The sequence below is a fragment of the Sulfitobacter sp. G5_S2_6_S6 genome (assembly GCF_054968505.1).
Genome location: NZ_JBQKUI010000005.1, coordinates 1 through 56,173 on the forward strand (window position 1 = coordinate 1; position 56,173 = coordinate 56,173).

The 56,173-nt window shown below is 60.5% G+C and carries 51 protein-coding genes, 5 tRNA genes and 1 pseudogene (1 of these 57 cut by a window edge); 33 read left to right on the forward strand and 24 right to left on the reverse strand.

Going from position 1 to position 56,173, the window contains the following annotated elements:
- Together ACTRWK_RS09960 and osmF are read right to left on the reverse strand one after the other, a co-directional pair.
- Nucleotides 1-583 (reverse strand): annotated as a pseudogene (locus tag ACTRWK_RS09960) (ABC transporter permease); the annotation flags it as partial.
- 11 nt (nt 584-594) lie between these two features.
- The gene (osmF, locus tag ACTRWK_RS09965) at nt 595-1,509 is read right to left on the reverse strand and encodes a glycine betaine ABC transporter substrate-binding protein OsmF (RefSeq protein ID WP_340236617.1); all 915 of its coding nucleotides are present in this window, start codon (nt 1,507-1,509) and stop codon (nt 595-597) included.
- 208 nt (nt 1,510-1,717) lie between these two features.
- On the opposite strand from osmF, the gene ampC reads away from it, so the two are divergent.
- A complete protein-coding gene (gene ampC, locus ACTRWK_RS09970) occupies nt 1,718-2,884 on the forward strand; it encodes a class C beta-lactamase (protein WP_064215784.1) in 1,167 nt (388 codons plus the stop codon).
- A 33-nt stretch (nt 2,885-2,917) separates the two neighbouring features.
- On the opposite strand, the gene ACTRWK_RS09975 is transcribed toward ampC, so the two are convergent.
- Together ACTRWK_RS09975 and ftrA are read right to left on the reverse strand one after the other, a co-directional pair.
- Nucleotides 2,918-4,078 (reverse strand): amidohydrolase, encoded by a 1,161-nt coding sequence (locus ACTRWK_RS09975; protein ID WP_064215783.1) that lies wholly within the window; start codon nt 4,076-4,078, stop codon nt 2,918-2,920.
- A 125-nt stretch (nt 4,079-4,203) separates the two neighbouring features.
- Entirely contained in the window at nt 4,204-5,178 is a 975-nt protein-coding gene (gene ftrA, locus ACTRWK_RS09980) for a transcriptional regulator FtrA (protein ID WP_235602478.1), read from the reverse strand.
- A 97-nt stretch (nt 5,179-5,275) separates the two neighbouring features.
- On the opposite strand from ftrA, the gene ACTRWK_RS09985 reads away from it, so the two are divergent.
- Together ACTRWK_RS09985 and ACTRWK_RS09990 are read left to right on the forward strand one after the other, a co-directional pair.
- A complete protein-coding gene (locus ACTRWK_RS09985; protein ID WP_037944096.1) occupies nt 5,276-5,665 on the forward strand; it encodes a nuclear transport factor 2 family protein in 390 nt (129 codons plus the stop codon).
- 54 nt (nt 5,666-5,719) lie between these two features.
- Entirely contained in the window at nt 5,720-6,100 is a 381-nt protein-coding gene (locus ACTRWK_RS09990) for a VOC family protein (RefSeq protein WP_037944097.1), read from the forward strand.
- A gap of 60 nt (nt 6,101-6,160) precedes the next feature.
- Here ACTRWK_RS09990 and ACTRWK_RS09995 read toward each other — a convergent pair whose 3' ends face one another.
- Nucleotides 6,161-6,706, reverse strand: a complete 546-nt coding sequence (locus tag ACTRWK_RS09995; RefSeq protein WP_462843918.1) for a YaeQ family protein — start codon at nt 6,704-6,706, stop codon at nt 6,161-6,163.
- A 323-nt stretch (nt 6,707-7,029) separates the two neighbouring features.
- Between ACTRWK_RS09995 and ACTRWK_RS10000 the strand changes: the two genes are divergently transcribed.
- Together ACTRWK_RS10000 and ACTRWK_RS10005 are read left to right on the forward strand one after the other, a co-directional pair.
- Complete coding sequence (locus ACTRWK_RS10000; protein WP_037944099.1) at nt 7,030-7,500, forward strand: (2Fe-2S)-binding protein; 471 nt, start codon at nt 7,030-7,032, stop codon at nt 7,498-7,500.
- Nucleotides 7,493-9,805: a xanthine dehydrogenase family protein molybdopterin-binding subunit gene (locus ACTRWK_RS10005; protein WP_462843919.1), complete on the forward strand. Its 2,313-nt coding sequence runs from the start codon at nt 7,493-7,495 to the stop codon at nt 9,803-9,805. The genes ACTRWK_RS10000 and ACTRWK_RS10005 overlap by 8 nt, the downstream gene beginning before the upstream one ends.
- A gap of 283 nt (nt 9,806-10,088) precedes the next feature.
- On the opposite strand, the gene ACTRWK_RS10010 is transcribed toward ACTRWK_RS10005, so the two are convergent.
- Together ACTRWK_RS10010 and ACTRWK_RS10015 are read right to left on the reverse strand one after the other, a co-directional pair.
- Nucleotides 10,089-10,163: transfer RNA gene (locus ACTRWK_RS10010), tRNA-Asn, on the reverse strand.
- 81 nt (nt 10,164-10,244) lie between these two features.
- Nucleotides 10,245-11,156: an MBL fold metallo-hydrolase gene (locus ACTRWK_RS10015; RefSeq protein WP_037944102.1), complete on the reverse strand. Its 912-nt coding sequence runs from the start codon at nt 11,154-11,156 to the stop codon at nt 10,245-10,247.
- Nucleotides 11,157-11,201: 45 nt separating this feature from the next.
- On the opposite strand from ACTRWK_RS10015, the gene ACTRWK_RS10020 reads away from it, so the two are divergent.
- Nucleotides 11,202-12,530, forward strand: a complete 1,329-nt coding sequence (locus ACTRWK_RS10020) for an ATP-binding protein (protein ID WP_037944103.1) — start codon at nt 11,202-11,204, stop codon at nt 12,528-12,530.
- Between the two features lie 21 nt (nt 12,531-12,551).
- Here ACTRWK_RS10020 and ACTRWK_RS10025 read toward each other — a convergent pair whose 3' ends face one another.
- From ACTRWK_RS10025 to ACTRWK_RS10035, 3 genes are all read right to left on the reverse strand, one after another.
- A complete protein-coding gene (locus ACTRWK_RS10025) occupies nt 12,552-12,974 on the reverse strand; it encodes a lysozyme inhibitor LprI family protein (protein ID WP_235183778.1) in 423 nt (140 codons plus the stop codon).
- A gap of 166 nt (nt 12,975-13,140) precedes the next feature.
- Nucleotides 13,141-13,214: transfer RNA gene (locus tag ACTRWK_RS10030), tRNA-Gly, on the reverse strand.
- Nucleotides 13,215-13,303: 89 nt separating this feature from the next.
- The gene (locus tag ACTRWK_RS10035; RefSeq protein ID WP_243250077.1) at nt 13,304-15,340 is read right to left on the reverse strand and encodes an ASKHA domain-containing protein; all 2,037 of its coding nucleotides are present in this window, start codon (nt 15,338-15,340) and stop codon (nt 13,304-13,306) included.
- 239 nt (nt 15,341-15,579) lie between these two features.
- Between ACTRWK_RS10035 and guaB the strand changes: the two genes are divergently transcribed.
- The 3 genes from guaB (at nt 15,580) to ACTRWK_RS10050 (ending at nt 20,627) form a co-directional block, all read left to right on the forward strand.
- Nucleotides 15,580-17,028 (forward strand): IMP dehydrogenase, encoded by a 1,449-nt coding sequence (guaB, locus tag ACTRWK_RS10040; RefSeq protein ID WP_289082161.1) that lies wholly within the window; start codon nt 15,580-15,582, stop codon nt 17,026-17,028.
- A 38-nt stretch (nt 17,029-17,066) separates the two neighbouring features.
- Entirely contained in the window at nt 17,067-18,227 is a 1,161-nt protein-coding gene (locus ACTRWK_RS10045; RefSeq protein WP_037944128.1) for an RsmB/NOP family class I SAM-dependent RNA methyltransferase, read from the forward strand.
- 114 nt (nt 18,228-18,341) lie between these two features.
- On the forward strand, nt 18,342-20,627 hold the full coding sequence (locus ACTRWK_RS10050) for an ATP-binding protein (RefSeq protein WP_037944129.1): 2,286 nt from the start codon (nt 18,342-18,344) through the stop codon (nt 20,625-20,627).
- A 12-nt stretch (nt 20,628-20,639) separates the two neighbouring features.
- Here the strand turns inward: ACTRWK_RS10050 and ACTRWK_RS10055 are convergent, their stop codons facing one another.
- A complete protein-coding gene (locus tag ACTRWK_RS10055) occupies nt 20,640-21,233 on the reverse strand; it encodes a gamma-glutamyl kinase (protein WP_180827616.1) in 594 nt (197 codons plus the stop codon).
- A 206-nt stretch (nt 21,234-21,439) separates the two neighbouring features.
- Between ACTRWK_RS10055 and recA the strand changes: the two genes are divergently transcribed.
- From recA to ACTRWK_RS10070, 3 genes are all read left to right on the forward strand, one after another.
- Nucleotides 21,440-22,510, forward strand: coding sequence for a recombinase RecA (gene recA, locus ACTRWK_RS10060; RefSeq protein WP_005853202.1), 1,071 nt, complete (start codon nt 21,440-21,442; stop codon nt 22,508-22,510).
- Between the two features lie 134 nt (nt 22,511-22,644).
- Entirely contained in the window at nt 22,645-25,305 is a 2,661-nt protein-coding gene (alaS, locus tag ACTRWK_RS10065) for an alanine--tRNA ligase (protein WP_289081163.1), read from the forward strand.
- Between the two features lie 3 nt (nt 25,306-25,308).
- Nucleotides 25,309-25,596, forward strand: a complete 288-nt coding sequence (locus tag ACTRWK_RS10070; protein WP_009826907.1) for a DUF1330 domain-containing protein — start codon at nt 25,309-25,311, stop codon at nt 25,594-25,596.
- A 180-nt stretch (nt 25,597-25,776) separates the two neighbouring features.
- On the opposite strand, the gene typA is transcribed toward ACTRWK_RS10070, so the two are convergent.
- The 8 genes from typA to ACTRWK_RS10110 form a co-directional block, all read right to left on the reverse strand.
- Nucleotides 25,777-27,594: a translational GTPase TypA gene (gene typA, locus ACTRWK_RS10075; protein WP_074635017.1), complete on the reverse strand. Its 1,818-nt coding sequence runs from the start codon at nt 27,592-27,594 to the stop codon at nt 25,777-25,779.
- 104 nt (nt 27,595-27,698) lie between these two features.
- A complete protein-coding gene (locus ACTRWK_RS10080) occupies nt 27,699-28,571 on the reverse strand; it encodes a mechanosensitive ion channel family protein (RefSeq protein ID WP_289081172.1) in 873 nt (290 codons plus the stop codon).
- A 114-nt stretch (nt 28,572-28,685) separates the two neighbouring features.
- Nucleotides 28,686-29,015 (reverse strand): DMT family transporter, encoded by a 330-nt coding sequence (locus tag ACTRWK_RS10085; protein ID WP_289081162.1) that lies wholly within the window; start codon nt 29,013-29,015, stop codon nt 28,686-28,688.
- A 92-nt stretch (nt 29,016-29,107) separates the two neighbouring features.
- A complete protein-coding gene (locus tag ACTRWK_RS10090) occupies nt 29,108-29,716 on the reverse strand; it encodes a YitT family protein (RefSeq protein ID WP_005853215.1) in 609 nt (202 codons plus the stop codon).
- Between the two features lie 147 nt (nt 29,717-29,863).
- Entirely contained in the window at nt 29,864-31,081 is a 1,218-nt protein-coding gene (locus tag ACTRWK_RS10095) for an NADP-dependent isocitrate dehydrogenase (protein WP_289081171.1), read from the reverse strand.
- A gap of 173 nt (nt 31,082-31,254) precedes the next feature.
- A complete protein-coding gene (locus ACTRWK_RS10100; protein ID WP_289081161.1) occupies nt 31,255-31,836 on the reverse strand; it encodes an HD domain-containing protein in 582 nt (193 codons plus the stop codon).
- A gap of 3 nt (nt 31,837-31,839) precedes the next feature.
- Nucleotides 31,840-32,073 carry a hypothetical protein gene (locus ACTRWK_RS10105; RefSeq protein WP_260002278.1) on the reverse strand — a complete coding sequence of 78 codons (234 nt, stop codon included), beginning with the start codon at nt 32,071-32,073 and terminating at the stop codon, nt 31,840-31,842.
- Nucleotides 32,073-32,726: an alpha/beta hydrolase gene (locus ACTRWK_RS10110; RefSeq protein ID WP_005853224.1), complete on the reverse strand. Its 654-nt coding sequence runs from the start codon at nt 32,724-32,726 to the stop codon at nt 32,073-32,075. The genes ACTRWK_RS10105 and ACTRWK_RS10110 overlap by 1 nt, the downstream gene beginning before the upstream one ends.
- A gap of 173 nt (nt 32,727-32,899) precedes the next feature.
- Here ACTRWK_RS10110 and iscR point away from each other — a divergent pair, with 173 nt between their 5' ends.
- The 11 genes from iscR to ACTRWK_RS10165 all read left to right on the forward strand — a co-directional run bounded on the left by iscR (nt 32,900) and on the right by ACTRWK_RS10165 (nt 41,708).
- Nucleotides 32,900-33,370 carry a Fe-S cluster assembly transcriptional regulator IscR gene (gene iscR, locus ACTRWK_RS10115; RefSeq protein WP_132996685.1) on the forward strand — a complete coding sequence of 157 codons (471 nt, stop codon included), beginning with the start codon at nt 32,900-32,902 and terminating at the stop codon, nt 33,368-33,370.
- Nucleotides 33,371-33,421: 51 nt separating this feature from the next.
- A complete protein-coding gene (locus ACTRWK_RS10120; RefSeq protein WP_462843920.1) occupies nt 33,422-34,546 on the forward strand; it encodes a cysteine desulfurase family protein in 1,125 nt (374 codons plus the stop codon).
- A 29-nt stretch (nt 34,547-34,575) separates the two neighbouring features.
- A complete protein-coding gene (sufB, locus tag ACTRWK_RS10125) occupies nt 34,576-36,114 on the forward strand; it encodes a Fe-S cluster assembly protein SufB (protein ID WP_005853229.1) in 1,539 nt (512 codons plus the stop codon).
- A gap of 5 nt (nt 36,115-36,119) precedes the next feature.
- Nucleotides 36,120-36,311, forward strand: a complete 192-nt coding sequence (locus ACTRWK_RS10130; protein ID WP_005853232.1) for a hypothetical protein — start codon at nt 36,120-36,122, stop codon at nt 36,309-36,311.
- Nucleotides 36,312-36,342: 31 nt separating this feature from the next.
- The gene (locus ACTRWK_RS10135) at nt 36,343-37,149 is read left to right on the forward strand and encodes a polysaccharide pyruvyl transferase family protein (protein WP_184582217.1); all 807 of its coding nucleotides are present in this window, start codon (nt 36,343-36,345) and stop codon (nt 37,147-37,149) included.
- A 91-nt stretch (nt 37,150-37,240) separates the two neighbouring features.
- Nucleotides 37,241-37,996, forward strand: a complete 756-nt coding sequence (gene sufC, locus ACTRWK_RS10140) for a Fe-S cluster assembly ATPase SufC (protein ID WP_005853235.1) — start codon at nt 37,241-37,243, stop codon at nt 37,994-37,996.
- Nucleotides 37,996-39,279: a Fe-S cluster assembly protein SufD gene (sufD, locus tag ACTRWK_RS10145; RefSeq protein WP_243250083.1), complete on the forward strand. Its 1,284-nt coding sequence runs from the start codon at nt 37,996-37,998 to the stop codon at nt 39,277-39,279. Before sufC ends, sufD begins: the two co-directional genes overlap by 1 nt.
- The gene (locus ACTRWK_RS10150; protein WP_132996680.1) at nt 39,279-39,764 is read left to right on the forward strand and encodes a YIP1 family protein; all 486 of its coding nucleotides are present in this window, start codon (nt 39,279-39,281) and stop codon (nt 39,762-39,764) included. Before sufD ends, ACTRWK_RS10150 begins: the two co-directional genes overlap by 1 nt.
- Nucleotides 39,761-40,360: a Yip1 family protein gene (locus ACTRWK_RS10155; RefSeq protein ID WP_289081159.1), complete on the forward strand. Its 600-nt coding sequence runs from the start codon at nt 39,761-39,763 to the stop codon at nt 40,358-40,360. The genes ACTRWK_RS10150 and ACTRWK_RS10155 overlap by 4 nt, the downstream gene beginning before the upstream one ends.
- Entirely contained in the window at nt 40,353-41,573 is a 1,221-nt protein-coding gene (locus tag ACTRWK_RS10160) for a cysteine desulfurase (protein WP_289081170.1), read from the forward strand. The genes ACTRWK_RS10155 and ACTRWK_RS10160 overlap by 8 nt, the downstream gene beginning before the upstream one ends.
- 58 nt (nt 41,574-41,631) lie before the next feature.
- Nucleotides 41,632-41,708, forward strand: a tRNA-Arg gene (locus ACTRWK_RS10165).
- 40 nt (nt 41,709-41,748) lie between these two features.
- Here ACTRWK_RS10165 and ACTRWK_RS10170 read toward each other — a convergent pair.
- The 4 genes from ACTRWK_RS10170 to ACTRWK_RS10185 all read right to left on the reverse strand — a co-directional run bounded on the left by ACTRWK_RS10170 (nt 41,749) and on the right by ACTRWK_RS10185 (nt 46,244).
- Nucleotides 41,749-43,602 (reverse strand): sensor histidine kinase, encoded by a 1,854-nt coding sequence (locus ACTRWK_RS10170; protein WP_462843921.1) that lies wholly within the window; start codon nt 43,600-43,602, stop codon nt 41,749-41,751.
- 274 nt (nt 43,603-43,876) lie between these two features.
- A complete protein-coding gene (locus tag ACTRWK_RS10175; RefSeq protein WP_005853246.1) occupies nt 43,877-44,953 on the reverse strand; it encodes a methyltetrahydrofolate--corrinoid methyltransferase in 1,077 nt (358 codons plus the stop codon).
- Between the two features lie 16 nt (nt 44,954-44,969).
- Nucleotides 44,970-45,899, reverse strand: a complete 930-nt coding sequence (locus ACTRWK_RS10180) for a methylenetetrahydrofolate reductase (RefSeq protein ID WP_074635201.1) — start codon at nt 45,897-45,899, stop codon at nt 44,970-44,972.
- Nucleotides 45,900-45,947: 48 nt separating this feature from the next.
- Entirely contained in the window at nt 45,948-46,244 is a 297-nt protein-coding gene (locus tag ACTRWK_RS10185) for a virulence factor (protein ID WP_064215753.1), read from the reverse strand.
- A gap of 261 nt (nt 46,245-46,505) precedes the next feature.
- Between ACTRWK_RS10185 and ACTRWK_RS10190 the strand changes: the two genes are divergently transcribed.
- The 10 genes from ACTRWK_RS10190 (at nt 46,506) to ACTRWK_RS10235 (ending at nt 55,209) form a co-directional block, all read left to right on the forward strand.
- Nucleotides 46,506-47,621, forward strand: a complete 1,116-nt coding sequence (locus ACTRWK_RS10190; RefSeq protein ID WP_005853251.1) for a Ppx/GppA phosphatase family protein — start codon at nt 46,506-46,508, stop codon at nt 47,619-47,621.
- Complete coding sequence (locus tag ACTRWK_RS10195; RefSeq protein WP_289081158.1) at nt 47,621-48,400, forward strand: RlmE family RNA methyltransferase; 780 nt, start codon at nt 47,621-47,623, stop codon at nt 48,398-48,400. The genes ACTRWK_RS10190 and ACTRWK_RS10195 overlap by 1 nt, the downstream gene beginning before the upstream one ends.
- A 258-nt stretch (nt 48,401-48,658) precedes the next feature.
- Nucleotides 48,659-51,520, forward strand: a complete 2,862-nt coding sequence (locus tag ACTRWK_RS10200; RefSeq protein WP_289081157.1) for a monovalent cation/H+ antiporter subunit A — start codon at nt 48,659-48,661, stop codon at nt 51,518-51,520.
- A gap of 1 nt (nt 51,521) precedes the next feature.
- Nucleotides 51,522-51,899, forward strand: coding sequence for a Na+/H+ antiporter subunit C (locus ACTRWK_RS10205; RefSeq protein ID WP_005853256.1), 378 nt, complete (start codon nt 51,522-51,524; stop codon nt 51,897-51,899).
- Nucleotides 51,896-53,542 (forward strand): monovalent cation/H+ antiporter subunit D, encoded by a 1,647-nt coding sequence (locus ACTRWK_RS10210; protein WP_462843922.1) that lies wholly within the window; start codon nt 51,896-51,898, stop codon nt 53,540-53,542. The genes ACTRWK_RS10205 and ACTRWK_RS10210 overlap by 4 nt, the downstream gene beginning before the upstream one ends.
- Before the next feature lies 1 nt (nt 53,543).
- Entirely contained in the window at nt 53,544-54,035 is a 492-nt protein-coding gene (locus ACTRWK_RS10215) for a Na+/H+ antiporter subunit E (protein WP_005853260.1), read from the forward strand.
- A complete protein-coding gene (locus ACTRWK_RS10220) occupies nt 54,032-54,301 on the forward strand; it encodes a K+/H+ antiporter subunit F (protein WP_005853262.1) in 270 nt (89 codons plus the stop codon). Before ACTRWK_RS10215 ends, ACTRWK_RS10220 begins: the two co-directional genes overlap by 4 nt.
- A complete protein-coding gene (locus ACTRWK_RS10225; protein ID WP_289080459.1) occupies nt 54,294-54,653 on the forward strand; it encodes a Na+/H+ antiporter subunit G in 360 nt (119 codons plus the stop codon). The genes ACTRWK_RS10220 and ACTRWK_RS10225 overlap by 8 nt, the downstream gene beginning before the upstream one ends.
- 186 nt (nt 54,654-54,839) lie before the next feature.
- Nucleotides 54,840-54,916: transfer RNA gene (locus ACTRWK_RS10230), tRNA-Asp, on the forward strand.
- Nucleotides 54,917-55,132: 216 nt separating this feature from the next.
- A tRNA-Asp gene (locus tag ACTRWK_RS10235) sits at nt 55,133-55,209 on the forward strand.
- A 74-nt stretch (nt 55,210-55,283) separates the two neighbouring features.
- Here the strand turns inward: ACTRWK_RS10235 and ACTRWK_RS10240 are convergent.
- A protein-coding gene (locus tag ACTRWK_RS10240; RefSeq protein ID WP_064215749.1) for a M20/M25/M40 family metallo-hydrolase crosses the window boundary here: on the reverse strand, nt 55,284-56,173 show its 3' portion. The gene runs 487 nt beyond the window's last position; only the last 890 of its 1,377 coding nucleotides appear in the window; its start codon lies off the right edge, out of view; it ends in the stop codon at nt 55,284-55,286.

Sequence of the window (56,173 nt, forward strand, 5' to 3'; positions counted from 1 at the left end):
CCGCCATGCCAAGCGACCCGAAGGCCAGCCACAGGTGACGCGCCGCCTCGGACGCGAAGGCGTCACGGCGTGCGGCAAATTCCTGCATCACCGACAGCGGTGCCAGCGCGCCAGAGCCGAGCACGACGGACAGGGCACCCAGCACCGCTGTCAGCAATAGTGCGCGCTGAAAGGGCCCCGGTTTCATCGCGGTGATTGCATCGGCCATGAGCAGGGCAAAGATCACCAGCAAGCACCAGAACCCCGCCGCCGGAGAGACCCTTGCGTAATCGCCCGCGCCCTCCAGCACCGCTGGCGCGCCCTGGACGAGCAGCCACAGCAATCCCGCCAGCCCCACAAGCGGCCCCGCCAGACGCAGCCCCACGTGTCTTGCAGGCAGGCCCAACGCCAGCCCCGCCACGATCGCTACCAATCCGGGGATCGTCTGCGATACGGGGACCACCGCCCAGATCGGCACCGCGTCCCCCGCCACGATGCGGTTTGCGGCCAGCGTCATAAAGGGGGCCAGCATCGCTGCGGCCCCCAGAACGGCAAATAGAACCCCCGGCGCGGATAGCCGCGCCCGAGGGGTCTGCAAGGACATCGTGCCCCGGATCAGTCCAGCACCCCGGCTTGGGTGAGGTAATCACGGGCCACGGCCTCTGCCGGTTCACCGCCCACCTGAATCCGCCCGTTAAGCTTTTGCAGCGTCGCCATGTCCAACCCTTCAAAAATGGGGTTCAGCACCTCGGGGATCGACGGGTATTCGGCCAGCACTTCGGCGCGGATGATGGGGGCGGGCTCGTAGACGGGCTGCACGCCTTTGTCATCCTCCATCACCACCAGACCGGTGGCCCCGACACCGCCGTCGGTGCCATAGACCATCGCGGCGTTCACACCCGATGTGCCCCGTGCGGCGGCCTGGATCGTGGCCGCTGTATCACCGCCGGACAGGATCACGGTCTGGTCCGCGTTCAGTTCAAACCCGTAGGTGTCCTGCATCGCGGGCAGCACCGCGGGGGAGGACACAAACTCGGTCGAGGCCGCGAGCTTGACCGTGCCACCCTGCGCGACCCATGCGCCGAAATCGGACATGGTGGTCAGGTTGTTGTCTTGCGCCACGGGGCCGGTCACCGCGATGGCCCATGTGTTATTGGCAGGGGCCGAGGTCAGCCATGTGACATCGTTTTGCGCGGCGTCGAGCTCGGCCGCGCGGGCGTGTGCGGCTTCGGCGTCTTTCCACACGTCGCTGTCTGCTTCGTTAAAAAAGAAGGCCGCGTTGCCGGTGTATTCGGGGTAAATGTCGATCTGGCCGGACAGCAGCGCCTCGCGGACAACCTGCGTGCCGCCCAGTTGCAGGCGGCGTTCGACAGGCAGGCCCGCGTCCTCGAGCGCAAGGGCGATGACATTGCCCAACAGCCCGCCTTCTGTGTCGATCTTGGACGATACGGTGATGTCGGCGGCCGCTGCCGAGGCCAGTGCCGCGGTAAGGGTGGCGGCGGATACGGTGATACGAAGGGAATTTTTCATGAGATGCAGGCTCCTTGGCGTAAAAAGTGACTGGTTTGTACAACTTGGGGATCAAGGTAGCGGGCCAAGCCGGGAAGCCAAGGGAAATTACTGCGAAAGCGGCAAGCGGCGGGGCGCGCACCGGTCCGTCCGCGCATTTTCGCATTTGTGCGTTGAAGCCGTGCCGCTTAATGACGTCGGCAAAACTCACAAATAGGTCGAAGCAGATATGAAATTCCCCAACCTCGCACTGGCAGTCGTGCTGTCAGTCCCCTTTGCTCTTCCCACGTCGCTGTTCGCACAAAGCGCCACAAGCGAGCAGATTGTCGATATCGCAGATGCCAACTTTGCGCCGGTAATCGAGCAGTATCGAATCCCCGGATTGGTCGTGGGCATCACCTGGCAGGGACAGCATAGCTTCTATGCGACGGGTGTGGCGGCGCGCAAAGGAAATGTCGCGGCGATGCCGGATACGATCTTTGAGCTCGGGTCGATCAGCAAGATTTTCACCGCGACGTTGGCCGCATTGGCAGAAGGCCGCGGTATGCTTGATCTGAATGCGCCCGTGTCGGACAGCATACCCCAGCTTGAAGGGGCCGCTTTCGGCGCGATACGGCTGGTTGATCTGTCCACCCATGTCACCGGTGGCTTGCCGCTTCAGGTCCCCGGCGAGGTGGGCAATGTGCCCGAGCTGATCCGCTGGCTAGAGGGCTGGCAACCGCCGCAACCGGGGACACGCAGCTATTCCAACGTCAGCATCGGCTTGCTGGGGCATATCACGGCACAGACCATGGGTATGTCCTTTGCCCAAGCGGTTCAGGATGTGCTGTTTCCCGCGATGGGTCTTGGCAGCACCTATGTCGACGTGCCGGATGACGCGATGGATCGCTATGCCTTTGGCTATGACCGCAAGACGGATGCGCCCATTCGCGTTAACCCCGGCGTGTTGGCAGATGAAGCCTATGGGGTGAAATCGACCGCCCGTGATATGCTGCGCCTGCTGGATTTGGAGCTGGGCCGCGGCGGCGCAGATCCCGCGCTGACCGCAGCGCTTGAACGCACACGGCAGGGGCAGGCAGAGACGGCCTATTACACCCAAGACATGATATGGGAGCAGTACCCTTGGCCTGTCGAGGTCGCCAGAATGGAGGCGGGCAACGGCTATGACTTTATCCTGTCGCCCCAGCCCGCGACCCGCCTGACCCCACCGTTGCCGCCGCAGCGTGACGTGATCCTGAACAAGACCGGCGCGACCAACGGGTTCGGCGGCTATGTCGCGCTGCTACCGGGGCAAGACCTTGGGATCGTTGTGCTTGCCAACCGCAACTACCCGAACGAGGCGCGGGTCCGTGCGACCCATGCGCTGATCACCGATTTGCTGGCGACGCAGGACTAGCGGGCTTGGCCGGCGCGTTCAGAAGGGGGCGGGTTACGCCGTCCCCAGAAGATCTCGGGCGATGCGGTCAAAGATCCCGCTTCCGATGGGGATAAGGTCATCGGGGAAGTCATAGTCGGGGTTGTGCAGGGCCGCGTGATCCTCCCCCGGTCCGAGACACAGCATTGCGGCTTTGGCCCCCCAGCCGAATACGCCGAAATCCTCCGACGCGCGCATGGGTACGTTTTCCTCGCCAAAAGGCACGCCGATCGCCTCCATCGCTTTGGTCGCTAGGGCATAGGCGTCTGCGTCGTTGATTGAAGCGGCAAAATGGTCATGCACCTCGAAAGAGACGCCAAGACTGTAGTCAGCGGCAATCGTTGATGCGAGATCGCGCGCGGCGGTCTCAAGGCTTTCCAGCCCCGCATCGCCGGCGGTGCGCAGAGTGGCAAACACCTCTGCCGCGCCCGGCGCGATGCCGAAAGTCGGCTCTCCTATAGTGGCGTGGGTGACGGTGACCAGCCGGAAGTCGTCGTTGCGCGGGCCGCCGTCGCCGTGGCCCAGATCATCCAGCGCGGGGATAAGCCGTGCCACTGCGAGCGCGGGCGATACCCCGTCTTGCGGGTCGGCGGCATGGGCGGTTTTCCCGCTGAGCTTGACCTTGAGCCCCATCGACGCGCAGTTGATCAGCCCCACGCGGGTGGAGACAAAGCCGAAGGGGCTGCCCGGTTCATTGTGGATCGCAAAGGCCCAATCCGGTTTGATCGCGTCGAATGCGGGGTCGCTGACCACCGCTTTGGCCCCGCTGCCGTCTTCTTCCGCGGGTTGGAACATCAGCACCACGCGCCCCGTGGCAACCGGTTTGCGCGCGATCATGCGCCCCAAGGCCAGCAGCATCGTCATATGACCATCGTGGCCGCACACGTGGCTTTTGCCCGCAACCTCGGACAACCAGGCGATATCGCTGTTGCGTTCCTCAATCGGCAGGGCGTCAAGTTCGGCGCGGAACAGGACCGTCGGGCCAGCCGTGCCGCTGTCGAACACCGCCGCGACGCCGTGCCCCCCAAGACCTGTCAGGATGCGGGTGGGCGACAGGGGCTTTAGCGCACTAACGATGGTCTGTGCGGTCTCTACCTCTTCGCCAGAGACTTCGGGATGGCGGTGCAGCGCGCGGCGAAATTCGGTCAGTTCCACAAGATCACTATTGGTCAACATAAAACGCGACGCCTTCTGCTTCGGGGTTTTCTGGTATGTTACGTCAAAGCCCTAACAAACGCGACGGGCGCAGGGTAGCCGCGTTTGTGCGGGCGGTGCGGGGAAACAGAGCGTAGGGTTCGGGGCTAGGCGGCAGCCCCGAACCTTTCGCGATACCGGATCGGAGGAACGCCCATCAATTTGCGGAAATCGCGGCGAAAACTCTCGGCCGAGCCGAAGCCGCAGACGTCTGATATATCGGCCAGCGGGATGGCGCTATTTTCCAGCAGCTCAGCGGCGCGGGATACCCGTTCAAGCTTGAGCCAGTTGAGGGGGGTGTCGCCTGTCTCTTCGCGGAACCGGCGGGCCAGCGTGCGTCCGCTGGTCGCGGCGGTTTGTGCCATACGCGCCATCGGCCAGTCCTCGTCAAGTGTGGCGCGGATCATATCCTGTAGCGCCGCAAGATCCGACCCCATCCGCGCCTTGGGCTCGGGGCGGGGCACGAACTGACGCTGCCCGCCATCGCGTTGTGCGGGAAGGACAAGCCGGCGGGCAACAGACGCAGCGACCTGCGCGCCGTGATCCTGCCGAATGATATGCAGCCCCAGATCCAGCCCCGCCGCCGATCCGGCCGAGGTGAAAATTCGGTCGTCTTCCACGAATAACACGTCAGGGTCCACGGATATGTCAGGGTAGCGCGCGGCCAGCTTATCGGTGTAGCGCCAATGGGTTGTGGCGCTTTTGCCTGTCAGCAGCCCCGCCGCAGCCAAGACAAAGACACCTGAACAGATCGACGCGATCCGCGCGCCTTGGGCATAGGCGTCTTGCAAGGCGGCGCATAGCGCGGGCGGGATAGGGGCATCGGCACCGCGCCAGCCGGGCACGATGATCAGGCTGGCTTGCCGCAGCAGATCAAGATCGTCTTGCGCCTCGATCGTGATGCCGCCCGTGGCGCGGATCGGACCGGGTTCGGCCTTAACGGTCGCATAGCGGTACCAATCCGCGAACTCGGGTCGAGGGAGGGCGAAAAGCTCTACCGCGATGCCGAATTCGAAGGTGCACAGCCCGTCATAGGCAAGCGCACAGACCAAGGGGGCGTTTCGGGGCGCGATTTGGAACATTTTGGCAGAATCCGACCGAAGGTTGTCAATATAGCCAGTATCGCGGGTTTCGCACAAATGGCAATCTTGGATCAGCAACACATACCGGAGGTTTGACATGACCCTGCACCCTGACCTGCTGAGCGCGATAGAGACCTATTTTGACGCGATACACGAGTGTGACACCGACAAGCTGAATGCCGTGTTCCACCCGAGCTCAAGCCTGTTTGACGGCGACAATGGGACGGTCTTTGTAGAGCCGATCGACAGTTTCAGCCGTGATGTCGGGGCCCGCGTCTCTCCTGCCAGCACCGGGCAACCGCGCGAGGCAGAGGTGCTGATGATCGACATGCTGTCGCCGCTGAGTGCTACGGTGAAAATCCGCATCCGCGCCCATGATAATGTCTTCGTCGATCACCTTGGTTTCGTGAAGGGCGCGCAGGGGTGGCAGATTGTATCGAAGATCTGGCATCTTGAGCGGCGCATTGATGCGTCCAATGCGGTCTGAGCGGCGGGGCAATTGGATTTTACGACAACACCAAACACTTGAAAGGGATAGGAAATGACCAAGATGAATGCCGTAGGATGGTTCGATATCTATGTGGACGATCTTGATCGGGCGGTCGGGTTCTACGAAGCCATGCTCGACACCAAGCTGGAGCCGATGCCAGACCCGAGCGGTGAGATGCAGATGATGAGCTTTCCGACCGAGATGACAGCCTATGGCGCGGGGGGCGCGCTGACCAAAGCGCCTTATGCGGGGCCAGGGGTCGGGGGCACGATTGTCTATTTCATGGTCGAGGATTGCGCCACCCAAGAGGAACGCGCGACCAGCGCGGGCGGCAGCGTCGCGCAGCCGAAAACATCCATCGGTGAGTTTGGCTGGATCCTCGTGTGTCAGGATACCGAGGGCAATATGGTCGGTTTCCACTCCATGCAGTAGCGGCACAAGTTTCGCTTAAATGCGCGCTGGCGAGGGGTCACTCCCTACGCCAGTGGCGCGTCAGCCCGCGTCTTTCCACGTCTGGGGCGTCAGGTAGACGACGCTGTCATCGACGCTGACCATCACGTCACCGTCCTGAATATGCACGCCAAGCTTCATCGCGCGGCTGGCCAGCTTTGCCAGCGCCGCGGTGTCATGCTCTGCCAGATTGACGACCTCGAGCTTGTCGAAACGGGCGGTGCTGCTGCGGACCTTGTCCCACCAGACCTCTGCGGTTTTGCCGCCATAAGAATAGATTACGACCCGCGCGGATTTGTTGCAGGACTGCCGGATGATCTTTTCACTTGGCAGGCCGAGAGCCACACAAACGTCGATCTCGTCGCTCAGGCTTTTTTGCCAGATATCGGGTTCATCATCGGTCGACAGGCCCTTTGTCATCTCAAGATGCTCATGCGCGTTCAGGGCAAAGGCCAGCAGGCGCACCATCAGACGTTCATCGGTTTCCGACGGGTGTTTGGCCACGGTCAGCTTGTGGGTCTCGTAGTAGTGGCGATCCATGTCCGAGACCGAAAGCTCGACTTTGTAGATCAGAGAATTTTGCGCCATGACGTTGCCGGACCCTTGATGACCGGACTGTCCTATACAGTCTGGTGATGGGGGGCAGTACCTGCCGGTGACTGGATAAACAAGGCGAGACTGCGCTGTGAAAAATCATGCGTGTGTGAGGGGTGGCGAAATATTCTTTCGCCAAGTGTGCTTTCCGTGTAAGATCGTCAAACGCGTATCGCGCACGGACGTCTGACAATCCCGTGATCATCTTGGTCCAGACCTGTCAAAGGGTGCCATGAAACCTATGTTGACCAGTTCGAAACCACGCTGTTATACGCGCCCTCCGCCCTAGGCAAAAATTACCCAAGGACAACGACTTAATGATTGAATTCGAATTGAACGGACGGCAGGTCTCTGTCGACGCTGAGCCGGATACGCCCCTGCTGTGGGCGATCCGTGACGAGATCGGACTGACCGGCACCAAGTTCGGCTGTGGCATCGGTGCCTGTGGCGCGTGTACCGTGCATATCGAGGGGACGGCCACACGGTCCTGCATCACCTATCTTTCGGATGTCGAAGGTATGAAGGTCACCACCATCGAAGGGCTGGACGAAAACGGCAACCACCCTGTGCAAGAAGCGTGGCGGAACCTGCGCGTGCCCCAGTGCGGCTATTGCCAGTCGGGTCAGATCATGCAGGCAGCGTCGCTGCTGAAAGATACACCCAACCCCAGCGATGACGACATCGACGCGGTGATGACCGGCAACCTGTGCCGCTGCATGACCTATACCCGAATCCGTCAAGCCGTGCGCGACGCCGCCACCGCTATGGGAGGCTCCGACAATGGCTAATTTGATTTCCCGCCTCACAGGCGCAGAGACGCAACCCCAGATGACCCGTCGTGGGTTCCTTGTCTCCATGACGGCCGTTGGCGTTGCATTCGGCTTCCCGCAGGCGTCGAACGCCGCAATGAACCCTGCGGTGCCGGATGGCACGCCGGTCACGCCCAATGGCGACACGTTCGAGCCGTCGATGTGGTACTGGATCGACGCTGACGGTCAGGTCAACGTCAACATCATCCGTGCCGAGATGGGCCAACACGTGGGCACCGCCATCGCGCGTATTCTGGCGGACGAGTTGGAAGTCGCATGGGAAAACGTACACATCACCCATGTCGATACAGCCGAGAAATGGGGCCTGATGGTCACCGGCGGCAGCTGGTCGATCTGGCAAAGCTGGCCCGTCTACCGTCAAGCGGGGGCCGCTGGCCGGACCGCCTTGATCGAAGCCGCAGCGGCCAAATGGGGCGTTGATGCCTCGGGTCTGACCGCACGCGATGGTGCGGTGACCGATGGCACACAAACCATCAGCTATGGTGATCTGGTGGCCGATGGTCTTGACCGCAGCTTCACCGAAGAAGAGCTGGCAGCCCTGCCGCTGAAACCCCACGCTGACCTGCGCCTTGTGGGCCAGGACGTGCATCCGCTTGATCTGGATACGAAAACCACGGGTCAGGCGATCTATGGTCTGGATGCCAAAGTTGACGGGATGGTGTACGGCGTGCCGATGCTGCCCCCGACGCGCTATGGCTCCAAGGTGAATGCCGTGGACGATAGCGGTGCCAAGGACATCAAGGGTTATCTTGAAACCGTGGTGATCGAAGACCCGTCGGGCACTGTGCCGGGCTGGGTTGTGGTGCTGGGCAAAACGCTGCACGCCGCGCGCACGGCGACCTACGAGATCAGCGTCGACTGGACCTCGGGCGAGACGGCGAATGTCTCGGAAGAGGATATCCAGGCGCGCTCGCGCGAGCTGATTCAGGGCGAGGAAGGGTCGATCCTGCACACAGAGCAGCCCGACACGACCGCTGCCTTTGATGCCGCCGCCGACATGCTCGAAGCCGAATACACCACGCAATCCGTGCTGCACTTCCAGATGGAGCCGGTGAACGCCACGGTTTTCCAGAACGCCGATGGTGTTTGGGAAACTCACGCGGGCAACCAGTGGCAATCGCTGATCCTGCCCACGCTGGCCGCCGCTTTGGAAGTGCCCGCCGATAAGATCGTGATGCGCAGCTATATGCTGGGTGGGGGCTTTGGCCGTCGCCTGAATGGCGACTATATCGTGCCTGCCGCACTCGCCTCGAAAGCTGTTGGCAAGCCGGTCAAGCTGGTGTTCTCGCGCGAAGAAGACGCGCAGTTCGACAGCATCCGGTCGCCGTCCGTGCAAAAACTGCGCATGGCGTTCGACGATGCCAAATCGGTCACGGGTATGGAACACCACGCCGCCGCCGGTTGGCCGACGCAGGTGATGGCACCGGGTTTCATGCCCAAAGGTGTCAACGAAGAACCCTATGACCCCTTTGCCATCGACGGTGCCGATCACTGGTACACGGTGGGTGCGCATCAGGTGCGGGCGATCTCGAACGATCTGGCGAATGCGACCTTCCGTCCCGGCTGGCTGCGGTCTGTCGGACCGGGCTGGACCAACTTTGCCGTGGAAAGCTTCATGGATGAAGCGGCGCATAAAGTCGGTGCCGATCCGTTGCAGTTCCGTCTGGATCACCTGAAGGCCGAAGGCATCAACGCGGGCTCTGCGCCCAATGCGGTTGGTGGGGCATCACGTCAGGCCGCTGTTTTGCAGCGCGTGGCAGAGATGTCGGGCTATGGCAGTGCAGAGCTGCCCGAGGGCACCGCAATCGGTATTGCCACCACCTATGGCCAGTCGCGCAGCATGCCGACCTGGACAGCGGCGGCGGTCAAGCTGGCGGTTGATCCTGAAACGGGCGAGGTCGATGTCCAGAAGATGTGGCTGGCGTTTGACTGCGGCACCGTCGTGGACCCCGACGGGGCGCGCGCGCAATGCGAAGGTGCAGCGCTTTGGGGGCTGTCGATGGCGCTGCATGAAGGCACCCGGATCGAGAACGGCAACGTCATCGACCTGAACCTCGGGGCCTATACGCCACTGCGTCTGACCGATGTGCCCGAGCTTGAAATCGACTTTGTCGAAAGCACCGAAGTACCCGTTGGTCTGGGCGAGCCCGGCACCACCGTGATCGCACCCGCGATCGCGAATGCGATCTTCAACGCGACGGGCGCGCGCGTGCGTCACCTGCCGATCACCGGCGATGCTGTGCTTGCCGCGATGAAGTCCTAAAAACAGATCGGGCGGGCGCAGTCATCGCGCCCGCCCGTTCCGGTAACCCAAGTGCCCGCAGCTGATTCACATCCGGTTGGCACCGTTGCCCATATTTCCCGAGATTTGTTCCTTTTCCCACCGCGCTGCGCCGCTGCGCATCGCGCCGTTCTGCGCACCGTGTTGCGTGGGATTGGCACCCCATCAGCTAAAACGCAAAGGATGTGCCACGCAGGCCCCCGAACGCGAAAAGCGCCCCCGAAGGAGCGCTTTTTCGTTTACCGCCAACCACCTAAGGGGAAGTTGGCTCCGACGGTAGGGATCGAACCTACGACCAATTGATTAACAGTCAACTGCTCTACCGCTGAGCTACGTCGGAACGGTCTGCACCGTATAGCTATGGTAATTTCCGGCGTCCAGAGGGTTTTGCCACTTTTTTCCAGATTTTTTCAAAAGATTTTCAGACCCGGCGAAAGGTGGCTGTCGCAGAGAGGGATTCAACCGGAGCGACGCGGTTTTTACCTGTAAGGTCAATCAGATGCGCAAGGACGTTGCGGGTCGCGGCACCCAGTAGCGCAGGCGGGGTTTCGGTGTAGATCGCGGCGGCAAGTTGGGCGGCGGTGGCGGGGGCTTGGTCGAGGGCACGCAGGATATCCGCCTCGCGCGAGAGGCGGTGCGACACCAGCCAATCGAGCCTTGCCGCAGGGTCGGTCACCGGCGCGCCATGACCCGGATAGAACACCCGCCAGTCGTTTTTTTGCAGCTCGGCACAAGATGCCATGAAATCGGTCAGATCCCCATCCGGCGGCGACACCAGCGAGCTGGCCCAGCCCATGACGTGATCCGCGGTGAAACAGGCGTCATTCCAGTCAAGGCTGATGTGGTTCCCAATATGGCCGGGGGTGTGAATCACGCTTAGCGTCCAGTCGTCGCCGGCGATGGTCTCTCCGTGAGTTAGGGGGCGATCGGGGATGAACTCTGCATCAATGCCTTCGCCGCCGCCAATATCGGACACGGCGGCCAGTTGTTGCATCACCTCAGAGCGGCCAGAAAACGCGTCGCCAAAGGCCAGTATCGGCGCGCCGCAGGCACGGGCAAGGTCGCGCGCGAGGGGCGAATGGTCCAGATGCGTATGGGTTACGATGATGTGGCTGATGTGCTGTTCGGGTCCGATGGCATCGCGTATCGCTTGCAGGTGCCGCGGCGACGCGGGGCCGGGGTCGATCACGGCGATGCCGCGCGTGCCCAGCAGATAGGTATTCGTGCCACGGTAGGTCATGGGCGAGGGGTTGTCGGCCACGATGCGGCGCAGGCCCGGTTCCAAGATCTCGGCAATACCGATGGCGGGGTCGAAGTCGTCAGGGGGCAGCATGGTTTGGCCTTTCGCTGGGGCAGGGGGCTGGCTAAGGTCTATCCCATGTTCTTCGTCTGGCTCAAACGATATATGCCCCGTGGCATCTATGGGCGCGCTGCCCTGATCCTGCTTTTGCCGGTGGTGATCTTGCAGCTCGTGATGACCGTGATCTTTGCACAGCGGAACTATGAGGGGGTCACCAACCAAATGACCGACACGGTCCTGCGCGAGGTCGAACTGGTCATGCAGGTGGTCGATGATGCCCCCTCCGCCGCTGCCGTGCCCGCCACGGTGCAAGATCGGCTGGCCGCGCTGGACATGGGGGTGACGCCTGTGTCCGCCAGTGAGGTGCCGACGCGCAACCGGATGTCGTGGTATGATTATTCCGGTCGGGTGATGGTGGCGCGGTTCGATGAGTATCTGCCGTCCTTCCTGAGCCTTGATCTGACGCGGCCCACTGGGGTGCATCTCTATGTGCAGTCGCGCTTTGGCCCGCTGGATCTCCAGTTCGAGAGGCGCAGGATCTCGGCGCAGAACCCGCATCAGCTGTTCGTGTATACGTTCAGCTTCGGCTTTGTCATGACGTTGATCTCCTTCGTTTACCTGCGCAACCAGCTGCGCCCGATCAAGCGGCTGGCCCGCGCCGCCGAAGCCTTTGGCCGCGGGCGTCACGTGCCATATACCCCGACAGGCGCTGTCGAGGTGCGTGCGGCGGGGGCGGCCTTTGTCGATATGCGCGCACGGATCGAACGGCAGATTGAACAGCGCACCTTGATGTTGTCGGGGGTCAGCCATGACCTGCGCACGCCCTTGACGCGGATGCGGCTTGGCCTGTCGATGATCGACGAGGACGACGCGGAGCCGCTGTTGCAGGACGTCGATGATATGCAAGGCATGCTGGATGCCTTCCTTGATTTCGCCAAAGGCACCGCAGAGGGGGACGCCGAACCCCTGGACCCGCACGCCCTGATGCAGACCGCCGTAGAGGATGCGCAACGCGCTGGTCGCAACGTGACCTTGCTCCCGCCCGAAGGCGACGGCACCGGCACCGTCCGCCTGCGCCGCATGGCGATTTTGCGCGCGGTGGATAACCTGATCTCGAACGGGGTGCGCTATGGGGCGCGGGCCGAGGTATCTGTGCTGCTGACGGATAAAACCCTGCGGATCAGGGTGGAGGACGACGGCCCCGGCATCCCCGAGGATCGCCGCATCGAGGCCGTGCGCCCGTTCTCGCGGCTTGACCCCGCGCGCAATCAGAACAGTGGCAGCGGCGGCGTGGGCCTTGGTCTTGCCATCGCAACCGACATCGCCCGCGCGCATGGCGGCGTGCTGCGGTTGGGCAGCTCGGACACTCTGGGCGGTCTGCGCGCGGATATCGTCATTGCACGGTAATGCGCCAAGGCACCGGTGGCGTCAGCGTGCGGTGGCGTAGTCTTGCAACTGCTCGATGCGCGATCGCGTCAGGTCAATCCGGCAGCTCAGCGTCACATTGATCGCGGCCGTTCCCCCCAACGACAAGCGTTCGGGAAACGCGCAGTGATATTTGCGGTATTCTTCAAATGCGATTTGAGAGCTTTGAAGCAACGCGCTCGCCGAGGCATCGGCCTTTCGCGAAAACGCCTGATCAAACGCAGCCAGCGCCGCTTGGGCATCGAGATAGGCGCGCACCATGTCACGCTCCACCTGATCGCCCATTGCAAACAGACATTGATGCACGGCGTTCGGATCTGTCTGCGGCGCGGTGCAGTCTGACAAAAGGTCTGATTCAGGGGGTAGTTGTTCAGCGGTGGCCGTTGCCGGGATCAACAGCAGCGAAAAGCACACGTATTTCAACATCTGGCGTATCCTTTCGGGCAACATGGCAAAGCTACGAAAGAGATACTGCCGCAAAGCACGGCGGAATGCTACCGGTCGGGTCAAGGGCGATGATCGACAAACGGCTCTTGGCGGCAAGACATGCCGCGATCCCCGAAAAGGATTGAGATAAACTTTAGGGAAGGCTTGGAGCGGGTAACGAGAATCGAACTCGTAACTAAAGCTTGGGAAGCTGCCGTGATACCTTTTCACCATACCCGCGCGCCGTGAGGTGACTTAATCCGATGTGGCGGGTGCGTCAAGCGGGGTTTTTGCCTGACGCGCCCTTTGCCGATGGGTGCGGGCAGACCTTAACGGCGGCGGCGGCGGCGGGTGCCGCCGGAGCTGTCGCCGCCGGTGTTGAAGGTCTCGGTCGGGAGGGTGACGATGCTGTTGAGGATCGGGAAGGGCTCTACCGCGTTGGGGATGGCAGAGGCGTTGACGAAATGCTCTTGGAAGCGGGGTTCGATGGCGGTCTCGATCTTGTGGATGTTTCGCACCGTCTCTTCGATCTCGGCGCGGCTGGAGGTGTTGAGCAGGGCAATGCGCGCGCCGGTGCCTGCGGCGTTCCCGGCGGATGTCACCTTGTCGAGCGGGGCGTCGGGGATCATGCCGAGGATCATCGCATGCTTGGGGCTGATATGGGCGCCAAAGGCACCGGCCAGCACAACGCGGTCCACGTGATCGACCCCGAATTTATCCATCAGCAACCGCGCGCCGGAATAGAGTGCTGCCTTGGCCATCTGGATTTCGCGGATGTCGCGGTTGGTCACGGTGATGCGCGGGCCGCCGTCGGCGGTGCCATCATAGACCAGATAGGAATTGGTGCGCCCGTCGGAAAAGACATTGGCCGATCCGGTCTGTTCTGCCGTGCCGATCAGGCCGGGGGCGTCAACGATCCCGTGGATGCGCATTTCAGCGACCATTTCAATGATGCCCGAGCCGCAGATGCCGGTCACGCCGCTTGCACCGATCTGAGATAGGAAAGCGGGATCGTCGGACCACAGGTCGCTGCCAATCACCTTGAACCGGGCGATCTTGGTGACGGGGTCAATCTCTACCCGTTCGATCGCGCCGGGGGCGGCGCGCTGGCCGCTGCTGATCTGCGCGCCCTCGAAGGCGGGACCGGTGGGGGACGAACAGGCGAGCACTTTATCGCGGTTGCCCAGCAGGATTTCGGCGTTGGTGCCCACATCGACCACCAGCACCAGATCGTCGGATTTATCTGGGGCTTCCGACAGGGCGACAGCGGCGGCATCCGCGCCCACATGGCCCGCAATGCAGGGCAGCAGATAGACGCGGGCAGAGGGGTGGATGTTCAGGTCCAGGTCCATGGCGCGCAGACGCAGCGCGTTTGACGTGGCCAGCGCAAAGGGCGCTTGCCCCAGCTCGAACGGGTCGATGCCCAGAAACAGGTGGTGCATGACCGGATTGCAGACAAACACCGCATCCACGATCATGCCCTTGTCGATGCCGCCCTCGGTGCTGATTTCATCGAACAATGTGTTCATGCCGGCACGGACCGCGCGCGTCATCTCTGCCGCGCCGCCTTCGTTCATCATCGAATAGCTGACGCGGCTCATCAGGTCTTCGCCAAAGCGGATCTGCGGGTTCATCACGCCGGAAGAGGCCACGACCTCTCCGGTTTGCAGGTCGCACAGATGCGCGGCGATGGTGGTGGAGCCCAGATCGACCGCCAGCCCGTAAAGCGACCCTTCGTAGAAGCCGGGCCAGAGATGCATGATGCGGGCCGGGTTTTCATCATCGCCCAAATGCACGGCGACGGTGACTTTCCATGCGCCCTTGCGCAGGGCAGGTTGCAGCGTTTGCAGGATTTGCAGATCGGCGGTGACATTTTCAAGCTGCCACTGATCGCGCAGGGCGTCGCAGAGCCTCTCCAGATCGCCCGAGGGGTCGTGCATGTCGGGTTCCTGCACCTCGACGTAAAAGAGCTTGGTCGACGGGTTGAGCACGATATCGCGCGCCTCGGCACGTTTGCGGACCACCTGTTTGTGCACCTGGCTTTCGGCGGGCACATCGATTACCACGTCGCCCATGATCTGCGCCTGACAGCCCAGACGGCGGCCATCAATCAGACCGCGCTTGTCCTTGTAGCGTTGTTCGACGCTGTTCCATTCGGACAGCGCATCCGGCGCCACGGTGACCCCGTGCTTAGAGAACTGCCCATATCCGGGCGAGACCTGACATTTCGAACAGATGCCACGCCCGCCGCAGACGGAATCCAGATCGACGCCCAACTGCCGCGCCGCCGTGAGCACCGGCGTGCCCTTGGCGAAGTGACCGCGTTTGCCCGAAGGCGTGAATACCACAAGGGGATCGTTGCTCATCTGTCTTTATCCTCAACACTTTGGCGCACCATAGCGTAGCAGGCGGCAGGTTAAAGCCGCGATGCGGCATAATTCCTGCCATCTGCGCCTGTCTGTGCCCCTGTACCCCCATGACAGCGGCTGCGCGGATCACGTATGCGCGTCGAGCAATGCAGTTAGCGTGCAAATGGGTCTTTCCAATCAAACCCATCCATGAAATATGAAACCGCCAAATGAACCCATGCAAGCCGAGGTGCAAAATGGAGATTCGTGAGGCTCTGACCTTTGATGATGTACTACTGGTGCCTGCGGCATCCAACGTGTTGCCGTCTACGGCTGACACGCGGACCCGCGTTACCAAATCGATCGCGCTGAACATTCCGCTGCTCAGCTCTGCGATGGATACGGTCACCGAAAGCCGCATGGCGATTGCCATGGCGCAGGCGGGGGGCATGGGGGTCATTCACCGCAACCTCACGATCGACGAGCAGTCCAAGGAAGTGCGCCGCGTCAAACGGTTTGAATCCGGCATCGTCTACAACCCGATCACCCTGCGCCCCGACCAGACGCTGGCTGATGCCAAGGCGCTACAGGAACGCTACCGTGTCACGGGCTTCCCTGTTGTTGATGAAGCAGGCCGCGTTGTGGGCATTGTGACGAACCGCGATATGCGCTTTGCCTCTGATGATGCCACGCCGGTGCGCCTGATGATGTCCTCCGACAATCTGGCGCTGCTGCAAGAGCCCGCCGACCGCGACGAGGCGATCAGCCTGATGAAGGCGCGCCGGATCGAGAAGCTGTTGGTCACCGACGCCAAGGGCAAGCTGACGGGCCTGCTGACGTTGAAAGACACCGAACAGGCTGTGCTGAACCCCACCGCTTGCAAAGACAACCTTGGCCGTCTGCGCGTTGCCGCGGCAACGACTGTCGGCGACGCGGGCTATGAACGCTCGCAAGCATTGGTCGAGGCGGGTGTTGATATGATCGTAATCGATACCGCGCATGGCCATTCCGCCGGCGTGGCAGAGGCGGTGCGCCGTGCCCGTGAATTGTCGAGCGACGTGCAGATTGTGGCCGGCAACGTCGCCACAGGGGACGCGACCCGCGCGTTGATCGATGCGGGGGCGGATGCCGTTAAGGTTGGCATCGGGCCCGGTTCGATCTGCACCACCCGCATGGTGGCTGGCGTCGGCGTGCCGCAGCTGACGGCGATCATGGATTGCGCCAAAGCCGCTGGCGATGTGCCTATCATCGCTGACGGCGGGATCAAGTTCTCGGGTGATTTCGCCAAGGCGATTGCGGCAGGCGCGTCCTGCGCGATGGTCGGCAGCATGATTGCGGGCACCGATGAATCCCCCGGCGAGGTGATCCTGTACCAGGGCCGTAGCTTCAAAAGCTACCGTGGCATGGGCAGCCTTGGCGCCATGGCGCGCGGCTCTGCCGACCGGTATTTCCAGAAAGACGCCGCATCGGACAAGCTGGTGCCAGAGGGGATCGAAGGTCAGGTGCCGTATAAAGGCTCTGCCAATGCCGTTGTGCACCAATTGGTCGGCGGTCTGCGTGCGGCCATGGGCTATACCGGCTGCGCCACGGTCGAAGAAATGCGCAAGAACTGCACTTTCGTCAAGATCACCAACGCGGGTTTGTCTGAAAGCCACGTGCATGATGTGCAGATCACCCGCGAAAGCCCGAACTACCGCATCGGGTAAATCCCTTAAATCAAAGGCGTAATCTACGTGACCCAAGCATGACCCCCGGCGCGCGCATCTCTGCCGCCATCGAGATTTTGAACACAATGGCGGACGGCGTCCCGGCGGAGCAAGCCTTGACCCGTTGGGCCCGTGGCAGCCGCTATGCAGGGTCCAAGGACCGTGCTGCGGTGCGCGATCATGTGTTCGATGTCTTGCGGCAGCGGCGGCTGGCCGCGCACCTTGGGGGGGGTGACACGGGGCGGGCGCTGATGATTGGCGTCTTGCGGGCGCAAGGCATCGACCTTGCGCCGCTGTTCAACGGGCAAGGTCACGCGCCGCTGCCGTTGTCGGACGCAGAGGCCACGACCCCCGACGCGCCAAGTGATATGGCGACCCTGTGGAACCTGCCGGACTGGATCATACCGCTGTTTCAGGCGTCGCTTGGGGCAGACGCCGAAGCTGTCGCGCAGGCTCTGCAATCGCGGGCACCGATCTCTGTCCGGGTGAATACGGCGCAGGCAACGGTCGCGGATGTGGCAGAGGCGTTGGCCGAAGCCGGCATCGAAACACGCACGAATGACCTTTGCACCACCGCCCTGACGGTGACTGAAGGGGAGCGGAAACTTCGCAACTCTGACAGCTACTTACACGGTGATATTGAACTTCAGGATGCGGCCAGCCAAGCGGTTGTGGCAGCGCTTCCCGAAGCTGAACGGATGCTTGATTATTGCGCAGGTGGCGGCGGCAAGGCGCTGGCAATGGCCGCGCGGCGCGATGCGACTGTCTTTGCCCACGACATCGATCCGCGCCGAATGGTCGACCTGCCCGCGCGCGCAGACCGCGCTGGTGTAACCGTCAGACAGGTGACAACCGATGAATTGGACGGGGCAGGCCCCTTTGACGTCGTTCTATGTGACGCTCCCTGTTCGGGGAGCGGGTCGTGGCGCCGGTCGCCCGAAGGCAAGTGGACGTTTACAGCCGGTCGTCTGGAAGAATTGACACAAATTCAGGATAAAATCCTGGATCACGCCGCCACGCTGACCGCCAAAAACGGGACGCTGGCCTATGCGACATGCTCGGTTCTGCAATCTGAAAACGAAGATCGGGCCGCGGCGTTTCTGGCGCGGAACCCGGACTGGACGCAGGTATTTACCAAGCGTTTCCATGTAGATGCGCAGGGTGACGGATTTTTCACGGCACATTTTAAACGTCGTTGAAGGATCTTTGAAACAACTTGAAGATGTTATTTTCTTTGACCTGATACGAAATTAACAGCACATTAACCCTCCTAAGTCTAAATGAACTCGGTTTCATGATTTAGGGGGAAAGTGTTGGCTCAAGAAAGTGCGGCTCGTCAGATCGTCTTTGGTAAGCGCTGGCTGGTGCTATCAGCCTTTGTTATCTTCGCCGCCATCCTTGGTTCAATCGCTCCAGCGCGCTCTTTGGCCATCGTTCTACAGGCCGCCAGCGCCACTGTCGGCCTTGCTGTCTTGGTTAACTTTGTGGTCGCGCTGCGCCGCCAGCGGGTGCAACGCGCGCAGCGTACGGCGGCAAAAACCACGATGGCTGATGATCCGAACCCCTGTGTGCTAACCACCAAGGAGGGCGATATCGTTGCGCAGAACAACGTCGCGTTAACCACCTTTCTGCGTCCGGCACAGCCCACCATCGCCGACCTGCTCGCGCCGCTTTTCGCGGACCCTGAGGCGCTGTCGTCTCGGCTCGCGGCCAAGGCGACGGAAGGGGGCGCTGCGAAAGAAGACATCAACACCCGTGACGGCACCATGCGCCTGTCCGCGCACCGCGTGGGGGAAGATCTATTTTGGCGGCTCGAAACCTTGTGGGACGCGTCCGAAAACGGGGCTGGCACCAGCGATCACGGGTTGCCAATGGTCATGGCCAGCAACTCGAACGTCATTTTGTTCATGAACGCCGCGGCCCGCAGTCTAGTCGGCAGGCGCGTGACGGCGTTGAATCAGATCATCGGCGATATCCCCATCGCTTCGGGGGAAATGGTCACCGTGCAGACTGCCAAAGGCCCCATATGCATGACCGTCGCCGAGATCGGAGCCTCGGCGAACCGCCGCGCACTATATTTTCTGCCCCATGCAAACGACCGGTTTCAGGACGCAGGATGGTCCGCGCTTCAAAACCTGCCGATCCCGCTCATCAAAGTCGCCCCAAGTGGCGAGGTTTTGTCCTTCAACGCCCCGGCAGAGCAGTTGGTGGGCGCGGAATTGACGGAAGGCGTGTCGCTTGCCGACGTGATGGAGGGGTTGGGACGATCAATCTCGGACTGGTTGCAAGATACGCTGGAAGGGAGATTGCTGCAAAAGCCCGAGTTCCTCAGGCTCAAACGCAGCGATCGGGAAGTGTTTGTGCAGATAAGGTTAAGCCTGATTTCCGAAGGCGGCACGCCCACGCTGATCGCCGTGCTACATGACGCGACCGAGCTTAAATCGTTGGAGGCGCAGTTTACCCAAAGTCAAAAAATGCAGGCTATCGGGCAGCTTGCTGGGGGCGTTGCCCATGATTTTAACAATCTGCTCACCGCTATTTCTGGCCACTGTGACCTGCTCCTTCTGCGCCATGACCCGGGCGATCGTGATTACAGCGATCTGGTGCAGATCGACCAGAATGCCAACCGCGCTGCGGCTTTGGTGGGGCAGTTGCTCGCCTTTTCACGCAAGCAGACGCTCCGCCCCGAGACGGTCAATATGCGTGACACGCTCGCCGACCTGACCCATTTGCTTAATCGTCTGGTTGGTGAAACGGTGACCCTGACGCTCAGCCATGACCCGATCTTGCAACCCATTCGTGCAGATAAACGGCAGTTGGAACAGGTGCTGATGAACCTGATCGTGAACGCGCGCGATGCTATGCCCATGGGCGGGGAAATCAAGGTCACGACAGAAAATACCCAGCTGGCTGAACCGCTTACACGTGATCGGGTGACCGTGCCCGTCGGGAAATACGTAACTGTTCAGGTCACCGACGAGGGCGAAGGCATCCCGCAGGACCGTTTGCAAAAAGTGTTTGAACCCTTCTACACCACCAAACGGACCGGCGAGGGCACGGGGCTGGGGCTGTCCACCGCCTACGGTATCGTGAAACAGTCGGGGGGCTATATTTTCGTCGATAGCACGATCGGGGAAGGCACCACCTTCACCCTGTATTTCCCGTGCCATAGCAAGGGCGCAGAGGCATCAGCGCCGATGAAACTAACCGCTTCCCCGACCGGATCGAAAAGAGAGGACGGGACCGTTTTGCTGGTCGAAGACGAAGCACCGGTGCGCGCATTTGCCAGCCGCGCGCTGCGCATGCGCGGCTATACCGTTCTTGAAGCCGACTCGGCCGAGATGGCACTAAAAACCCTTGAGGACCAAGCCCTTAATATTGATGTCTTTGTGACCGACGTGATCATGCCGGGAATGGATGGCCCCACTTGGGTACGCGAAGCGCTGAAAGCACGCCCGGGGGTGCCTGTGGTCTTTGTCTCTGGCTATGCCGAGGATAGTTTCGGCGATGCCCAGATGACGATTCCCAATTCTGTTTTCCTGCCTAAACCGTTTTCGCTGACGGAGCTGACGAACACTGTGAACAGTCAGATCCAATAGGCTGGCTGGTCGCTACTTGATCGAGTCGTAAAGCGCGAATTCATCTGCGAATTTGCGTTTGAAACGTTGCTCTATCTCCGGGGAAAGATGCAGGTCCATTTTGGGGGACACGTTTTCTTGTTTCAGATCAAGCGTCACGTCGAGCCTTTGTTCAAGAAAACCTTTTAACCGATCCTGATTCTCGTATCGAAAATAATGGGTTATGCCCGTTCCGTTCGGTTGCGCTGCCATAAAGTTTAGCTGGCTGCCCACGTCGGCAAATCCCGGTTTTTTCCCCTTCATATAGGCAAGAATGAATTCATCAAAACTCACGTCAAAGGTGGCATTGGGCTTGCCCTGCATAAAGGGCCGCTGGCGATAACGATACCAACTGCCCAGCCAACTGATCGGTTCGCGCATGACGGCCATCAATTCAAGTTCCGTGTCACAGACTTTCAGAAACATCGGGCGAATAAACCGGTTGTAGCGATAGACCGGCGCATGTTTCAGCATGGGCGGTTCAGAAATGACCATATCCGCCCGGGGGGCCAAAGCGGTTTCATAAGCTGTGGTTCCGGTTTTTGGAACCGACAAAAACGCAAGGCGTTCCTTAAAGAAAACAAGCACTTGAAAGAAAACCTTTCGTCAGTCGAATAGTAATTTTCGCGTATCAACCGAATGTTAATCAGTTCAATAAATAGATGAAAGGGCAAACAAATACATTGTAATGTTCTCATTTTGATCTCATATGGAACATAGAAAGAACATCAAGATGGTCGGGGCATGATGATTGCGGCTTGCAGACCACTGTGACAGTAAGAGGATAACCTATCATGGCAACGGCAGATCTTTTGACTATGGACAACAAGAAACAAGCTGAGAAGCAAAAGGCCCTGGACAGCGCGCTGGCACAGATTGAACGCCAGTTCGGTAAAGGGTCGATCATGAAGCTGGGGGCCGAAGGGGCCATTCAGGACATCAAGGCAAGCTCGACCGGTTCGTTGGGGTTGGATATCGCGCTTGGTATCGGCGGTCTGCCCATGGGGCGGATCATCGAGATTTACGGCCCGGAATCCTCGGGTAAGACCACATTGACCCTGCATTGTGTTGCGGAGCAGCAGAAAAACGGCGGCGTTTGTGCCTTTGTTGACGCGGAACACGCGCTTGACCCGCAATACGCGCGCAAATTGGGCGTCGATATCGACGAGCTGCTGATTTCCCAGCCTGACACCGGCGAACAAGCGCTCGAGATCACGGATACGTTGGTCCGCTCCGGTGCGGTGAATATGGTGGTGGTCGACTCCGTCGCTGCGCTGACACCAAAGTCCGAGTTGGAAGGCGATATGGGCGACAGCTCTGTCGGGGTGCAGGCCCGTCTGATGAGCCAGGCAATGCGGAAACTGACAGGCTCGATCTCGCGGTCGAACTGCATGGTGATTTTCATCAACCAGATCCGGATGAAAATTGGCGTTATGTTCGGGTCGCCCGAAACGACAACCGGTGGGAACGCGCTGAAATTCTATTCTTCCGTCCGTCTGGACATCCGCCGCATCGGCGCGCTCAAGGATCGTGACGAGGTGGTCGGCAACGCCACACGGGTCAAGATCGTCAAGAACAAGGTGGCCGCACCGTTCAAGCAGGTCGAATTCGACATCATGTATGGGGAAGGGATCTCCAAGATGGGCGAGCTGCTGGATCTGGGGGTCAAAGCTGGCGTGGTTGATAAATCGGGATCGTGGTTCAGCTATGGCGATGAACGGATCGGGCAGGGGCGTGAAAACGCCAAGACCTTCCTGAAAGAAAACACCGCCATGGCAAATGAGATCGAAGACAAGATCCGCGCGGCCCATGGGCTGGACTTCGACGGCTCCGACAGCGACGACGCGGATATCCTCGAAGCGTAAAGGCTTGCACCGCAAGTGGTTAGAAAAGGCGTGCCCCCAGGGCGCGCCTTTTTTCATGGGGGCTGCCTGTGGACAGTGCTCTGTCGCGAGGGTATTCGAAGGTAATTGTTTTTGCCCCTCGAAAGGCCCCGCATATGAAGACGCTCAACGATATCCGATCAACCTTCCTTGGTTATTTTGAAAAGCAGGGTCACTCGATCCAGCCGTCCAGCCCGCTGGTGCCGCGAAACGACCCCACGCTGATGTTCGCGAACTCCGGCATGGTGCAGTTCAAGAACCTGTTTACCGGCGTCGAAACCCGCGATTATTCGCGTGCGACAACAGCGCAGAAATGCGTGCGCGCCGGGGGCAAACATAATGACCTTGACAATGTGGGCTATACAGCGCGCCACCATACCTTCTTTGAAATGCTCGGTAATTTCAGCTTTGGAGACTATTTCAAGGCCGAGGCCATCGCCTTTTCATGGGAGCTGATTACCAAAGAACTGGGCATTGATCCCAACCGTCTTTACGTGACCGTTTACCATACCGACGACGAGGCTGCGGACATCTGGAAGAAAGTCGCCGGGCTGCCGGACGACCGGATCATTCGCATCGCGACAGATGACAACTTCTGGATGATGGGGCCGACCGGCCCTTGCGGCCCATGCTCCGAGATTTTTTACGACCACGGGGATCATATCTGGGGCGGCCCTCCCGGATCGCCAGAGGAAGACGGCGACCGGTTTGTCGAGATCTGGAACCTCGTTTTCATGCAGTATGAACAGTTCGAGGACGGCAGCCGCACCGCACTGCCGAACCAATCGATCGACACTGGCATGGGGATCGAGCGGGTCGCGGCGCTGCTGCAGGGCACGAACGACAACTATGCCACCGACCTGATGCGCAACCTGATCGAAGCGAGCGCCCATGCCTCCAGCACCGATCCGGATGGCCCGGGCAAGACGCACCACCGCGTGATCGCCGACCACCTGCGGTCGACCTCCTTCCTGATCGCGGACGGGGTGATGCCGTCGAACGACGGGCGGGGCTATGTGCTGCGGCGGATCATGCGCCGGGCCATGCGTCACGCGCATTTGCTGGGGTTGAAGGACCCGTTGATGCACCGCCTTGTACCCGAATTGGTGCGTCAGATGGGCGGGGCCTACCCCGAATTGGGGCAGGCGCAGTCACTGATTACAGAGACACTGCTGCTGGAAGAAACGCGCTTCAAGCAAACGTTGGACCGCGGTCTGAAGCTGCTGGATGACGAACTCAAGGGCCTGCCCGCCGGTGCCGATCTGCCGGGCGAGGCCGCGTTCAAACTCTATGACACCTACGGCTTCCCGGTCGATCTGACCCAAGATGCCCTGCGCGAACAGGACCGCAAGGTTGACCTTGAAGGCTTCAACGCCGCGATGGATGCGCAAAAGGCCAAGGCGCGTGCCGCGTGGTCCGGTTCGGGCGAAGCGGCCGATGCGACCGTTTGGTTCGATGTGGCTGAAAAATCCGGCACCACCGATTTTCTGGGCTATGACACCGAAACCGCCGAGGGGCAGATCGTTGCGCTGATCCAGGACGGGGCGCAGGTGGCCGAGGTGAAACAGGGCGACGCCGTTCAAATCGCGCTGAACCAAACACCGTTTTACGCCGAAAGTGGCGGTCAGGTCGGGGACACCGGCACGATCAAGACCGACAGCGGCGTGGTCACGGTGACCGACACGCGCAAGACCGCGGGTGTCTTTATCCATATCGGCGAGGTGACAGAGGGCACAGTCAAGACCTCTCAGGCTGCGGTCTTGGATGTGGACCACGCGCGCCGGACTTCGATCCGTGCGAACCACTCCGCCACACACCTGCTGAACGAGGCGCTGCGCAAGACCTTGGGGGATCACGTGATGCAGCGTGGCTCTTTGAATGCGGCGGATCGTTTGCGTTTTGATTATAGCCATAACCACCCGATGACGGCCGACCAACTGGCCGCGGTCGAGGAAGAGGTGAACAGCTACATCCGCCAGAACACCGCCGTGGAAACCCGGATCATGACCCCGGATGACGCGCGCGAGATGGGGGCGCAGGCGCTCTTTGGCGAGAAGTATGGCGACGAGGTGCGGGTTGTTTCTATGGGCCGCGAGGCCGGGTCGGGCAAGGGCGCGGACAAGCAGACCTATTCGCTGGAACTCTGCGGTGGTACCCACGTGCGCCAGACCGGTGACATCGGGGCCTTTGTGTTGTTGGGCGACAGCTCCAGCAGCTCCGGCATACGCCGGATCGAGGCGCTGACCGGCACCGAGGCCCTCAAGTGGCTGCGCACGCAGGAAACCGCGCTGACCCGCGTCGCGGCAGAGCTCAAGACCTCGACCGCGGATGTGCCCGATCGCGTCCGTGCCTTGCTGGACGAACGCCGCGCCTTGGCCAACGAGGTCGCTCAGCTGCGCCGCGAGCTGGCCATGTCGGGCGGTGGCGATGCCGGTGCCGCGGCCCCGCGCGAGGTGAACGGGATCAAGTTCATCGCGCAGGTGGTCAACGGTGTGACCGGCAAGGATCTTCCCGCGCTGATCGACGAACATAAGGCCAAGCTCGGGTCCGGTGCGGTGCTGCTGATCGCTGATGCCGACGGCAAGGCAGCGGTCGCGGCGGGTGTGACCGCTGATCTGGCCGCCACGATCTCGGCGGTTGATATCGTCAAGACAGTCGTTGCCGAACTGGGCGGTAAGGGTGGCGGTGGCCGTCCTGAAATGGCCCAGGGTGGTGCCAAAGATGTCGCAAATGCCGAGGCCGCGATTGCCGCAGCCGAAAATGTTCTGAAAGGATAAACGATGCCCGCTTTGTGGATTGCACATGTCACGGTTACTGACGAGGACGCCTACGGAAAATACGCCAAGCTTGCTGGCCCCGCCATCGCGGCCCATGGGGGAAGCTTCTTGGCCCGTGGTGGCCGCTTCGTGCAGCTTGAAGGCAAGGAACGCCCGCGCAATGTTGTGGCCCGTTTCGCCTCTGTCGAGGATGCGGTCGATTGCTACAACTCCGACGCCTACCAAGAGGCGCTGAGCCACGCCAAAGACGCGTCAGAACGCGAACTGATGGTCGTAGAGATCGACGGCTAAGCCCAGCTGGCCACCCCCGCACCCAAGTTCTTGTCAGCGGCCAAGCGAGGCCGCTGACCCCACCAACCCTCCCCCCACAGATCGCCAGACATAAAAAAAGCAGGGCAAAACCAGCCCCGCTTTCCAAATGGTATAAAATCCTGGGGTCCGGGGCAAAGCCCCGGTCCAGCGTCGCTTTGTTTACGCCGACTTTGCCATCCGTTTCCGCTCGTGCGGGTCCAGATAGCGCTTGCGCAGACGGACTGCGTTTGGTGTCACTTCAACCAGTTCGTCATCATCGATATAGGCGATGGCTTCTTCCAGGCTCAGTGTCATGGGCGTGGTCAGACGGACGGCCTCGTCGGTGCCCGAGGCGCGGACGTTGGTCAGCTTTTTGCCCTTCAGCGGGTTCACCTCAAGATCGTTCTCACGGCTGTGTTCGCCGATGATCATGCCGGTATAGACGTCAGCCTGTGCGCCGATCATCATCTTGCCGCGTTCTTCAAGGTTCCACAGGGCGAAGGCCACCGAGGTGCCGTTCTCCATCGAGATCAGGACGCCCGCGCGACGGCCGGGGATCGTGCCCTTGTGCGGTGCCCAGGAATGGAATACGCGGTTGATGACGCCTGTGCCGCGTGTGTCGGTCAGGAATTCACCGTGGTAGCCGATCAGCCCGCGCGACGGGACATGGGCGATGATGCGGGTTTTGCCGGCACCGGCGGGTTTCATCTCGACCAACTCGCCCTTACGGGTGCCAGTGATCTTTTCGATGACCGCGCCGGAGTATTCGTCATCCACGTCGATGGTGGCTTCTTCGATGGGCTCGTGACGCACACCGTCGATCTCCTGGAACAGAACCTGCGGGCGCGAGATCGAAAGCTCGAACCCTTCGCGGCGCATGTTCTCGATCAGAACACCCATTTGCAATTCGCCACGACCGGCAACCTCGAAGGCGTCGCCGCCGGGGGTGTCGGAGATTTTGATCGCGACGTTGGATTCGGCTTCCTTCATCAGGCGCTCGCGGATCACGCGGGACTGGACTTTCTTGCCGTCACGACCGGCCAGCGGGCTGTCGTTGATGCCGAAAGTCACGGTGATGGTGGGCGGATCGATCGGCTGGGCAGGGATGGCTTCGTTCACCGATGTATCGGCCAGCGTGTCGGCCACGGTTGCCTTGGACATACCGGCGATGGAAACGATGTCACCTGCTTCAGCCACGTCGATGGCCGTCTGCTCCAGCCCGCGGAAGGCGAGGATCTTGGTGCAGCGGAAGTTTTCAATCAGTTTGCCGTCGCGCGACATCGCCTTGATGCTTTGGCCGGCTTTCAGCGTGCCTGTTTCCACGCGACCCGTCAACAGACGGCCCAGGAAGGGGTCACCGCCCAATGTGGTTGCCAGCATGGTGAAGGGCTTGTCGGCGTTTTCGATCTGCTTTGGCGCAGGCACATGCTTGAGCACAAGCTCGAACAGCGCGCTAAGGTCTTTGCGCGGGCCGTCCAGCTCTGCATCGGCCCAGCCAGAGCGGCCGGAGGCGTACATATGCGGGAATTCAAGCTGTTCGTCTGTCGCGTCAAGGCTGGCGAAAAGGTCGAAACATTCGTCCAGTGCGCGGTCAGGCTCGGCGTCGGTCTTGTCGACCTTGTTCAGCACGACGATCGGGCGCAGGCCCAGCTTCAGCGCCTTGGAGGTCACGAATTTGGTCTGTGGCATCGGGCCTTCAGCCGCGTCGACCAGCAGGACAACACCGTCGACCATCGACAGGATGCGCTCCACCTCGCCGCCAAAGTCGGCGTGGCCAGGCGTGTCGACGATGTTGATGCGTGTGTTGTTCCAGACGACCGAGGTCGGCTTGGCAAAGATCGTGATGCCGCGCTCGCGCTCCAGATCGTTGCTGTCCATCGCGCGTTCGGTTGTGGCCTGGTTTTCGCGGTAGGTGCCGGATTGTTTCAGAAGCTCGTCAACCAGCGTCGTTTTGCCGTGGTCAACGTGAGCGATGATTGCGATGTTACGCATGTCCATTGGGGTATGCCTTTGATACGGGAGGGGGCCGCGCACGCTCTCGCACCGCAGCATTTGCGCAGCGCTTACCGTGCCCGGCATCAGAAAGCTAGCCCTAAAGGCGATTAGCCGCCGGTGCCTGTGTCTTCTGTGCTGTCGCGGCGGTCGTCGATGGGCAGCGGTTCATTGAAGGTCAGCGTGCGATAGGGGAAGGGGATCTCGATGCCCGCATCATCCAGCGCGCGTTTGACGGCGGCCACGACTTTGTCACGGCTGCTGCGGATATCGATGGGGCGTGAGCCGGTCCACCATGTGACCTCGAAGTTGATCGCGCTATCCGCGAACTCCTGCGCAAAGATCTCGACGTCGCGCACGTCGTCGCGTACCGCATCCACGCCGCGCACCGCATTGGCGATCACGTCGCGCGCGGCATCCACGTCCTCGCCGTAGGCCACGCCGCAGATCACCGTGGTCCGGCGCACATCGCGGGCGGTACGGATGGTGACGGGGTTCTTGAAGAACATGGCGTTCGGGGCGACCACAAGCTGCCCGTCGGTCTGGCGCACATGGGTATCGCGGATCGTGATCTCTTCGACCTGACCCTCAAACCCTTCGCATTCGATGTAATCCTCCACCGCAAAAGGCTCGCGGATCAGCAGCAAGATACCGGCGAGGAAGTTTTCGAACACATCCTTGAAGGCGAAACCGATGGCGACACCGCCGACACCCAAGGCGGTCAGTGCCTTGCCGGGGGTGATGGTGGGAAAGGCGATGGTCACCGCGATCAGCACCCCGAAGAGCCACATGCCCACGACGATCAGCATCATGATCACGTCAATAAGCGACCGCCGCATATGGGCGCGGCGCAGGGTGCCGGGCACGACGGCCTGAACGATGCGGATGATGGCCCAGAGAAAACACAGGAAAACGATCGACAGGATAAGCTGCGGCAGGACGCTCCAGAACCCGATGGCGTAGCCTTCTAGCTGATTGCGCAAAGGGTCGGGGAGGGTGCCCCAAACGGAGCTTAGTGAGTCTAACATGCGGCACTTTCGGTCGTTGCGTTACACGCTAACGCCTAAAAGCAGCGGCAGGTTCCGAGATAGCGCGCCTTAGTGGGTCGTACTGTGGGAAAACAGGTGGATGACCAGCACGCCGCCGATGATCATCGACAGGCCCACCACCGCGGCGAGGTCGAGCTTTTGTCCGAACACGATATAGCCGATGCCCGCGATGCAGACGATGCCAAGGCCCGACCAGATCGCATAGACGATCCCCACCGGCATCACTTTGAGCGTCAGCCCCATCAGGTAGAAAGAAATCGCATAGCAGACAACGACGCCGACCGAAGGCCAAAGCCGCGTAAACTGTTGCGAGGCTTGCAAAGCGCTGGTGCCCAACGTCTCTGTCAGGATCGCGATCATCAACCAAAAGTAATGCATATCCTGACGCGCCCGTTGCTGCTTTCCGGCCCAGTCCTGCGGCGGTCACGGGCCGGTGTCAAGAGCGGTGCTGGGTGCTATACGCCTGCGGATCAGGTCGCGATATAGCGGTCGCGGCGGTGGTTGAAGGTGATGATCAGGTTCAGCACCAGTGCCCCAAGCAGCGAATAGCCCACGACAGAGGCTGGAAACAGGAACAAGGCGACTGAAAAGATCACGGCGTCGGTGATCAGCTGGACCCATCCGGCTTTGAACCCCGTGGTGTCCTGCACCAGCAGTGCCACCACCCCAAGGCCGCCAAGCGACCCGTTGTGGCGGAACATCGCCAGCAGCCCCAGACCCACCAGCGCGCCAAAGATCACCGCCGCGAGGGCAGGGCTGAGCGACTGGATCGCGAAACCATAGGGCAGGAATTCGGTCACTACCGACAGCATGGTCACGGAAATCAGCGATTTGATCGTGAACTCGGCCCCAAGCCGTTTATACGCAAGGAAGTAGAACGGCAGGTTGATCAGGAAGAAGACCGTGCCAAAGGAATAGCCTGTCAGATAGGCGATGATCACCGCCAAGCCCGCCGTCTGCCCGGTGATCAGACCGGCAGAGGTCAGCACAAAAATTCCGATACCGCAGAGAAAGACCCCAAGGCTGAGGCCTTGAACATCATCTAGCGAAGAATGGTGGAGGGGATCAGCATATGTCATATCGCCCAGATAGGGCAGCTATGTTGACCTGTCTAGGGGTGCTGCAGTGCAGAATAATATTTTTCGCCATGACATCACGTCACGCGGGGGATCGTGCACAGAAAAAGGGCCACCCGGTGAGGATGGCCCTTATTTTAAGCATTCGGCTTACTGCGCGCCAAGCGCCTTGTTCAGGTTCTCATCCACCTTTTCAAGGAAGCCCATTGTCGTCAGCCAGCCTTGGTCGGGGCCAACCAGCAACGCGAGGTCCTTGGTCATGAAACCCGATTCCACGGTATCCACCACGGTTTTCTCGAGCGTCTCTGCAAAGCGTGTCAGCTCGGCGTTGCCATCCAGCTTGCCGCGGTGCTTCAGCCCGCCGGTCCATGCGTAGATCGACGCGATGGAGTTGGTCGAGGTTTCCTCGCCCTTCTGGTGCTGACGATAGTGGCGGGTGACCGTGCCGTGGGCAGCTTCAGCCTCGACCGTCTGGCCATCGGGGGTCATCAGCACGGATGTCATCAACCCGAGCGAGCCGAACCCCTGCGCAACGGTGTCTGACTGCACGTCGCCGTCATAGTTCTTGCAGGCCCAGACATAGCCGCCGTTCCACTTCATCGCGCAGGCGACCATGTCGTCGATCAGACGGTGTTCATAGGTAATGCCCGCCGCTTTGAATTTATCTTCGAATTCAGTCTCGTAGATATGCTGGAACAGCTCGAGGAAGCGGCCGTCATACTGCTTGAGGATCGTGTTCTTGGTGCTCAGATACACCGGCCAGCCCAGGTTTAAACCGTAGTTCAGCGAGGCGCGGGCGAAATCGATGATGGATTTATCAAGGTTGTACATCGCCATCACGACACCGGCGTCCGGGGCGTCGAAAAGCTCGCGTTCAATCTCTGTCCCGTCTTCGCCGACGAATTTCAGGGTCAGCTTGCCCTTGCCGGGAAATTTGAAATCGGTCGCTTTATACTGGTCGCCATAGGCATGACGGCCCACGACAATCGGCTTGGTCCAACCGGGCACAAGGCGGGGGACGTTCTTGCAGATGATCGGCTGACGGAAAATCACGCCGCCCAAAATGTTACGGATCGTCCCGTTGGGGGAGCGCCACATCTCTTTCAGGCCGAATTCCTCGACCCGAGCCTCGTCAGGGGTGATGGTCGCGCATTTGACGCCAACGCCGTATTCCTTGATCGCATGGGCCGCGTCTATGGTGATCTGGTCGTTGGTCTCGTCGCGGACCTCCATCCCCAGATCGTAATACTTCAGATCCACATCGAGATAGGGAAGGATCAGCTTTTTCTTAATGAAATCCCACATGATGCGGGTCATCTCATCACCGTCGAGCTCAACGATCGGGTTTTCCACTTTGATCTTGGTCATCATCTGCGGTCCTTTGAAATGATACTGACACCCGCATAGCCTATTCAGGCATGAATGCCTAGTCGGTATGCAATGGTATACTGAAAAGAGTTGCGCGGCTTAGCCCATATCATCGCGCTGCGACAGGCGTGTGACACGCGTGGTGGGGGATGATGCGTAGAGGGGGCGGGCAGTTAGCTCCGCGCGGCAAACCATGCAGAGACACGGGCGCGGGCAAACTCCCAAAGCCCTGGCGCGCCGGTCTGGATTTTGCTGCCGACCTTTTCCACGAATTGCGCTTCGGTCACGTTGTATTCAACCCAGCTGCCGCCGCCCGCCGCGAGGTTCTGCATCGGGGGCTGGAAGCGGTCGAGCGATTTCGCAAAGCGGGCTGTGGGGGTCTCATTGGCTTCGAACTCTTCCCAGGTCGCGCGAAGATCATCGCGTAAGTCATTGGGAAGGATGCCAAAAATACGATCAGCGGCAAGCTGTTCCTGCGCTTCCATATCGGCAGTGTCGTAGCTGCCAAAGATCGGGTTGTCGCCTGCGTCAATCTCTACCAGATCATGCAGGATCAGCATCTTGATCACGCGGGTGATGTCGACATCGGGGCCCGCCTGATCCGCCAGCACCAGCGCATAAAGCGTCAGGTGCCAGCTGTGTTCAGCCGAGTTTTCGGCCCGCGACGCATCGCAAAGCAACGTCCCGCGTGTGACCGACTTGAGCTTGTCCGCTTCGTTCAGAAAGGCGATCTGCTGCTCAAGTCTGGTGGTCATACGTCAGTTTTCCTTTGCACGGTGCGCGGCAAGCGCCTTGGCCATAAAGTCACGCCCCTGTGCGGCGGCAAGCCGCGTGCGGATCGCCGTGACAAAGGCTTCTTCCATCGTCTGCGACGACGCGCCCAGAACAGCAGCGACTTCCATAAAAAGCCGCTCCTGTCCGGTTTCGCGTTGGACCGCCAGACATTCTTCGGCCATTTGGTTGGCCAGTTCGACGACTGTCGGATCCGCCATTAGCGGGTTGTCTCCGTCAGGCGGCGCTTCACGTAGTCTGTGGTAGAGGTGATCAACGTCTCCATATGCGGCTCTTCAAAGAAGTGGCCGGCCCCCTCAATCTCTTGGTGGGTGATGGTGATGCCTTTCTGCTCGTGCAACTTGTTCACGAGGTTCACGGTATCTGCGGGTGGTGCCACACGGTCAGCGGTCCCGTTGATCACCAGACCGGAGGCCGGGCAGGGTGCGAGGAAGCTGAAGTCATACATATTCGCCGGTGGTGCGACAGAGATGAAGCCCGTGATCTCGGGGCGGCGCATCAGCAGCTGCATCCCGATCCATGCGCCAAACGAGAAACCGGCAACCCAGCAATGCTTGGAGTTGTTGTTCATCGATTGCAGGTAATCCAGCGCCGAGGCCGCATCGGAGAGTTCACCAACCCCCTGATCGTATTCACCCTGGCTCCGGCCCACGCCGCGGAAATTGAAGCGCAGAACGGTGAAACCCATATTGTAGAAGGCATAGTGCATATTATACACAACCTTATGGTTCATCGTCCCGCCGAATTGTGGGTGCGGGTGGAGCAGAATGGCGATGGGTGCGTCGCGTTCTTTTTGTGGATGGTAGCGGCCTTCGAGGCGGCCTTCGGGTCCGGGAAAAATAACCTCGGGCATGAGCGTCCCTGCTTGGGGTTCTAAGTGCAGCGGAATAGTTGACGAATTCGCTAGGGCAGTTTAGAACGGTTCTAACTTGTGTGATCCCCGTTTCTGGGGGTCAGACTTTGCGTTTAGGCATTTCAGGCGTCGTCGTCAATCAAACAGGCGCTTATGGGGAAGGGAACACTGCGATGAAGCTGTCAACCAAGGGGCGGTATGCGATGGTCGCTTTGGCCGATATAGCGCTTCAGCCCGCGGATCGTCTGGTCAATCTGGGCGATATCGCGACGCGTCAGTCCATTTCACTGCCGTACTTAGAGCAGCTTTTCGTCAAGCTGCGCCGGGCCGAACTGGTGTCATCGGTGCGTGGTCCGGGCGGCGGCTACCGCTTGGGGCGGCCCGCGTCGGACATTCGCGTTGTCGATATTCTGGCGGCGGTCGACGAGAAGGTCGATGCGATGCATGTGGGGGCCGGTGCCTCTGGCGGGTCATCGGGCAGCCGGGCGCAGTCGCTGACCAACCGTTTGTGGGAAGGGCTGAGCGCACAGGTCTATGTCTTTCTGCACCAGACGCGGCTGTCGGATGTTGTCGCGAACGAGCTTGCCCCCTGTCCGGCGGTGCCGAACCTCTTTGCCATCGTGGACGAGGCGGATGCGGAATGAGGGACGCTGTCCCTCACACTCCCTGGGATTTAGGACCATTTGGAAGGTGATGTGAGAGTATATCTTGATCATAACGCGACCACGCCCCTGCGGGCAGAGGCGCGCGCGGCCATGCTGGCGGCGATGGATGTGGCGGGCAACCCGTCCAGCGTCCATGCCGAAGGGCGTGCGGCCAAGATGATGGTCGAGAAAGCACGCGGGCAGGTGGCAGCTTTGGTCGGCTGCGATGTGTCGGAGGTGATCTTTACCAGCGGTGCCACCGAGGCGATTGCGGGTGTGGTGCAGGACGCGGGCAATGTGGTCGGCGCAGCCGTGGAGCATGAAGCCGTGCGCACCTGGTGCCCGGAGGCCGAGCAATTGCCTGTGGGTCGCAATGGTCACGTGGATTTGAACGCGCTGCCCGACGGAGCCTTGGCGGGCAAAACGCTGTTTTTGCAACGTGCCAATAGCGAGACAGGGGTGTTGCAGCCGGAAAGCCTGTTGGCCGAGCTGGCGCGTTTGGGCGCGTCGCCTGCAAGCGTGTTCCGTGACGCGGTGCAAGCGGCGGGCAAGTTGTCGGATCTGGGGCGCTGGCGTTCAGATGTGGGGCGCCATGCGTCTTTGGCTGTCTCGGCGCATAAGTTGGGCGGCCCCAAGGGCATCGGTGCGCTGATCGCGGGGCCGGAATATACGCCCGGATTGATGCAGCCGATGTTGCGCGGAGGCGGGCAGGAATTGGGCCGTCGTGCGGGGACAGAAAACGTTATCGGCATCGCCGGTTTCGGGGCTGCATGCGCTGCCGCAGCGCAGGATTTGGCGGATGGCGTATGGGAACGGGTTGCAGAACTTAGAAATGTTCTAGAGAAGGCTCTTGAGGCTGCGTCAAAGAAGACTATTTTTGTTGGGAAAGACGTGGCGCGTTTGCCGAACACCTCTTGCTTTATCACGCCCGGGTGGCGCGGTGAGACGCAGGTGATGCAGATGGACCTTGCGGGCTTTGCGATCAGCGCGGGGTCTGCGTGCTCTAGCGGTAAGGTGGCGACAAGCCGGGTGTTGACGGCGATGGGGTTTGACGACGCTGAGGCATCCTGTGCCGTGCGCGTATCACTTGGGCCGGACACCACAGAAGAACAGGTCTTGCGTTTTGCAGACGCCTGGACCGCGAAATTGAAGAAACACGAGGCGCGGGCCGCTTGATGCGCGCCGCCAGTTGAAGGATGAAAAGCATGGATAGCACTTTGGTCAAGGACGACCCGAACACCGGCGTTAAAGAGGGCGTTGATCAGGAAACCGTGGATGCCGTGCGCGAAGTCGGTGGTGCCTATAAATACGGGTGGTCCACAGATATCGAGATGGACTATGCCCCCTTGGGTCTGAACGCCGATATCGTCAAGCTGATCTCGGAGAAGAACGAAGAGCCCGAATGGATGCTGGAATGGCGTCTGGCGGCCTATGAACGCTGGCTGACCAAGAAAGAGCCGAACTGGGCGATGGTCGACTATCCGGAAATCGACTTTCAGCAGCAGTATTATTATGCGCGTCCGAAATCGATGGCCGAAAAGCCCAAGAGCCTGGATGACGTCGATCCCAAGCTGCTGGAGACCTACAAGAAGCTGGGTATCCCGTTGAAAGAGCAGGCGATTCTGGCAGGCGTCGAAGGCGCAGAGAAGATTGGCGACGAGCCCCGCAAGGTGGCTGTGGATGCGGTTTTTGACTCTGTTTCGGTCGGCACCACCTTCCAGGACGAGCTGAAAAAGGCGGGCGTGATCTTCTGCTCTATCTCCGAGGCGATCCGCGAGCACCCCGAGTTGGTCAAGAAATACCTTGGTTCGGTCGTGCCGGTGAATGACAACTTCTATGCGACGCTGAACTCGGCCGTCTTCTCTGACGGGTCGTTCGTGTATGTGCCGCCGGGCGTGCGCTGTCCGATGGAGCTGTCGACCTATTTCCGTATCAACGCCGAAAACACCGGCCAGTTTGAACGCACGCTGATCATTGCCGACAAGGGGTCCTATGTGTCCTACCTTGAAGGCTGTACCGCGCCGCAGCGCGACGAGAGCCAGTTGCACGCCGCGGTGGTTGAGATCATCATCGAGGAAGACGCCGAGGTGAAATATTCGACCGTTCAGAACTGGTACCCCGGTGATGAAGACGGCAAGGGCGGGATCTACAACTTTGTGACCAAGCGTGCAGACTGCCGTGGCGACCGTGCAAAGGTGATGTGGACGCAGGTCGAAACCGGCTCTGCCGTGACGTGGAAGTATCCTTCCTGCATCCTGCGCGGCGACGATAGCCAGGGCGAGTTCTATTCCATCGCCATCGCCAACAACATGCAGCAGGCTGACACCGGCACCAAGATGATCCACCTGGGCAAGCGCACCAAATCGCGCATCGTGTCCAAGGGGATTTCGGCAGGCAAGGCGCAGAACACCTATCGCGGCTTGGTGACCATGCACCCCAAAGCCAAGGAATCGCGCAACTATACCCAGTGCGACAGCTTGTTAATCGGCGACAAATGCGGGGCCCACACGGTGCCTTACATCGAGGTCAAGAATAACAGCAGCCGGGTGGAGCATGAGGCGACCACCTCCAAAGTAGACGACGATCAGCTGTTCTACTGCCGTTCGCGCGGCATGGACGAGGAAGAGGCGGTTGCCCTGGTCGTGAACGGCTTCTGTAAAGACGTGCTTCAGGCGCTGCCGATGGAGTTTGCGATGGAAGCACAGGCGCTGGTTGCGATTTCGCTTGAAGGGTCCGTGGGGTAATCACGATGATGCGCAAGCTGACATGGGACGTGACCATTGCCGCGCTCGTTTTCTGGGTGCTGATGGCGCTGTTTCGCGGGGGCGGGCTGACGCTCGTCGCCTTTGAGAACACGTTCTTCCAGATGCTGATCTTTGCGATGATCTACGCTGCCATCCGTGTGGCCCTGTTGGTGCTGCGCAAGGGGGATGGCGAATGATCACCATAGGGACCAAAGGCGCAGCGCTCTGATGCAGGCATCGGCGGATACCACTCCCTTGCGCCTGCACTGGTGGAAGGCGGTCCCGAATTTCGGGGACGCCCTCAGCCCTGTGGTGCTCGCCCATGTCGCGGGCCGGCCTGTGGAGCATGCCGGTGTGCGCAAGGCGGAGGTCTGGGCCATCGGGTCGCTTTTGCAGGTGGTCAAGCGCAACTTTAGCGAGGCACAGGATCACCGCCCGGTGATCTGGGGGGCGGGCCTGTTGCATCCGGTGCAGGGGACGGGGTTTGTCGATCATGTCGATATCGCCCTGGTCCGTGGGCCGATCACTGCCGCGCTGCTGGGGTTGGAACTGTCGGAGTTTGGTGATCCCGGTTTGTTGATCAACGCCGTGTGGCCGCAGGACCGCGCGCCCAATGGCAAGATCGGCATCGTGCCGCATCATTCGCTGGTGGATGACCCTGTGTTGCAGGCTCTGATCGCCAGTGACGCGCGGTATCAGCTGATTGACCCGCGCGGGCAAGCGCAGGATGTCTGCGCGGCGATTGCCGCGTGTGATCATGTGTTTGCGTCTTCCCTGCACGGGTTGATCGTGGCCGATGCCTACGGCGTGCCCAACAGCTGGCTGGCCCCGATCGGGCAGTCGCGCTTGAAATATCTGGATTATGCGGCCTCGGTCGGACGGCCCCTGCGGGCCCCGATCAACGTCGAGGACATCCCGACGGCGGTTCTGCCCGACCCGCTGTCACCGCTTTCCTATCAGGCGGGCATAGATGCCTGCCGCACCGCTCTTTATGCCCGTTTTCCCAAAGCCTTACAGGCGGGGAGGGCGGCATGAAATCTTACACCGATGACGGCCCCGCGACGGGGTTTTCATTCACTCAATTCACTGTCATTGCAGCGCCAAAGCGCAAGAAAAGGAACCCATCATGCTGAGCATCAAAGGCCTGAAGGTCAAACTGGAAGAAGAAGACAAGCAAATCCTGAAGGGTGTCGATCTGGAAGTCGAAGCCGGTAAGGTCCACGCGATCATGGGGCCGAACGGGTCCGGTAAATCCACGCTGTCCTATGTGCTGTCGGGCAAAGACGGCTACGAGGTCACCGAAGGCTCCGCCCATCTGGGTGACATCGACCTGCTGGACCTTGAGCCGGAAGAGCGTGCCGCCGCTGGCCTGTTCCTCGCCTTTCAGTACCCCGTTGAAATCCCCGGCGTTGGCAACATGACTTTCTTGCGCACCGCTGTGAATGCGCAGCGCAAGGCCCGTGGCGAAGAAGAGATGTCTGCCGCGGAATTCCTCAAGGTTGTGCGCGCCCGTGCCAAAGAGCTGAAGATCGACGCCGACATGCTGAAGCGCCCCGTGAACATGGGCTTCTCGGGTGGTGAGAAGAAGCGTAACGAGATCTTGCAGATGGCGATGCTTGAGCCGAAAATGTGCATCCTCGACGAAACGGACTCCGGTCTGGATGTCGATGCGATGAAACTGGTTGCTGACGGCGTGAACGCGCTGCGCACCGAAGGCCGTGGTTTCCTTGTAATCACCCACTACCAGCGTCTGCTGGACCACATCAAACCCGACGTGGTGCACATCATGGCAGATGGCCGTATCATCAAGACCGGCGGTCCAGAGCTGGCGCTGGAAGTCGAGAACAACGGGTATGCCGACATCCTGTCCGAGGTGGCGTAATGGCCGAAGCAGCGACACAACAAACCCCGACCGAGGCGTTGATCGCCACGTTGGACCTGCCCCAAGGGGGCTGGTCCGATGCGGCGCGCAAGGATGCGTTGTCCCGTCTGCAACAGGCAGGTCTGCCCGAGCGTCGTGACGAATACTGGAAATACACCCGCCCCGATACGCTGACCCAGCCGCAGGCGGTCTCTGCCGCGGTGCGCGCGTCCGAAGACGTGGCCCTGTTTGATCAGATCGACCGGCTGAAGTTGGTGTTCGTCGACGGTGTGTTTGATGCCGATGCGTCGGACGATCTGGCGCTTGAGGGCATCACCATCGAACGGCTGGCCCAGGCGGATGCCGATCTGCATTGGGCGCGTGATCTTTACGGGACGCTGGAAAAGAACGGCCAGACGCCTGTGGCACGGCCCTTGGCGGCGCTGAACACGGCTTTTGCCGCGGATGGTGTGTTGATCCATGTAACAGACAAAGTTTCGAAGCCGGTGAATATCGTCTATCGCCGGACCTCCGAGACAGCGGATGTCATGCTGCACCACGTCGTCAAGCTGGACGCCGGCGCTGAATTCACGCTGCTGGAGAACGGCCCCGTCGCCGCGCGCTTTAACGGCGTGCTTGAGGTTGAAGTCGCGGATAACGCGTCTTTCCACCATGTGCGCGCCCAAGGCCGCGATCACGAACAACGTGCCGCGACGCATATCTTTACCCGTTTGGGGACTGAATCCGCGTTCAAATCCTTTACCCTGACCGCCAATGGCGTGATGACGCGCAACGATTGCGTGATCGAGCTGACGGGTGACGATGCTGCCGCCCATGTGGCGGGGGCCTGTGTGGGCGACGGGGGGGATTTCCACCACGATGACACTGTGTTCATCACCCATGACGCGGTGAACTGCGAAAGCCGTCAGGTGTTCAAGAAGGTGCTGCGCAACGGGGCGACCGGTGTGTTCCAAGGGAAGATCCTGGTCAAGGCTGACGCGCAAAAGACCGATGGCTACCAGATCAGCCAGTCGTTGCTGCTGGACGAAGACAGCCAGTTCCTTGCCAAGCCAGAGCTTGAGATCTACGCCGATGACGTGGCCTGTTCGCACGGCTCCACTTCGGGGGCGATCGACGAGGACGCGCTGTTCTATCTCCGCTCGCGCGGTGTGCCGCATAATGTCGCGACGGATCTGCTGACCTTGTCCTTCCTGGCCGAGGCCGTGGAAGAGATCGAGGACGAGACCCTGCGCGAAGAGATCACCGCACGGCTTGCCGCGTGGCTTGAGCGGCACGCAGCCTGATGGCGGCGACACGCGATATCGTGGCCAGCTACCGCAACCCCGCCGCCGTCGTGCGGCGGTTGTTGGGGCAGGGCCCGCGGGAGGATCGCAACCTGGTCTATCTGATGGTCGCGTGTCTCATCTTTTTCGTGGCCCAGACCCCGCGTCTGGCCCGCGAAGCCCATGTCAACGGCACAGAGCTTGACATGCTGCTGGGGGCGACCCTGCTGGCATGGCTGTTCATCGCGCCGCTGATTTTCTACATGCTGGCGGCGGGGACGCAGATCATCCTCAAGGTGATGCGCGGTCGCCCCAGCGGCTATAGCACGCGTCTGGCGCTTTTCTGGGCCTTGCTGGCGTCCAGCCCGCTTGTGCTGTTGCACGGGCTGACGGCAGGGTTCGTCGGCGAAGGGATCGAATTGCGCATCGTCGGTCTAGTCTGGCTTTGCGTGTTTTTATGGTTTTGGATCAGCGGGTTGCTGGTCGCATATCGGACACGCTCATGAATGCCCCTGATACAAGATCGGTTCTGACCGAGCTGGTCGTGCTTAGCCTGCGCGACCCGCGTGCTGCCGCGAACCAGATCATGGGATGGCGCCTAGGGCGGGACGTGCTGTGGACCGCGCTGGCGCTGGCGGCGGCGATCAACACGTTGATCTTTTCGGTCAGTCTGGTGCTGCAACCGACGCCCGCGATGCCTGCGTTCTTTACCAGCCCGCTGGCGATGTTTGTCCTGCTCTCGGGCGTCTTGGTGATCACGACCCACGGGCTTTACTGGGCCGGGCGTGCGCTTGGGGGCGAAGGCGACCTTGGCGATGTGCTGGCACTGGTGGTGTTCTTGCAGGTCCTGCGCATTATCGCGCAGGTGGCGATTTTCCTGCTGATGTTCATCTCTCCGGGGGTGTCGGTGCTGGCATCCTTGGCGACGGGCTTGATCGGGCTTTGGATATTGGTCAACTTCATCGCCGCCGCCTTTAACTTTACCGGATTGGGCAAGGCTGTCGGCGTTTTGATGATTTCTATGGCGGCCATCGTTCTGGGGCTCAGCCTGCTTCTCTCTATTGTGGGCGTTGCCGCCCAAGGAGTGCTTCTTGATGTATGACGTAAACACCATCCGCAGCGACTTTCCGATCCTGTCGCGCGAGGTGAACGGCAAGCCGCTGGTCTATCTCGACAATGGGGCCTCGGCCCAAAAGCCGCAGGTCGTGATTGATGCGATCAGCCGCTCGTACAGCCATGAATATTCCAATGTTCACCGCGGCTTGCACTATCTTTCTAATCTGGCAACCGATCAGTATGAATCCGTGCGCGGCACTGTGGCGCGGTTCCTGAATGCCGGAAACGAGGATCACATCGTCTTTACCTCCGGCACGACAGAGGGGATCAATCTGGTCGCTTACGGTTGGGCCATGCCGAACCTGCAGGCGGGGGACGAGATCATCCTGTCGGTGATGGAGCATCACGCCAATATCGTGCCGTGGCATTTCCTGCGCGAGCGTCAGGGCGTCGTGATCAAATGGGTCGATGTGGACGCCTTTGGCGCGCTTGATCCGCAAGCCGTGATCGACGCCATCACCCCCAAAACCAAGCTCATTGCCGTGACGCAGGTGTCGAATGTTCTGGGCACGGTGGTGGACGTCAAGGCGATCACCGCAGGGGCCCATGCCAAAGGCGTGCCCGTGTTGGTTGACGGGTCGCAGGCGGCGGTACACATGCCTGTGGACGTGCAGGATATCGGCTGCGATTTCTACGCGATCACGGGTCACAAGCTTTATGGTCCCTCGGGGTCCGGCGCGATCTATATCAACCCCGATCGCATGGCCGAGATGCGCCCGTTTCTGGGCGGCGGCGATATGATCCGCGAGGTCACCAAAGACGGCATCACCTATAACGATGCCCCGATGAAGTTCGAGGCGGGCACCCCCGGCATCGTGCAGACCATCGGCATGGGCGTGGCGCTGGATTACATGATGAACATCGGGATGCAGAATATCGCCGCCCATGAAGCATCCTTGCGCGATTATGCCGTGTCGCGTCTGTCGGGACTGAACTGGGTGCAGGTGCAGGGCACCACGCCGGACAAGGCCGCGATCTTCAGCTTTACGCTGGACGGGGCGGCGCATGCGCATGATATCTCTACCATTCTGGATAAAAAGGGCGTGGCGGTACGTGCGGGTCAGCATTGTTGCGGGCCGCTGATGCAGCATCTGGGCCAGACCGCCACCTGCCGCGCGTCCTTCGGGATGTACAACACCAATGCCGAGATCGACACGCTGATCGAGGCGCTTGAACTGGCGCATGATTTGTTTGCGTGACCCAAGGCTGATTTTGTAATTGCAGGGGGCGGGTAGTCTGGCTATACCGCCCCTAGATGGACCCTTAGCTCAGCTGGATAGAGCGCTGCCCTCCGAAGGCAGAGGCCAGAGGTTCGAATCCTCTAGGGTCCGCCATCTTCCCTTGAATGAGCTATGTCTATGTGCGGCTTCGCCCTCAGGCCTGCACGGCTTCTGGCGTGTCGCCTGTCGTTGCAGGGGTAGGGGGGTCGTCCGTGTTGCCAGCGGCTGACAGGATCACGGCGGGCTGCCGTGCGGCGACGGTGGCAAATTCCATGTGGAAGGTCGTGCCTTCGCCGACAACGCTGTCGTAGAACAATTTTCCCGACATCTGCCGGGCCAGCTGTTGCGAGATATGGAGCCCCAGACCGGACCCCTGTGTTGCATATTGCCCGCCGTTCTTGACCTGTTCAAAGCGGCCAAAGACCTGCCCCTCCATCCCGTCGGGGATGCCGCGGCCGCTGTCCTTGATCGACAGGCGCACATGGCCGTTGCGGATGGACAGGCTGCCTTCAACGGTGCTGCCCTGTTCGGAGAATTTGATGGCGTTGGACACGAGGTTGTCGATGATCTGGCGGAGGGCAAAGGCGTCACCGGTGATGGTCGCGGTTTGATCACCTTTCGGCAGCACGAGGTCGATCTTCTGCTCGGCGGCGAACATCTTGTTCTCTTCCAGGCTTTCTTTCAGTAGCGCCCCCAAATCGACCGGCAGCGCGTCCAGCGACAGCGCGTCCACGTCGATCTTTTGCGCCAGCAGGATGTTATCGACCAGACGGGACAGGCGCATCCCGTTGCGCTGCGCAATTTCGAGGGGGGAGCGGATGCGCGCGTCGATCTCGCCCAAACGCCCGCTTAGCGCCAGAGCCAGCCCCCCCTTGAGCGAGGTAAGCGGCGTGCGCAGCTCGTGGCTGACGACAGAGATAAATTCATCCTTGGCGCGGTTGGCCTCGTCGGCGCGCAGCAGCGCGTCTTCAAGGGCGCGGGTGATGACGATACGGTCGGTGATATCGACCAGGGTGATGCTCCACCCCAGAATGGCGCCGTTCGGGTCCAACGGGCTTTCGATTTCCTGAATACGGGGGTCATAGATGCGCTGTTCGATAGTCAAGGATGCGTCCGTCGTGCGGGGGCTGTGGGTGTCGATCTTGGCCAAAAGGGCGTCGGCTTCGGCTTTGGACAGGTTGCACAAGCCGCTGCGTTTCGCGGCAGAGTTCATCAACGTGACACGGCGGTTGTTGTCGATCAGGATCACCGGTTCGCTGGTCGTATTGAACAGGATCGACTGCCCGATCGACGCCATATCCATCGTCTTGTTCGTCAGCAGCATGAAGGTAAAGGCCAGGATACCGACGGTGAACATAAAGGCCGTCGGGTCCAGCCCGAAGACGGTGAAGCCGAAAATAACGTAAGACGCATTGGCAGATAGCGGGGTGATCGTGACCACCGCCAGCATTGTCAGCAGCGGCCAGGCAGAGCGGCGGGCGCGGGCAAAGGCCTTGATCAGCGCATAGAAGGTCGCGGCGACGAAAGTATATAGCACGGCCGTGATCGCGAAGAACCCCGGCCCGTGGATATAGGTGATCTGCCGGTCACCGGGCAGGATGGCAGTCTCGGCGGTATAGACCAGCTGGTGCATGCTATTGGTTGCAGCAAAGACAAAGCAGCCCACGGGCACCAGCACCAGCGCGGCCATCACACGCTTTTTCGACAGCCATTCGGCCTGATGCACATAGGCGAAGACAAAGAAGCACCACGCCACAGGTACCAGCGCATTTCCCAGCCATGCGACGACGGCCATGTCGAACTGGCAGGCAAAGGAGGGGTTGGAGGCTTCGGCCCCGACGGTGATCAGGGTCCAGATCATGGCGATGAAGGTCAGGGCGTAGAACCGCTTGCCGTGGAAGTGCTGGTATTTCAGCATGCAGACCATAACGACCGCGGCGACAGCGCTCACGCTTGCGGCAGCCCAGAACACGGGCTGCATAGCTACACCTTCAAAGCACGTTGTCATCAATTCACCCACGGCCTGCGTCTTTGCAAAGCAATCTAGGCATACGGATGTGTTGAAACTTTGACAGAAGTTAGACAGTAGGCCTGTGCGTTCGGGGCCGTCGTTCTGTGTCAAAGACAATACAAGGCATAGTATAGCTTTGTGCCGTGATCATGCGTGTGTGGGATGTGGGGTCAAGCGCTGGACGGGTTAAACACTGGCCTGAACACAAAAGAAATCCCCGCAAAACCGTGGTTTGCGGGGATTTTGACCTTTGCGGTAGGGAGAATCCCCATTACCGGCGGCGGCCACCCTTGCGGCCGGCGCGCCCACGCCCCTCTTGACCGGCCTTGGGCGCGACCTTGTTGAACTTGATCCATTCGGTGCCGTGAGGGTCGCGGTCGAACAGGAAGTTGGCGGCGCGGATCGCCTCCATCTCTTTCCCGGGGGTGGGTTTGGTCGATCCCATCCCGAAGAGCGTCACAAAGGTTTCGTCGTCGATCTCGTCCGGCAGGATGATGCCCGCCGTCACCAGTTCGGCCTTCTTCTCGGCAATCTTGGTCTGGTTCACGGGCAGGGTGATCGGGTTCATGATCGCCGAGGTCATGCCAGCGCCCATTGCCATCGGCAGGAAAGCATTGTTGATGCCGTGACGGTTGGGCAGGCCAAAACTGATGTTGGAGGCACCACAGGTCGTGTTCACGCCCAGTTCCTCGCGCAGACGGCGCACAAGGGTAAAGACCTGATGCCCCGCCGTCGCCATCGCGCCGATGGGCATGACCAGCGGGTCGACCACGATATCATGGGCCGGAATACCGAAGTCGGCAGCGCGTTCTACGATCTTCTTGGCAACGTCGAAACGCACGTCGGGATCTTCAGAAATGCCCGTGTCGTCGTTCGAGATCGCAACCACAGGCACGTTGTATTTCTTGACCAGCGGCAGCACGAGCTCCAGCCGCTCTTCCTCGCCGGTGACCGAGTTCAGCAGCGGGCGACCCTCGCAGGCCTCAAGACCCGCTTCCAGCGCACCGGGGACCGAGCTGTCGATGCACAGCGGGATGTCGACGACGTTTTGCACGACGCGGATCAGTTCGGGCATCAGCATCGGTTCGACAAAGTTATTATCCGCATAGCGGGGGTCTTCGGCCATCTTGTTCGAGAAAACGGCACCCGAGTTCACGTCCAGAATATTCGCGCCCGCCGCGGCTTGTGCAATGGCGTCCGCCTCGACGCGGCTGAAATCGCCACGCTCCAGCTCTTCGGCGAGGATCTTGCGGCCGGTGGGGTTGATCCGCTCCCCGATCACGCAGAAGGGCTCGTCAAAGCCGATGATCGCTGTTTTTGTTTTGGATTCGACGACAGTTCTGGTCATGGTGTTCAGTCTTTCCTTAGACGGAGTTGGCTGGTTGAGCAGCGGGTCCGCCATTTTCAATGGCCCAATTGGCATTCGTCTTGATCCCACCCAGCGGGAAGAAATGCACATGGGTAATGTTGAAATCTGGGTTGGCGGCTTTGTGGGCGGCCAGTTCGGTGATCACATCTGTCGGCTCGTAGGGCAACAGCAGTTTGGTGACATCCATCGCGCGCTTTTGCAGCACCTTCAGCGAAGGGCCGACCCCGCAGGCGATGGCGAATTTGATCAGGGTTTGCAGCTTGGCGGGGCCTGCAATGCCGATGTGGATCGGCAGGTCGATGCCCGCGTGTTTCAGGCTATCGGCCCATTCGATGATCGGCTGCGCCTCGAAGGCGAATTGTGTGGCGATGGCCATCTTCGCGTCCGTCCGTTCGGAAAACCCCTGCTTCCAGCGCAGCGCATCGTCCACCCGTAGACGTGATCCATCGGTGTCGATGTCGCGGTTGCCCTCGGGGTGGCCGGCGATGTGCAGCCGTTCAAACCCGTGTTTGTCAAACAATCCGGTGTCCATCAACTGCATGGAGTCGCTGAAATCGCCGTGGGGCGTCGTGACGCCACCGGCCAGCAGCAAGGCTTGGCGTACGTCAGCCTCGCCCTGATACATGGCGATCCAGTTTTCCAGCGTGGCACGATCCTTGATGATGCGGGCGGGAAAGTGCGGCATGACCTTATAGCCGTCGGCATTGAGCCGCGCAGCGGTGGCGACCATGTCTTCGATCGGGGTGCCATCGATATGCGCGATATAGACCCGTGTCCCCTCGGGCAGCAGATCGCGGAAGTCTTCGACCTTTTCCGCCGTGCGGGGCATCACCTCGATCGAGTAGTCGCGCAAAAAATCCGCGACCTCGGGGGTAGGCAGATCGGACACGGGGGCTTCTTTGCGCCGGAAGTTCAAAAGGGACATGAGCATTTCTTTCATGAAGGGATCAACTTTTGCACCGGCAACAGGCGGTCAGGCCCAGCCGTCATTGGCAATCAGCGTCTTGATGCGGTCACGGTCGAACTCTGCGTCGATGCGCGCGACCTCTGCATCGGCCACGGCGTCGGCTTCGCCGTCGACCGTATAGGGATCGGCCTTGCGCCATTCGGCCAGATAGGCATCGCTGTCATCCGCGCCGATTTTCATCGCGGCACGGTCGATGGCCTGTTCGAAGCGTTCGGGCAGCGGACGCTTGGACCCGCGACGGCCTTTGCCGACGATGACCTGCGCAGGAATATCACGCCAATAGACGATGGTAACTTCGGGCATGATTGATTCCTCTGCTGTGCTTGTTTTTCTTAGCGGCTGTTGATCTGTCCCCGTCGCCGTTTTTCGACATTCAGAACGGCGTCTGCGACGTGGCCACATTACAGTGCGCTACCGCGACAGGCGAGGGGGGCGGGGCGTCATAATTCTCAAGATGGTTGTGAGGGCGACTATAAGCTTACGCTGCCGGATCTCTGGTTTCCCGCTTGCCCCTTGCCCGCAGAAACATTACCTTGGGGGCAACTCAATATGAAAGGCGCAATCATGGCGCCACAGCGTCCCAAAGGTGCGGGCGCGCTCGATGTACCGCCGGCTCTGAGCCCCGCGCCAGTTCCGCCCAGATCGACCGAACTTTATGCGGCCCTTGATCTGGGCACAAATAGTTGTCGCATGCTGATCGCACAGCCAAAAGGCAGCGGTTTTCATGTCGTCGATAGCTTCTCGAAGTCTGTCCAGCTTGGGGCAGGGCTTGAGAAAACCGGGCGATTGTCGCGCGGATCGATGACGCGTACCATTCAGGCATTGCGGATTTGCCAGCAAAAGCTGCGCCGTAACAAGGTGCGGCGGATGCGGCTTGTCGCGACCGAGGCGTGCCGTCGGGCCGCCAACGGTGCGGAATTCATGCAGCGTATCCAGCGCGAGACGGGGCTAAAGCTTGATATCATCAAGCCCGAGGAAGAAGCGCAGCTTGCCGTGATTTCCTGCGCGCCGCTGGTGAACCGCAAGACCCACAACCTGCTGGTGGTGGACATTGGCGGCGGTTCGACCGAACTGGTCTGGATCGACATCTCGAAGGTGCCAAAAGCGGATCGTGCGCAATCCATCATGCGGCTGCATGGGGGGTTCCATCAGGCGAAGACAGACGTGCCTGCCGCGCGTGTGGTCGACTGGATCAGCGTACCACTGGGCGTGGCGACCTTGCGCGATCAATTCTCTGACGTGGAAGACGACGCCGCACGCTTTGCCTTGATGAGCTGGTTCTTCGAGGAGAACCTGACCGACTTCACCCCCTATCAGTCGATCCAGTCGCAGGACCATTTCCAGATTGTCGGCACCTCGGGCACGGTCACCACTGTTGCTGCCAGCCATTTGGGGCTAAAGCGCTACGACCGGACCAAGGTGGACGGGCTTCGCATGACCTCGGCGCAGATCGACAAGGTGATCCATTCCTATCTGGCGATGGGGCCGGGGGGGCGGCGTGCCGATCCGCGTATCGGGCTGGACCGTCAGGCGTTGATCATGTCAGGGGCCGCGATTTTGCAGGCGTTGATGCGGTGCTGGCCGACGGATAGATTAAGTGTTGCAGACCGTGGTCTGCGCGAGGGGCTGCTCTATGCCCAGATGAGCGCGGATGGCGTTTTGGAAGAAGGATTAGGCTGATGGCGAAAACTCCGACAGGCAAGACGCCCACGGGCGGTGCGTCGGGCGGGAAGACCCCCACTGGCAAGAATACATCAGGGCGCGGCCAGCGTGACCTCAAGGTCAAGGTCAAGTCGGCCCGCGGGCGCAAGCTAAGCTCGACCCGTTGGTTGCAGCGTCAGTTGAACGATCCGTATGTCAAACGCGCCAATGCCGAAGGGTATCGCGGGCGCGCGGCTTACAAGATCATGGAGCTCGACGACAAATACCGCTTTCTGGTGCCCGGTGCGCGGGTGGTCGACCTTGGCGCGGCCCCCGGTGGCTGGTGTCAGGTCGCGGTCAAACGCTGTAACGTTCTGGGCGAGAAAAAGGGCAAGAATGTCGGCACCATTCTGGGGATCGACCTGCAAGAGATGGAGCCGATTGCAGGCTGCGAATTGCACCAGCTTGATTTCATGGAAGACGACGCGGACGAGATCGTCAAAGGCTGGCTGGGGGGCAAGGCCGATGTCGTGATGTCCGACATGGCGGCGTCCAGCTCGGGCCACAAACAGACTGACCACAACCGGATCATCGCGCTGTGCGAAGCTGCGGCGTATTTTGCGTTTGACGTGCTTGAGGATGGCGGCACATTTGTCGCGAAAGTGCTGGCCGGCGGGGCGGAGGGCGACTTGCAACAGCTCCTCAAACGTCGGTTTACCAAGGTCGCCAATATCAAACCCCCCGCCAGCCGGTCCGACAGTTCCGAGAAATTCGTGGTCGCCACCGGTTTCAAAGGGGCGCTACCCGAAGACCAATAGAATCTGTAAGCCCCGCACTGCCCCAAGGCGCGCGGAATTATCAAATGTGATGCGGCAGTTAGACGACTGCCGCATTTTTTTGTGCGGCGGATGCGGTTGCTCTCTTACATATTCGTGAAATGGACCTAGATTGGATCATCGCGCCGCGGCAAAGTTCAATTGCTGCGACAAGAAGCCCTCATAAATCCGTATTTTTCCATCGCAATTTGCGAAAAGAGGGCTGGTCGTTTTGGCGTGGCTCATGACATAGTTGCGGCCATGTCTTTGTTCCTGATTATAGCCCTCCCGTTTCTTGGCGCCTTGCTGCCCGGCCTGATGTATCAGGCAGGCCGTCAAAGCTGCTTTTTGGTGACCTTTCTGGTGACGGCCTGCGCCGCGATCGGCCTTGCGACACATGCACCGGCCGTTCTTGCAGGCGAGGTCGTGACCGCCAGCCTCTCGTGGCTGCCGCAGTTGGGGTTGAACGTGAACCTGTTCCTTGACCCGCTGGGGTTGATGTTCGCGGGTCTGATCCTTGGCATCGGGATGCTGATCATCCTTTATGCGCGGTTCTATCTGTCGCGTGACGACAATATGGGCGCGTTCTTCACCTATCTGCTGCTGTTCCAAGGTGCGATGGTCGGGATTGTTCTGTCGGATAACATCTTGATGTTGCTCATTTTCTGGGAGCTGACATCGCTGTCGTCCTTCCTGCTGATCGGGTTCTGGAAGCATCTGCCCGAAGGGCGTCAGGGCGCGCGGATGGCGTTGACCGTGACGGGGATGGGCGGTCTGGCGATGATCGGCGGCATGCTGCTGTTGGGGCAGATCGTAGGCAGCTATGACTTGACCGTGATCCTCGAGAACCGCGAGCTTATCCAAGCGTCGCCGTTGTATCTGCCTGCGTTGATCCTGATCCTGCTGGGCTGTTTCACCAAATCCGCGCAGTTCCCGTTCCACTTCTGGCTGCCGCACGCGATGGCGGCCCCGACGCCGGTGTCGGCGTATCTGCACTCTGCCACGATGGTGAAGGCGGGGCTGTTCCTGATGGCGCGCATGTGGCCGGTGCTGTCGGGCACTGAAATCTGGATCGTGCTGGTCTGCTCTGCCGGGTTGATCACGATGGTGCTTGGCGCGCTGATCGCGATTTTCAAAAACGACCTCAAGGCGCTGCTGGCGTTTTCTACCGTTTCGCATCTGGGGCTGATCACCTTCCTGCTGGGCACGGGCACCTCCTTTGGGGCGATGACGGCGGTGTTCCACATTCTGAACCACGCGAGCTTTAAGGCGGCCTTGTTCATGAGCGCCGGTATCGTGGATCATGCGGTCCACACCCGCGATATGACCCGACTGGGGGGCTTGCGCCGTCTGATGCCGATCACCTTCGCAATTGCAACACTGGCCGCATTGTCGATGGCGGGTATCCCGTTGCTGAACGGGTTCCTGTCCAAAGAGATGATGCTGGAAGAGGCGCTGCACACCACGCTATTCGGCTCGCCCTATCTGGTGGCGGCAGTGGCGACGCTGGGGGCGCTTTTCTCGGCCGCGTATAGCTTCCGGTTCATTGCGCATACCTTTCTGGGCAAAGAGCGGAACGATTACCCCGCCAAACCCCACGACCCCGAGTTTGGCCTGTGGATTTCCCCGGCTTTGCTGATCATCCCCGTGATCGCCATCGGTGTGGCACCGTTCCTGGCGGAACCCTTTGTGCGCACCGTGACTCAAGCTGTCATCGGCTCTGCCGCCGAGATGCCAAGCGCGCATATCAAGCTGTGGCACGGCTTCGTGCCCGCCCTCGGTATGTCGGCGATTGCTGTGGTGGGTGGTTTGCTGCTGCTCGCCGCCTTCGGCCCGCTGGCGCGTCTTTGGGCCGCCACACCGCGCCCCGAGGCCAAGGACATCTTTGACCGTATCATCGCCGCGGCCGTGGGTCTTGCCGGTCTGGTATCGGAGCGTCTGCACAACGGGTCCTTTACCCGCTACGCTGCCGTCTTCGTGACCGCCGTCGTCGCCATCGGGGCGCATGCGTGGTTTACCGGCACCGATGGCGCCCCCGCACGCGAGATGCTGCCCATCACGCCCGTCGGCTTTGCCGGTTGGCTGATGCTGATGATCGCGACGGGTTTCCTTGTGACGGTACACCGCAACCGTCTGGCGGTTCTGATCCTGATGGGGATCATCGGCTTGATGGTATCGGTCGGGTTCAACTATTTCTCGGCCCCCGATCTGGCGCTCACGCAGATCTCGGTCGAGGTGGTGACGATTGTCCTGTTGCTGCTGGCGCTCAACTTCATGCCCAACAGCACGCCTAAGGAAAGCACCATTCTGCACCGCAGCCGCGATATCGTGGTATCGGTCGTGGCAGGGCTGGCGGCAGCCGGCCTGATCTATTCGATCCTGATGTCGGATTTCCCGATTGCCTCTATCGCGGACTACCACCTTGCCAATTCCTACAAAGGCGGCGGTGGCACCAACGTGGTCAACGTGATCCTCGTGGATTTCCGTGGCTTCGACACCTTTGGCGAGATCATCGTTCTGGGGATCGCCGCGCTGGTCATCTATGCCCTGACAGAGGCGCTGATGTCCGGCCCTGTGCGCGCGCGTCTGCTGAACCGTGGCTATGAGGAAGAGCGCGCTGGCGATGCCCATCCGCTGATGATGGTGGTGCTGACACGCGTGTTGATGCCTGTCGTTCTGCTGGTCGGTGTCTATATCTTCCTGCGCGGTCACAACGAACCGGGCGGTGGTTTTGTCGCCGGTCTGGTGGTCGCGATCGCGGTCGTGATGCAATATATGGCCAGCGGCTTTGCCTGGGCGGACAAGCGCCAGCGCTATCATTACCACGGGATCATCGGGGCAGGGGTGCTTTGCGCTGGTCTGACCGGTATCGGTGCGTGGTTTGCCGGTGCGCCGTTCCTGTCCTCTGCCTTTGGCTATTTCCGCATCCCCCCGATGGAGAAATTCGAGCTCGCCACCGCTATGGGCTTTGACCTTGGGGTCTTCCTCGCCGTTGTCGGCGCGGTGATGCTCTCGCTTGAAAGTTTCTCGCGGTTGGGCCGTCGCGCCGGCATCGAGGAAAGCGAACATGCTATGGATATCGACCCGTCACGGGATGAACCGAAAACCGAGACGGAGACCTGATATGGAGCTTTTAGTCGCGTCCGCCATTGGCGTTCTCACCGCTGCCGGGATCTATCTGATCCTGCGCCTGCGTACCTTTCCCGTGATCATCGGCACCTCGCTGATCAGCTATGCGGTCAATGTGTTCCTGTTCGCCTCGGGACGGCTGGCGTTGAACGCCCCGCCGATCCTGCGCGACGGGGTCGAGGTCTATACCGATCCGCTGCCCCAAGCGCTGGTGCTGACGGCGATCGTGATCTCCTTTGGGATGACAGCCGTGGTCGTGATGATCGCGGTCGGGTCCTACCTCAGCGCGGGCGATGATCTGGTCAACGAACCCGACACGCTGGCCGGAGCCGATACCGCAGAACCCTCCCCACGCGGAGGAGGCCCGGCATGACCCATTGGCTTATTCTTCCGATCGTTCTGCCAGCCATGCTGGCGGCGTTCATGGTCCTGGCCGCGCGCTATCACCTGCTGATCCAACGGGTGCTGTCCGTTACGGGCACGCTGGGGCTGCTGGCACTGGCGCTTGGGCTGTTCTGGCAAGCCTCTGACGGGACGGTCAGCCTGTACCAGCTTGGCAACTGGGCGGCACCTTTCGGTATCGTGCTGGTCGCGGATCGTCTGTCGACGCTCATGGTCCTGCTGACCTGTGTGCTGGCCGTGCCGGTGCTGCTTTATGCGATCGGGTCGGGCTGGGATAACCGCGGGCGGCATTTCCATCCGCTGTTCCAATTCCAGCTTATGGGGATATTGGGGGCCTTCCTGACCGGCGACGCCTTCAACCTGTTTGTTTTCTTCGAAGTCTTGCTGATCGCCTCTTACGGGTTGATGATCCACGCGGGCGGGCAACGGCGTCTGCGCGCGGGGACGCAATATGTGCTGTATAACCTGCTGGGCTCGACCCTGTTCCTCTTTGCCCTTGGCACGATCTATGCCGAGACAGGCACGCTGAACATGGCCGATCTGGCGATGCGTGTGGCGACGCTGGATGCGGGCGATGGTGCGGGTATTCGCGTCGCGGCGGTGCTGTTGCTGCTGGTCTTTGCGGTCAAGGCCGCGATCTTGCCGCTACATTTCTGGCTGCCCGCCAGCTATAGCGAGGCACCGGCCCCGGTGGCGGCGCTGTTCGCGATCATGACCAAGGTCGGGGCCTATTGTATCATCCGTTTCTACACGCTGGTTTTCCCCCCCGATCTTGAGATCACGCAGGGGCTGTTTGATGTCTGGCTGATGCCTGCCGCGCTGCTGACCGTCGCCCTTGGTATGGCGGGCGTGTTGGGGGCCAGAAGGGCCGACCGCATGGTCGCGTTCTCGGTGATCGGGTCGATGGGCATGCTGCTGGCTGCCGTGTCGGTCTTTACCCCTGCCGGAATTTCCGCCGCCCTTTATTATGCGATCCATTCCACTTTTGCGGCCGCAGCGCTGTTCTTGCTGATCGACGTGATCCGCAGCCGTCGCGGCGCGGCCGAGGTGTCCTTTGTCGATGCGCCGCCGCTGGCAGGTGGGGCGCTTGTCGCGGGCATGTTCTTTGTCGCGGCGATCGCCATGACCGGTCTGCCGCCGCTCTCGGGCTTTCTGGGCAAACTGCTGATCCTTGACGCTGCACGCAGCGCTGATCTGATGTGGTGGGTCTGGGGTGTGATCCTTGTCGGGTCGCTGATCGCGGTTGTCGGTTTTTCCCGCGCGGGGAGCCAGATTTTCTGGAAAGCGCACCAGTCCACCCCAGAGCCAGCCGAGGGTGATGAGGCACCGGTTGAGGCCGAGGGGCAGGGCGTCTTGCCGATGGTGGCCATTGGCGGGCTGCTCGCCCTGCTTGTCGCGCTGACCGTTGCGGCGGGGCCCATGACTCGCGTGCTGAATGCGACCGCTGCCCAGTTGTTCAACCCCGAACGCTATCTTGCGGTGGTCCTGACCACGCCGGGTAAAGAGATCACGGACCATCACGCAGAGGATGACCACGGCGATGCCGACGGATCAGCCGATGCGACGAAGGACCACGGCGCAGAGGATGCCGCCGCACCAGAAAAGGATCACTGATATGTTGTCCCGACTGCTTCCGCACCCGATGCTGACGGCGATCCTCGCGATTGCCTGGTGTCTGCTGGTCAATGAAATCAAACTTGGCACAATTGTCTTTGGTGTCATTCTGGGGCTGCTGATCCCGATTGCCACCGCGGCCTATTGGCCTGACCGCCCGCCGGTCGCAAAACCGGTCAAGCTTCTGGGCTATCTGATCATGGTCATGTGGGATATTCTGGTCGCCAACGTCGTGGTCGCGATGATCGTCCTGTTCAAGTCCAACAAGAACATGCGCCCCGCCTGGGTCGTGATCCCGCTAGAACTGCGCACCCCCGAGGCGATCACCATGCTGGCGGGGACAATCACCCTAACGCCCGGTACGGTGTCGGCGGATGTGTCCGAAGACGGGAAAGCGTTGCTGGTCCATGCGCTGGATGCTGAAAACCCTGACGCGGTGCGTGACGATATCAAACAGCGCTACGAGCGTCGCCTGAAGGAGATTTTCGAATGATTCTGATTGCTCTGAATATCGCCTTTGTCGCTGTCGCGGTCTCGCAGCTTCTGGCGATGCTGCGGTTGTTGAAAGGCCCCAATACCGGCGACCGTATCCTGTCGCTGGATACGATGGTCGTGAACGCGATTGCCCTGATCATCCTGCTGGGGATGCGTTTGGGCACCGACATCTATTTTGAAAGTGCGATGATCTTTGCCATGCTTGGCTTTGTGTCGACCGTGGCCATCGCGCGCTTTGTGCTGCGAGGTGATATCATTGAGTGATCTACCCCTAATCCCCGAAATCATCATCTCGGCCCTGCTGATTGTGGGCGGGTTCTTTACCCTTGTCGGTTCCATCGGCCTGATCAAGCTGGACAACTGCATGTCCCGTCTGCACGCACCGACCAAAGCCTCGACACTGGGCGTGGGATCGCTGCTGATGGCGGCGATGATCTATTCCTTCGCGTCCGGCACCGGGTCCATGCACGAGATTCTGGTAATGGCGTTCTTGTTCGTCACAGCCCCCATTACCGGCAATTTCATCGCCAAGGTGAATTTGCACCGGCTGCATCAGACCAAGGATATGCCGCCAGCGCCCAGTGATCACGTCTGGGGCACATACTCCGACAAATAAGCCAAGCCCGCGCCCCAAAGCGCGGGTTCTTTCTTGGGCGCAAGGTAGGTCGGGCAGGGCGTCTGACGGCGGATCAAAGAAAATTTCAATTTTCCTGCCGATCCATGCAAAACCCCGCTTGACGCCATCGCGAGCAAACCCTATCACCACCAAACGCTTCGACGGCAACGACGAAGTACGCAGTGGGCGGTTGTAGCTCAGTTGGTTAGAGTACCGGCCTGTCACGCCGGGGGTCGCGGGTTCGAGCCCCGTCAACCGCGCCACCGCTGCATTTTATCAGATATTTTGATAACAAGCACACGCCCTTCGGGGCGTGGCTTGCTTGTGCGTTCAGACCCCTGATTTCCGCCACGAGCAGGGGATTTCCGGCGCTGATTCATACGCAAAATGCGGCGATGAAAATTTCCAAAATTCTTTGTAGTTTTCTGCGGTTAATCGCTTGACGCTCTGCGCTGGTTATCTTATTCCGCCCTTACTGCGCGGTTGTAGCTCAGCTGGTTAGAGTACCGGCCTGTCACGCCGGGGGTCGCGGGTTCGAGCCCCGTCAACCGCGCCACTTCTCCCTTTTTAGATTTCTGATTTACCTCGTCCTAAAAAGGGAAAAGCGGGCCGTTAGGCCCGCCCGTTTGTCTACGTCATCGCATCCAGAATACGTGCCCAGCTTCGGATTCCCTTGTGGAAGCTTTCGAGGTCGTATTTCTCGTTCGGGGAGTGGATGGCGTCGTCGTCTTTGCCGAATCCGATCAGCACCGGCGTGGTATCCAGAATTTTCTGGAAATGCCCCGCAATGGGAATCGATCCGCCACATCCGACATAGGCAGCGGGGACGTTCCATTCATCGGTCAGCGCTTTGCGGGCATCTTCGAATGCGGGGGCGGTGGTCTCGAAGACCGATCCTTGGCTCGACCCGTGGGCGTGGAACGTCGCTTCGCAGTCCTCGGGCATCATGTCGGTTACCATCTTGCGAAAGCTTTCGCGGATGACGTGAGGGTCCTGGGTGCCCACCAGACGGAAGCTGATCTTGGCGTGGGCCTGCGAGGGCAGCACGGTCTTGAAGCCGGCACCTGTGTATCCGCTCCACATGCCGTTGACCTCGCACGTGGGGCGCGACCAGATCATCTCGATCGGCATGCGGTCCTGTTCGCCGGCGGGTTTCGACAGGCCCACATCGCCAAGGAAACTGTCATGATCAAAGGCAAGCCCTTGCCACTGCGCCTGAATATCGTCGGGCAGTTCTGGTACCCCGTCATAGAAACCGGGCACCGTGATGCGGCCCGTGTCATCGTGCAGGGAGGCGATGACCTTGGACAGGACGCGCGCGGGGTTCATCGACACGCCGCCGTACATGCCAGAGTGCAGATCAAGATCAGGGCCGGTGATGGTGACCTCTTCGCCCATCAAGCCGCGCAGCATCGTCACGATCGACGGCACCTTGGATTGGAACATGCCCGTGTCGCAGATCATCGCATAGTCGGCGCGCAGCTCTTCGGCATTCTCTTCCATAAAGGGCACCAGTGAAG

What these genes read in the sequence shown, in the direction of transcription:
- ACTRWK_RS10070 (WP_009826907.1), top strand. Translation starts at nt 25,309, where the DNA reads ATGCCCGCTTTGTGGATTGCACATGTCACGGTTACTGACGAGGACGCC.
- ACTRWK_RS09985 (WP_037944096.1), top strand. Translation starts at nt 5,276, where the DNA reads ATGACCCTGCACCCTGACCTGCTGAGCGCGATAGAGACCTATTTTGAC.
- ACTRWK_RS10175 (WP_005853246.1), bottom strand. Translation starts at nt 44,953, where the DNA reads ATGACCAGAACTGTCGTCGAATCCAAAACAAAAACAGCGATCATCGGC.
- ACTRWK_RS10160 (WP_289081170.1), top strand. Translation starts at nt 40,353, where the DNA reads ATGTATGACGTAAACACCATCCGCAGCGACTTTCCGATCCTGTCGCGC.
- ACTRWK_RS10005 (WP_462843919.1), top strand. Translation starts at nt 7,493, where the DNA reads ATGGCTAATTTGATTTCCCGCCTCACAGGCGCAGAGACGCAACCCCAG.
- ACTRWK_RS10220 (WP_005853262.1), top strand. Translation starts at nt 54,032, where the DNA reads ATGATTCTGATTGCTCTGAATATCGCCTTTGTCGCTGTCGCGGTCTCG.
- typA (WP_074635017.1), bottom strand. Translation starts at nt 27,594, where the DNA reads ATGGACATGCGTAACATCGCAATCATCGCTCACGTTGACCACGGCAAA.
- ampC (WP_064215784.1), top strand. Translation starts at nt 1,718, where the DNA reads ATGAAATTCCCCAACCTCGCACTGGCAGTCGTGCTGTCAGTCCCCTTT.
- ACTRWK_RS10180 (WP_074635201.1), bottom strand. Translation starts at nt 45,899, where the DNA reads ATGTCCCTTTTGAACTTCCGGCGCAAAGAAGCCCCCGTGTCCGATCTG.
- ACTRWK_RS10150 (WP_132996680.1), top strand. Translation starts at nt 39,279, where the DNA reads ATGGCGGCGACACGCGATATCGTGGCCAGCTACCGCAACCCCGCCGCC.
- ACTRWK_RS10100 (WP_289081161.1), bottom strand. Translation starts at nt 31,836, where the DNA reads ATGACCACCAGACTTGAGCAGCAGATCGCCTTTCTGAACGAAGCGGAC.
- ACTRWK_RS10210 (WP_462843922.1), top strand. Translation starts at nt 51,896, where the DNA reads ATGACCCATTGGCTTATTCTTCCGATCGTTCTGCCAGCCATGCTGGCG.
- iscR (WP_132996685.1), top strand. Translation starts at nt 32,900, where the DNA reads ATGAAGCTGTCAACCAAGGGGCGGTATGCGATGGTCGCTTTGGCCGAT.
- recA (WP_005853202.1), top strand. Translation starts at nt 21,440, where the DNA reads ATGGCAACGGCAGATCTTTTGACTATGGACAACAAGAAACAAGCTGAG.
- ACTRWK_RS10190 (WP_005853251.1), top strand. Translation starts at nt 46,506, where the DNA reads ATGGCGCCACAGCGTCCCAAAGGTGCGGGCGCGCTCGATGTACCGCCG.
- ACTRWK_RS10045 (WP_037944128.1), top strand. Translation starts at nt 17,067, where the DNA reads ATGACCCCCGGCGCGCGCATCTCTGCCGCCATCGAGATTTTGAACACA.
- alaS (WP_289081163.1), top strand. Translation starts at nt 22,645, where the DNA reads ATGAAGACGCTCAACGATATCCGATCAACCTTCCTTGGTTATTTTGAA.
- ACTRWK_RS09975 (WP_064215783.1), bottom strand. Translation starts at nt 4,078, where the DNA reads ATGTTGACCAATAGTGATCTTGTGGAACTGACCGAATTTCGCCGCGCG.
- sufC (WP_005853235.1), top strand. Translation starts at nt 37,241, where the DNA reads ATGCTGAGCATCAAAGGCCTGAAGGTCAAACTGGAAGAAGAAGACAAG.
- ACTRWK_RS10135 (WP_184582217.1), top strand. Translation starts at nt 36,343, where the DNA reads ATGCAGGCATCGGCGGATACCACTCCCTTGCGCCTGCACTGGTGGAAG.
- ACTRWK_RS10130 (WP_005853232.1), top strand. Translation starts at nt 36,120, where the DNA reads ATGATGCGCAAGCTGACATGGGACGTGACCATTGCCGCGCTCGTTTTC.
- ACTRWK_RS10215 (WP_005853260.1), top strand. Translation starts at nt 53,544, where the DNA reads ATGTTGTCCCGACTGCTTCCGCACCCGATGCTGACGGCGATCCTCGCG.
- ACTRWK_RS10155 (WP_289081159.1), top strand. Translation starts at nt 39,761, where the DNA reads ATGAATGCCCCTGATACAAGATCGGTTCTGACCGAGCTGGTCGTGCTT.
- sufB (WP_005853229.1), top strand. Translation starts at nt 34,576, where the DNA reads ATGGATAGCACTTTGGTCAAGGACGACCCGAACACCGGCGTTAAAGAG.
- ACTRWK_RS10025 (WP_235183778.1), bottom strand. Translation starts at nt 12,974, where the DNA reads ATGTTGAAATACGTGTGCTTTTCGCTGCTGTTGATCCCGGCAACGGCC.
- ACTRWK_RS09990 (WP_037944097.1), top strand. Translation starts at nt 5,720, where the DNA reads ATGACCAAGATGAATGCCGTAGGATGGTTCGATATCTATGTGGACGAT.
- ACTRWK_RS10090 (WP_005853215.1), bottom strand. Translation starts at nt 29,716, where the DNA reads ATGACATATGCTGATCCCCTCCACCATTCTTCGCTAGATGATGTTCAA.
- ACTRWK_RS10020 (WP_037944103.1), top strand. Translation starts at nt 11,202, where the DNA reads ATGTTCTTCGTCTGGCTCAAACGATATATGCCCCGTGGCATCTATGGG.
- osmF (WP_340236617.1), bottom strand. Translation starts at nt 1,509, where the DNA reads ATGAAAAATTCCCTTCGTATCACCGTATCCGCCGCCACCCTTACCGCG.
- ACTRWK_RS10110 (WP_005853224.1), bottom strand. Translation starts at nt 32,726, where the DNA reads ATGCCCGAGGTTATTTTTCCCGGACCCGAAGGCCGCCTCGAAGGCCGC.
- ACTRWK_RS10200 (WP_289081157.1), top strand. Translation starts at nt 48,659, where the DNA reads ATGTCTTTGTTCCTGATTATAGCCCTCCCGTTTCTTGGCGCCTTGCTG.
- guaB (WP_289082161.1), top strand. Translation starts at nt 15,580, where the DNA reads ATGGAGATTCGTGAGGCTCTGACCTTTGATGATGTACTACTGGTGCCT.
- ACTRWK_RS09995 (WP_462843918.1), bottom strand. Translation starts at nt 6,706, where the DNA reads ATGGCGCAAAATTCTCTGATCTACAAAGTCGAGCTTTCGGTCTCGGAC.
- ftrA (WP_235602478.1), bottom strand. Translation starts at nt 5,178, where the DNA reads ATGTTCCAAATCGCGCCCCGAAACGCCCCCTTGGTCTGTGCGCTTGCC.
- ACTRWK_RS10185 (WP_064215753.1), bottom strand. Translation starts at nt 46,244, where the DNA reads ATGCCCGAAGTTACCATCGTCTATTGGCGTGATATTCCTGCGCAGGTC.
- ACTRWK_RS10015 (WP_037944102.1), bottom strand. Translation starts at nt 11,156, where the DNA reads ATGCTGCCCCCTGACGACTTCGACCCCGCCATCGGTATTGCCGAGATC.
- ACTRWK_RS10000 (WP_037944099.1), top strand. Translation starts at nt 7,030, where the DNA reads ATGATTGAATTCGAATTGAACGGACGGCAGGTCTCTGTCGACGCTGAG.
- ACTRWK_RS10195 (WP_289081158.1), top strand. Translation starts at nt 47,621, where the DNA reads ATGGCGAAAACTCCGACAGGCAAGACGCCCACGGGCGGTGCGTCGGGC.
- ACTRWK_RS10105 (WP_260002278.1), bottom strand. Translation starts at nt 32,073, where the DNA reads ATGGCGGATCCGACAGTCGTCGAACTGGCCAACCAAATGGCCGAAGAA.
- ACTRWK_RS10095 (WP_289081171.1), bottom strand. Translation starts at nt 31,081, where the DNA reads ATGACCAAGATCAAAGTGGAAAACCCGATCGTTGAGCTCGACGGTGAT.
- ACTRWK_RS10170 (WP_462843921.1), bottom strand. Translation starts at nt 43,602, where the DNA reads ATGACAACGTGCTTTGAAGGTGTAGCTATGCAGCCCGTGTTCTGGGCT.
- ACTRWK_RS10085 (WP_289081162.1), bottom strand. Translation starts at nt 29,015, where the DNA reads ATGCATTACTTTTGGTTGATGATCGCGATCCTGACAGAGACGTTGGGC.
- sufD (WP_243250083.1), top strand. Translation starts at nt 37,996, where the DNA reads ATGGCCGAAGCAGCGACACAACAAACCCCGACCGAGGCGTTGATCGCC.
- ACTRWK_RS10035 (WP_243250077.1), bottom strand. Translation starts at nt 15,340, where the DNA reads ATGAGCAACGATCCCCTTGTGGTATTCACGCCTTCGGGCAAACGCGGT.
- ACTRWK_RS10205 (WP_005853256.1), top strand. Translation starts at nt 51,522, where the DNA reads ATGGAGCTTTTAGTCGCGTCCGCCATTGGCGTTCTCACCGCTGCCGGG.